Origin of the sequence: Vannielia litorea, from assembly GCF_018424695.1 — a bacterium.
Classification (GTDB): domain Bacteria; phylum Pseudomonadota; class Alphaproteobacteria; order Rhodobacterales; family Rhodobacteraceae; genus Vannielia; species Vannielia litorea_A.
In genome coordinates this window covers 57,672-108,026 of sequence record NZ_QTNQ01000006.1, presented here as the reverse complement: position 1 = coordinate 108,026, position 50,355 = coordinate 57,672, and the positions used below count along the sequence as shown (strand labels likewise).

Here is a 50,355-nt window from a genome sequence, read left to right as displayed (position 1 = left end):
GGGCGGGCGCGTGCCCCGCCCGCCTCAACCCTTCTTCAACCCCGGCGGGGAATCCTCTACCCTCCTCGCAACACACCCGAACCACCGGAGCCCCATATGACCCAGCGCCTGCACCTCGTCTTCGGCGGCGAGCTGATCGACCCCTCCAAGAGCGCCTTCAAGGATGTCGATGCCATCGACATCGTCGGCATGTTCCCCGATTACGCCTCCGCCTTCGACGCCTGGAAGGCCGCCGCCCAGCGCACCGTCGACAACGCACACATGCGCTACTACATCGCCCACATTCACAGGCTCCGCGACGAGGAGGCCGAGTCCTCGCCCACAGAGGAACTCGGCTGATCCCCTCGCAGGCCCCCGGCGCCGGATGACCCCCTTTCCGCTCTCCCGGGCCTTCGCGGGCCTCACCGGGCGCAACCGCGCCTCCGACAAGCCACAGGCGGATGCGCCCGGGGCCCGCCCGCCCGGTCCGCTGATCTGGGTGCATGTGGCGGGCGACTGCACGGCTGAAACCCTGCACCACCTCGCGCTGGACCTTTCCGGGCACCAGCCCGCCACCCTGCTCGTCACCGGGCTTGCCCCGCAGGGGCCGGTCGAGGCCGAGGACGCGGTGCTGATGTTCCTGCCCGCCCCCGAGACAAGCCGGGGCAGCCTGCGCCGCTTCCTCGCCGCCTGGCTGCCGGATGCGGCGCTCTGGCTCGGGCCGCCACAGCCGTCGGCCCTGCTCTCTGCCGCTGCCGCCGCATGCCCCACCACCCTCGTCGTCGCGCGCGAGGAGTCGCTCTCGGGGGTCGATCGCGGCACGCGGGCCGCCCTTCGCCTCGTCACCGAACTCTGGGCCTGTGACGGGGGCGCCGTCCGGGCCGCGCGCGCCGCCGGTGTCGGCACAACGCGCATTCGCCACAGCGCCCGCCTCGCCGCACCGCCCGCGCCACCGCCCTGCATCGAAAGCGACCGCGAAGACCTGGCCGAGCGCCTCGCCGCCCGGCCGGTCTGGCTCGCCGCGCGGCCCCTGCCCGCCGAGCTGGCCGATGTGCTCGCCGCCCACCGCGCCGCGCTCTCCATCGCCCACCGCGCCGTGCTTCTGCTGCTGCCCGGCCCGGGCTGCCCGCCAGACGATGCACTGGCCCGCGACCTCGCGGCAGCGGGCTTTTCCACCGCCAGCCGCGCGGCGGGGAAGGAGCCCTCCGACAACACCGAGATCTACATCGCAGACAGGGACGCCCCGGAAGAAGACGGGCTGTGGTTCCGCCTCGCCCCGCTCTGCTTCCTGGGCGGCACGCTTCTGCCCGGCGGCCCGGTGCAGCCCGCCGCGCCCGCCGCCGCGCTTGGCTCGGCCATCTGCTTCGGTCCGCATGGTGGCACGGAAGACGCGGCCATGGCGCGCCTCGCCGCCGTCGGCGCCGCGCGGGCGCTTGCCGGGGGCGCCGGGCTGCCCGCGGCGGTGTCAGAGCTTCTGGCCCCCGACCGCGCCGCAGAGCTTGCCGCCGCCGCATGGACGGAAATGTCCGAGGGCGCCGAAGCCATTGCCCGCCTCGCCACCCATCTCGCCACCCAGCTCGAAACGCGCGGGGCGATCTGATGCGCCCGCCGCTGTTCTGGTACACCCCGCCGGAGGCCCCGGCCTGGCGCGCCCGCGCCCTGGCGCCCCTCGGCGCGCTCTATGCCGCCGCCACCGCCCGCCGCGTGGCGCGGCCCGGCATCCGTGCCTCGGTGCCGGTGATCTGCGTCGGCAACATCAACGCGGGCGGCACGGGCAAGACGCCCACCACCATCGCCCTCGCCCAGCGCATAGAGGGAGTGCACGTCGTTTCGCGCGGCCACGGCGGGGCGCTCACCGGCCCGATCCGGGTGGAAGAGCGCCGCCACACCGCCGCCGACGTGGGCGACGAGCCGCTGCTCACCGCCGCCTTCGCCCCCACCTGGGTCGCGAAGGACCGCGCCGAAGGCGTGCGCGCCGCCGAGGCTGCCGGGGCCCGCGCCATCCTGCTGGACGATGGCTTCCAAAACCCGTCCGTGGCCAAGGATCTCTCACTGGTGGTGGTCGATGCCCATCGCGGCTTCGGCAATGGCCGATGCCTGCCCGCAGGCCCCCTGCGCGAGCCCGTGGCCGACGGGCTGGCCCGCGCCGATTTCCTGCTGTCCATCGGGCCGGAGGCAGCGCAGGCCCGCTTCGCCGCCGACTGGGGGCACGCCATCGCCGTGCCCCACCTCACCGGCCATCTTGCCCCGCTGCAAACCGGCATGGAGTGGGAGGGGCTGCCCACCCTCGCCTTCGCCGGAATCGGCCACCCCGAAAAGTTCTTCGCCACCCTGCGCGGCCTCGGGGCCGAGCTGATCCGAGCCGAAGCGCTGGACGATCACCAGCCGCTGACGCCCGCGCTCATGGCCCGGCTGGAGCTGGAGGCAAAGACCCTCGGCGCCCAGCTGGTGACCACCGAGAAAGACGCCACCCGCCTGCCACCCGAGTTTCGCCCCAAGGTGCTCACCCTGCCCGTCCGGCTGGAGCTGGCAGACTGGTCCCCCCTCGATGCCGCCCTGGCCCGGCTATTGGGTGGGCAATCTGCCCACCACCACCGCACGCCGCATTGATTAATGCGCCAGACCGGCATTCGCCTATGCATAGGATGTGCATGGGATGTGCATCACTTGTGCCCCCCTGCTCATCGCAGTTAATCCCTATGGGTTAACACAAGGCCCGCTCCGCGCAGCCGCCGTAGGGTGGGCAATCTGCCCACCATCCCGCCAGCAAAAAAAGGGGCCCCGTTGCCACTGGGGCAAACGGGGCCAGAGGTCGTGCCATGTGTCAGGCCACAGGCACCGGCGGTAACTGTTGAATCTCTTTGCTAGTCGCGCATCTCCGCGCGGATCTGCTGGCGCAGCACATCAATGCTCACCGGCTTTCCATCTTTCTTGAAGTGCCAGTAGGTCCAGCCGTTGCAGCTTGGTGCGCCTTCCAGATGCGCGCCGACCTTGTGGATCGAGCCCTTCACGTCATTGGCCACCAGCGTGCCATCGGCCCGCACCTTGGCCACGTTCCGGCCATTGCCGCTCACCAGCATCTCGCCCGGCCGCAGCATCCCGCGCTCCACCAGCTGGCCGAAAGGCACCCGCGGCTCGGCGCGTTTACTCGTGCTCACCTGCATCGCGTCGCTGTCGATTTTGCGCACGTTATCAATTCGTTTCTGGGCTACCTCGCGATACTCGGCCTCACGCTCGATGCCGATAAAGTCACGCCCCAGCATCTTGGCCACCGCGCCCGTGGTGCCGGTCCCGAAGAACGGGTCCAGCACCACGTCGCCCGGGTTGGTCGTGGCGAGCAGCACACGATGGAGCAGCGCCTCCGGCTTTTGCGTCGGATGCGCCTTCTCTCCCCTGGAATTCTTAAGCCGCTCATGGCCATTGCAGATCGGCAGCACCCAGTCCGACCGCATCTGCACGTCGTCGTTGAGCGCTTTCATGGCTTCATAGTTGAAGGTGTATTTGCCACCCTCGGATTTGCTGGCCCAGATCATGGTTTCATGGGCGTTTGTCAGTCGCATACCACGGAAGTTGGGCATCGGGTTGGACTTGCGCCAGACCACATCATTCAGGATCCAGTAACCCGCATCCTGTAGCTTGGTGCCCACGCGAAAGATGTTGTGATAGCTGCCGATCACCCAGATCGCACCATCTGGTTTCAGAATGCGGCGCGCGGCGGCCAGCCAGGCCTCGGTGAAGGCATCATAGGCCTTGAAGCTGTCAAACTGGTCCCAATGGTCGTCAACGGCATCGACCTGGGAGTTGTCGGGGCGGTGGAGGTTGCCCTTGAGTTGCAGGTTGTAGGGCGGGTCCGCGAAGATCAGGTCGACGGAGGCCTCGGGGAGCTTGTTCATCTCCTCGATGCAGTCGCCGGCAAGTATCCGGTTCAGTGGCAGCTCTTGCTGCCCTCTGCGGGTCGTCGTCTTCGTCATCTGTCTGCCTCTGTCCCCGCGCTCTTTAGGCGCTCGGTGTTGTTGGCCTGAGCATGAGTCAGAGGCGATTCGCGGTCAATTTCTTTTTTGAATCAGGGGTTTGGCGATTTTTGTTGCAACAAGATATTGCGTATGGGGGCAAAGGAACGCCGATGATGTTGTGTGACGCCCAATTGATGGAGTGCCCTCAAGTGCACACTCGTTCCGTAGCCCGCGTTGCTCTCCCAGCCGTAGCCGGGGTGCTGTTGCGCCAAATCCACCATGAGCGCGTCGCGGGCCACCTTGGCCACGATCGAGGCCGCCGCGATGGAAAGTGATTTGCCGTCCCCCTTCACCACCGCCTCCGCCGATCCGCAGCCCTCCGGCAGCCGGTTGCCGTCGATCAGAAGGTGATCGGGCGGCGTGGCAAGCCCGGCCACCGCGCGGCTCATCGCGGTGAGCGCGGCCTGAAGGATGTTGATACGGTCGATCTCCTCCACATCGACGTGGACGATGCTCACCTGCGCCGTCGCATGGATCGCCTCGGCCAGCGCCAGCCGTCGCTTCTCGGTCAGCTTCTTGCTGTCGTTCAGCCCCGGCGGGATGTTCGCAGGGTCCAGCACCACCGCCGCCGCCGTCACCGGCCCTGCCAGCGGCCCGCGCCCCACCTCGTCCACGCCCGCCACACGGGCAAGGCCCCGGGCGATCGCGGCCTCTTCCAGTGTAAAATCAGGAAAGCTCTTCATGCCCCCAACTCGCCTTTGCGCCGGGCCAGCGCAACAAAAAAGGGGCGGAAAGCCTCACCTCCCGCCCCCAGTTCAGACGTGGCCCCATGGGGATGACAGCCACGTCCTGCTCGCAGGTGCGCCCCAGGAGACCGGGACGCACCTTGCCTGAACCGTTCCGTCAGGTGCGGAAACCGTTGCGCCGCAGGCAGCGCTTCTCGTAGGCCTGCACCTCGCGGCGGCCCACATCGAGCGTGTAGGAGCACTCGCGCGGCAGACGGGCGGTGAAGCCGCTGCGCTTGAGGCAGGGTTTGCCATAGAAGATGCGGGTGCCGCGGCGGGTCGGAACCGCGGTTTCGCAGCGCTCCGGCAGCCGGGCATGACGGCCACGATCCTTGTAGCGCCCGTTCCCGTAGTTCGGAGTCACGGTGACAGTCCGGTTGTCGTAGCGGTCGGCCCGGTCGCCCCGGCGATCCTTGTTGCGCTCGTTGGCAGCGATGAGTGCGCCCACGGCACCAAGGCCCAGAAGCAGGCGCAGGGTCTCGCCCCGGTCCATCTCGGCCTGTGCCGGGGCGCTGAAAGAAGTGAGTGCCACGGCGGCAGCGGCGGCGGTAGCGGTAAGGGTCTTGAACATGGCGTCGTCCTTTTTGTGCGTCATCGGATGCCCGTTCTGGGCGTCTGTCCGTGACGCGCCGGGGCGGTGATGAGGCAAGGATGGGCGGTGCCGGGCCGGACAAACAATAACGCCGCGCGGCTATCGGCTATCGGCCCTCCGGCGGTGCTTTGTTATTGAATAGCCGCGCGCGTAACCGCATGACTGCACGTATGAAAACCCTCATCTCCCTCCCTGCCGCCGCGCTGGCTCTGGCGCTGGCGGCTGCCCCTGCGGGGGCCGCCTGCTACGCCGAATACAAGGCCAAGCAGGACAATCCGCTCAAGCTCCATTACGGCGTGATGGAGCTCGGCAACTCCTGCCCACCCGGCGGCAAGGCCCGGGCCGAGGTCGCCGCACGTTTGCAGCGCGGCGGTTGGGTGCTACTCAATGTCATCTCGCTCTTCGAGGGCACCCCCAGCAAGGCGCAGCAGCAGAATGCCGGATCAAACTACCTTCGCTACTGACCTGCGCAGCACGGGCAACCGCGTGGTGACATTCGGCATCGCCGGGATCGTCGCGATCCTGGCAATCGCGGCGGTGTTTCTGTTCCTCACCCTCCCTGACGGCAACGCCTTCAACGAGCGGGTCGAGCAGATCTTCACCGAGAATGACGCGCTGGTGACCTCCGAGGCCGTGAAGCTGCTGGAGGTGCTGGCCCAGTCCGGCACCGCCTTCGGCGACGTGCTGGTGAGCTACCGCATCGTCATCTTCGTGCTGCTGATCTTCTCCACCGCCCTGCTCATCGCCGCGCTGGTCTTTCTCGTCACCATCATCGCCCTGAACAAGCGGATGGGCGAGATCGAGCGCAGCGGCATTCAGGTATCGTCGCTGGTTATTTCTCGGGAAGAGCGGGTGGTTCTGCTCAACAACATGGAATTCAAGCTCACCGAGGCAGCGATAGAAACGCTGGCGGTGCTGGCCGAGGCGCGGATGGATGAAGACGTGCTCACCGGCGCGGCCATCGAGGGCGTGATCCAGGGCAAGCCCGAGGCCGACTGCGACGAGGCCGCCGGGGCAACCCGGATCAAGCGCCTGCGCGATTCGCTGGGCAACCAGATGGTTTCGGAACTTCTGGTGAAGAACATCGCAAGGCGCGGCTACATGCTCGCCATCGACAAGGATGTGATCCGGATGGTGTGAAGCGCACCGTCATCCTCGGGCCTGACCCGAGGATCTCCCGCCAACCAGATCCTCGGGTCAGGCCCGAGGATGACATCCCTACCCCGGCAAAGGCAGCTCGCCACGCTTGTAGGGCTCCCAATCGGTGATCTCCGGGTAATACATCGCCCGCCACTTGCGGACGCGCGGGTTCATCCGCCGCCGCCACAGCGGGGGCACGGCGGCAAGGAAGCCCATCGCCGGATAGCCGTAGGGCAACTGCGGCGCCTCGCATGCGTCGTAGGTTTGCAGCAGCGGAAACCGGCGGGACGGCTTGTAATGGTGGTCCGAGTGGCGTTGCAGGTTGATAAGCAGCCAGTTCGTCGCTTTGTGCGATGCGTTCCACGAGTGATGCGGCCGGACAGGCTCGTAACGCCCGTTGCCCATGTGCTTCCGTGTCAGCCCGTAATGCTCGATGTAATTGGTCAGCTCCAGCAGCCAGACAGCCACAAGCGCTTGGTAGAGAAACAGGAAGAACCCGGCCCAGCCGCCCAGAACCCAGGCCGCCACGATGAAGGCCAGTTGCAGCCCCCAGTAGCGCCAATGCGGATTGCTCCGGTGCCACCACGGCAGGCCCTTGCGCGCCAGCATGGCCTTCTCTGCCCAAAACGCGCTCACCGGCTCCTCCCGCATAACGCGCCAGAGAAACGCCCAATAGCCCTCGTTATACCGCGCCGTCACCGCATCGCGCCGGGTGCCGACATGGGTGTGATGCACCAGCAGATGCTCCGAGCGAAAATGCGAGTAGAGCACCGAGGCCAGCAGCAAGTCGCCCAGCCACCGCTCCAGCCTGTTGCGCTGGTGGACAAGCTCATGGGCATAGACGATGCCGATGGCCCCGTTCACCACCCCCAGCCCGAAGAAGATCACGATCTTCTCCACCACGTTCAGATGCGCCGCGCCCGGCACCCAGGCCAGCATCACCAACAGCAGCAGCACCTGAACCGGACACCAGATGAGCGTGACGAGCCGATACCAGAACAGCTGCGCCTCATCCGTCTCCGTGTCCGGGTTATCGAGGTTCAGCCCCAACGCCCCATCCGCGAGGGTGAACCCGACGAACGTAAAGAGCGGCACGGCCAGCACCCAAAGCCCGCCCCAGGCGGCCGAGGCGATCACCAGCGGCACGGTGAGGAGCGAGACCCAGAAGGGCGCCGCCGCGCGGAAGCTCGATATGAATGCAGAGGCCATTGGCCCTCTCCCGATGGTCATGCGCGCCCCGGCCAGATCATACGGAGGAGGCGGGCCGTTTCAATCGCCTGCAACATTCAGCGCGGGCGACGTAGCGGCAAGGTCATAGGCCTTGCGCATGACAGTGGGCAGCGCGGCAGGGGAGAGCCTCTGCCAGTCCAGCCCCTCGGGCGCCTCCGCCCCGGCCTGCCCGGCGTGGACGCGCAGGATCAGGTGAAAATGGGTGAAGGTGTGTCGCACTTCGCCGATCTCCTCCAGCGCGGCGGGCAGCGGCGGCTCGCGGGCGGGGGCCTCCTCGGCCCACACCGAGCCCGGCCAGCCCAGCATCCCGCCCAGAAGCCCCTTCTCCGGTCGTCGCTCCAGGAGAAAGGCCCCATCCGCCCGGCGGATCACATAGGCGTGGCCCAGCCGCACCGGCTTGGGCTTCTTCGGTGTCTTCTTTGGCAGCCCGGCGGCGATGCCCTCAGCGCGCGCCTTGCAAGGCTCCCGCCACGGGCAAATTCCGCAGGCCGGACTCTTGGGCGTGCAAATCGTCGCGCCAAGGTCCATCACTGCCTGCGCATAATCGCCGGGGCGGGCCTTGGGCGTCAACGCGGCCGCATGGGCGGTGAGCAGCGGTTTCGAGCCGGGCAAAGGCTCTTCCACCGCATGAAGCCGCGCCATCACCCGTTCCACATTGCCATCCACCACGGTCTCGGGCCGGTCGAAGGCAATCGCCGCCACTGCCGCCGCCGTGTAGGGCCCGATGCCGGGCAGTTCCCGCAGGCCCTCGGCGGTGTCGGGAAAGCCGCCGCGTTCGGCCACCACGCGGGCGCATTTCAGCAGGTTGCGGGCGCGGGCGTAGTAGCCAAGCCCGGCCCAGCGGCCCATCACGTCCTCATCCTTCGCCGCCGCCAGCGCCTCGACCGTGGGCCAGAGCCGGGTGAAGCTGTGAAAGTAATCCTTCACCGCCGCCACCGTCGTCTGTTGCAGCATCACCTCCGAAAGCCACACACGATAAGGATCGGCCCGCTCACCGCTCCCCGGCGGCACGCGCCACGGCAGCACCCGGGCGTGGGCGTCATACCACGCCAGCAACGCCGCGCTCATCTTCCCGTCACGCAATCTTTATGGCTCCCCTGCCCGCATTTGGCTGGCCCCGCCGGGCTCGCGGGCGATAAGATAGGGGCCAAACCGGCGAAATGCGAGGCCATGTCCAAGGCACCTGAAAAATCCCCCAAGCGCCACATGCGCGGCTTTGCCCAGACGGCAAGGTTCGTCTCTGCGGATATCCGCAAGGCGAGCGAAAAGCGGGGCTTTGCCGAGATGCGCGTGCTGACCCATTGGGCCGAGATCGTCGGCGCTGAAACCGCCGCCGTGACCCGCCCGCTCGAAGTGAAGTTCGGACGAGGGGCCTTCGGGGCCACGCTGCGGGTGCTGACGACCGGGGCCAACGCCCCGATGCTCGAAATGCAGAAAGAGCAGATCCGCGAGCGGATCAACGCCGTCTATGGCTACGCGGCCATCTCGCGCATCCAGTTCACCCAGACGGCGCCGACCGGCTTTGCCGAGGGGCAGGCCGATTTCAACCACGCCCCCAAACGCCGGGCCCAGCCCGCCCCAGCCCAGCGCGAGGCGGCCGAGGCGCTGGCGCAAGGCGTCACCGATCCCGCGCTGAAAGCCGCCTTGAGCCGGCTCGGCGCACATGTCATCCACAAGTCCGAACGCGGCTGAACCGAGCCCGCCCGAGCAGACCGAAAGGCCACCGATGAACACCAAAGTCCTCTATTCCGCAATTTTCGTCGCCGCACTGGCGGCAGGCAGCTACTTTGCCATCAATCGCGGCAACGCGCCCGGCGGCACCGGCTTCGACCTCGCCGCGCAAGCCCAGACGACGGAAGACGTCGACACCTCCGGCATCGTTGAAATGACCCTCGGCGAAGAGAGTGCGCCGGTTGAGGTGATCGAATATGCCTCCTTCACCTGCCCGCATTGCGCCAGTTTTCATCAGAACGTCTTCAAGAAGCTGAAGGCGGACTATATCGACACCGGCAAGGTGCACTTCATCTATCGCGAGATCTACTTCGACAAGCCCGGCCTCTGGGCCGGTATGGTGGCCCGCTGCGCCGGTCCGATGCGCTATTTCGGGATCGCCGATGCGCTTTACACCGAGCAAGCCGAATGGCTGGCCACCCGTGACCTTGCCGGCATCCACGGCGACCTGCGCAAACTGGCGCTGAAGTCCGGCCTCGACGGGGAGCAGGTGGATGCCTGCCTTGGCGACGCCGAGAAGGCCCAGGCGATGTATGCGCTGTTTCTCAAAAACGCCGAGGCCGACGGAATCGAATCGACCCCGTCCTTCATCATCGACGGCGAGAAGTACACCAACATGAGCTACGAAGACTTTTCCGCGATCCTCGACGAGAAACTGGGCGAGTAGGTTGCGGTCGCCGAAATTAACCGAACGCTAGCAGTTTGGCGGTAGCACTCTGAACAGCGCGGGCAGACTTGGCCGCGCTGTTTGACTGAGGAGCCGCTGGATGGACGAGATCGACGAAAAGCGTGATGAACTTCGGCCCAAAAGCGGCGAAGCGCCGTTTGACCTGGGCGAGGTCTTCTATTCCCGCACCGATGATCGGGGCGTGATCCAGAGCGGCAACTACGTGTTCCAGCGCGTCGCCCATTACGAATGGGACGAACTGCTTGGTGCCCCGCACAAAACAGTGCGCCACCCGGAGATGCCCAAGGCAGTGTTCCGCGTGTTCTGGGACGAGCTGAAGGCCGGCAAGGTGACGGCCGCCTATGTCAACAACTGCGCCAAGGACGGTCTTAACTATTGGGTGTTCGCAATCGTCGCGCCCTGCAAGGGCGGCTACCTCTCGGCCCGGATCAAGCCCAGCAGCAAGCTGTTCGAGCCGGTCAGGCAGCTTTACGAGCAGCTTTTTGACGCCGAGAAGAACGGCGCATCGGTGGATGACACGGCGCAAGCCTTGCTCGATGCGCTCAAGGGCATGGGCTACGATAACTACGATGCCTTTGTGGTGGATGCGGTGGGCGAGGAACTGCTGAGCGAGTGTGCGCACCTCGGCCTTGAACCGATTGCCAGCGTCAGCGGGGCCCGCGAACTCGTCAGCCTGGCGGATTCCATCATCGCTGCCACCCGCGAGCTGTCCACCGAGTTCACCTATCTCGGCGGCATTCCCCGCAACCTTCAGATCAAGGCGGCCCGGGTCGAGCGGACCGATGGGCCACTCAGCGTGCTGGCCCGCAACTACGAAGGTATGTCGGTCGACATGTCAGAGTGGTTCGAGGCCCATGTTGTCGGCGAGAACACCAGCTTCTCGTCGATTCGCCGCACCATCGAGCGTGCCATGCTCGTTGGCTCCGTCGCCACGATCCTCGCCCGCTGTGACCGTCAGTTGCTGTCAGAACGCCGAACGCTCGGCACCGTCGAGATCGAGCCCGAGCGCTCGATGCTCGGGGAGCTGCAAGCAGATTACAAAACCCGATCGCGCGAGGCCTATGCGCTGGTCGCGACCGAGGCAGGCAAGATCGTCAACTCCTGCCGTGACATGAAGCGCATGCTGCTCGGCCTCGACACCCTGCGCGTCGCCTTCAAGATCGAAGACAGCCGTTCGGGCGAGGCCAATGCCGGGATCGGGGATATCATCGCACAGCTTGGAGCCGCGCAGGAGCGGGCGAACACGCAGCGCAACACCATTCTGGAGGACAGCCAGCGCATGGCCGAACTCGCCTCGGAAATGCAGGAGCCTGAACGCGCCCACCTTCCGGATCTGCTGCTCTATGGCCCCCGGATGATGCCTGCGGTCGCCAAGACGCCCTCTCTCAAGAAGTCTGCCGCCTGAGCCAAGGTTAGGGCCCCGGGAGAATCGCCGCCACGCTCGCCGTGGCACAATCGGCTGAAGAGCCACGTCGCGAGCACTCCAGGCGCCTGCCAAGCTGCGCCCACCTGGCCGGCGGTCGCACTAGCAATCCTCTTGCCTCCCGTGAGAAGGCAAGGCCCAATCCGTCCCGCCCAACGCCCGGTTGACAATCAGGGCGCGGTCCGAGAGGGTCGCGCCATCAACCGGGGGTGCTCCGAGCGGGGCTGAGATGCGCAGATCTGCGTGAACCCTTCACAGCTGATCTGGGTAATGCCAGCGGAGCGAGGATATCATGTTCATTGGCGCGCAAGTGTCGCTATACCCGATGACGTCCGATTTCGTGGATGTCATCATGACCGGGCTCAAGGCCCTCACCCCTTACAAACAAGACCTGCGGATCGAGACCGACGACATGTCGACGCTGATGGTCGGCGCGCCGGAGCCCTTGCTCGACGCCATCCGCGACCTGTTTTCCGAGGCCGCCCGGCGGCCCGAGCATGTGACCATGCATGTCACCCTGTCGCGCGGCTGCCCGGGCGAGCCGGATGATCCTACCTGCCACTGCGAGGCGCTGGCGACGGCGCAGTCGCTGGGGCTGGAAGAGCGCAAGGCCCTCGCGCTGGACGCGGTGCAGGCCGCACCCGAAAAGGGCGTCAGCATCGACGTGCAGTTCTCGCTCTACGTGCTGGGGCAGGACGGGCACATGGACGAGATCTACGGCTGCATTGATTTCCTCAAGCAGTCGGGCACCTTCCTGAGGGCCAAGAACTTCTGCACCCGGCTGCGGGGCGATGCGGGCGCGGTCTTCGAGACCCTGCGGCAGGCCTTCCTCCGTTTCGGCCCGGCCGAGGGGCACGTGACCATCGACCTGACGGCTTCGGCCAACAGCCCCAGTCTGCGCTGAGCAGCTGCCGCCTTCTGGCGGCCCGCCGATCATGTCGATACCGCCGATCTCTCGTGCCCTGCCCAGCCTGTGCCTTGCCGCCGCCTTCCTCGCGGCGTGGCAGGGCTATTGCACATGGGCCCATGTCTCGCCTCTCATCCTGCCCGCCCCGTCCGACGTGGCCCTCGGCCTGTGGATCAACCGCGCTGTACTAGGCAGCCATGCCGCGGCAACACTCAGCGTGGCGGCAATCGGCTTCACCCTCTCGGTCTGCTTCGCCTTCACCACATCGGTGATGCTGCACTTTGTCCCGTGGCTGCGGCGCGGCCTCTTTCCGCTTCTTGTCGCCAGCCAGACGGTGCCCATCGTCGCGCTGGCCCCGCTGATGGTGCTCTGGTTCGGCTTCGGCCTGCTGCCCAAGGTGCTGCTTGTCATCCTCGTCACCTTCTTCCCGGTGCTCGTCAGCCTGCTCGCGGGCTACGCACGGGTGCCGCAGGCCTACCTTGACCAGCTCGCCTCGATGGGCGCGGGGCGCGGGCAGCTATTTCGCCGGGCGGCCCTGCCCATCGCGCGCCCGCACTTTTTCAGCGGCCTTCGCATCTCGGCGACCTATGCCATCGTTGCCACGATCTTCGCCGAATACGCGGGCGCGCGGCAGGGGCTGGGGATCTACATCCTCACCGCCAAGAACAACTTCCGCGCCGACCTCGTGCTCGCCGCCGTGGTGCTTTCGGCCACCTTGACCCTGCTGCTGCTGGGCCTGCTGCACATGATCGACCATGCAACAGGGCGGCGCTACCGGAGGGCTGTCGATGTTGCGGATTGAGTACCTCTCCATACGCGCAGGAACACACACCCTCATTGAACCGGTGAGCCTCGACCTCGCAGACAACGAGATCACCTGCCTGATCGGCCCCTCCGGCTGTGGCAAAAGCTCGATCATCAAGTGGCTTGCCGGGGTTTTGCCGCCCGAGCTTTCGGCCACCGGCACCGCACGCCTTGATGCAGCGCCTCTCGCCGCGCCCAACCCGGCCCTCGCCTATCAGGCTCAACAAGACACGCTCTTTCCTTGGCTCACCATCGCCGAAAACGCGGCGCTCGGGCTCGAAATCGCAGGCCACTCTCGCCGTGCCGCCCGCGCGCGTGTTTTGCCGCTCTTCGCTCCCTTCGGTCTGTCCGGCCATGAGGCCAGCTTCCCAGATCAGCTTTCCGGGGGCATGCGCCAGCGCGCGACATTCCTGCGAACAATGGTGCAACAGAGCCGCTTTCTGCTGCTCGACGAGCCGTTCTCCGCGTTGGATGCGGTGACCCGCCTGCGGATGCAGGACTGGCTCTGCACCCGCCTCGCCGAGCACCCGCGCGGTGTGTTGATGGTCACGCATGATCTCTACGAGGCCACCCAGATGGCCGACCGCCTGCTCGTCATGTCCGCCCGTCCGGGCCGGATGCTGGATGACATCCCTCTCACCACCGCCCGCAGCGCCCGGACAGAGGCGAGCCTCGCCGAAACCCGCGCGCTGCTCAAATCCCTGCTTCTGGAGGACACAACATGAAGCTGCTTTCCATCCTCGCCACCTGCCTCGCGCTGCCCGCCGGTGCGCAGGCGCAAGAGAGCGTCACAATCGCGCTCGACTGGACGCTGAACACCAACCACATCGGGCTCGTCGTTGCCCAGGAGAAGGGCTTTTATGAAGACGCAGGGCTGGAGGTGGAACTGCTGCCCTATTCCGACAGCGCGTCAACCGCCGTGCTCGCCTCCGGGGCTGCCGACTTCGCCTATATGACCTCGCTGGGCTTCATGAGCGCGAAAGCCGCCGGGGCCGATATTGTTGCGCTCTGGGCCACCATGCAGCGCGAGAACGGGCGGCTGGTGTTCAACGCCAGCAACACCGCCATCACCCGCCCCGCCGACCTTGAGGGCAAGACCTATGCCGGTTTCGGCTCGGCCTGGGAGGATGCGCTGATCACCACAATGATCGAGGCCGATGGCGGCACGGCGGCGTATGACACGGTGACCATGGGCACCGGCGCCTATGAGGCGCTGGCCAGTGGCGCGGTGGACTTCACGTTGGAAGTGGCGACATGGGAAGGGGTCAACGGCGAGCTCCTGGGCCGTGACCAGAAACACTTCACCTATGCCGACTACGGCGTGCCCGACCAGCAGAACGGCTACATCGGCACCACATCCGAGAGCTTGGCGCAGAACCGCGAGAAGGTCATCGCCTTCATGGCCGCCACGCAACAGGGCTACGCCTGGGCGGCCGACCACCCTGCAGAGGCCGCTGACCTTCTCATCGGGTCGGGCGACTTTCAGAACCCCGAACTGGTGCGGGGCTCCATGGATGCGTTGGCCAAGGGCGCCTACATAAAAGCCGGCGATACCCCGGTTGGAAAGATCGACCCCGAGCGCTTTGCCACTATGGCGCGCTTCCTCTTTGAAAGCGGCGTCCTGAAAGGCGCAGGCTGCACCACGCTTGAATGGCCCGGCGATGTGACGAACTGGTTCGACCAGAGCTGGATGTCCGAGTGATTCCGCGCATGCCCCTTCGCCGGGGCGTGCGCTTGTGAGTCGGACCGCGGGGCGCAAGGGAGCAATCGGCGCCGGATCGCGAAGGCAACTGGCGATCCCGGCAGGATTCGAACCTGCAACCTGCCCCTTAGGAGGGGGCTGCTCTATCCAGTTGAGCCACGGGACCGCGCGCGCAGGGTTTAGCCCGCGCGCGCAACGCGATCAATCCTGAAGCCAAGCTAAAGGGAGCGCTCGTGCTCTGCCCTTTTCATTTCGGCCCCGACGGGCGAAAAGCTGGGCCGAGGAGGAAGGTCCATGGTCACACTATCGCAACGCACCGGGCGGCTCGGCACAGAGAGCGCCTTCGAGGTTCTGGCCCGCGCCGGCAAGCTCGCAGCGCAGGGGCGCAGCATCATCAATCTCGGCATCGGCCAGCCCGATTTCCAGACGCCCGCGCATATCGTCGAAGCCGGGATCAAGGCGCTGCGCGACGGCCACCACGGCTATACCCCGGCCAACGGGCTTCCTGCACTGCGCGAGGCCGTGGCGGTCGACCTGCACCGCCGTCATGGCGCTGAAGTGAACCCCGACAACGTGGTGGTGCAGCCCGGCGGCAAGCCCACCATGTTCTTCGCCTGCATGTTGCTGGGCGAGGCGGGCGCAGAGATCATGTATCCCAACCCGGGCTTTCCGATCTACGAGAGCGTGATCAAGTATTCCGGCGCCACCCCCGTGCCCATTGCGCTGCGCGAAGATAAGGGCTTTGCCTTCTCCGCCGAAGAGGTGCTGGGCCAGATTACCCCGCGCACCCGGCTCATCATCATCAACTCCCCCGCCAACCCCACCGGCGGCGTGACCCCCAAGGAAGAGATCGACAAGCTCGTTGCCGGGCTGGCGGATCACCCCGACGTGGTGCTGATGTCGGATGAGATCTACTCCTGCATGCTCTACGGCGGGCGCAGCCACGTGAGCCTGCTCAACTACTCCGAAATCCGCGACCGGCTGATCCTGCTCGACGGCTGGTCCAAGACCTACGCGATGACCGGCTGGCGCCTCGGCTATGCCGTCTGGCCCGATGCGCTGGTCGAGCACGCCACCCGGCTCTGCATCAACGACCATTCCTGCGTCAACGCCCCCACCCAGTTCGCCGGGATCGCCGCGCTGGAGGGGCCGCAGGACGAGGTGGTGAAGATGGTCGAAGCCTTCGACCGGAGGCGCCAGGTCATCGTCGACGGGCTCAACGCCCTCCCCGGCGTGCGCTGCGCCGATGCGGCAGGGGCCTTCTATGCCTTCCCCAACATCGAGGGCACCGGGTTGTCGGCCCGCGAGGCGCAGGACCGCTTCCTCGAAGACTGTGGCGTGGCCACCGTCGCGGGCACCAGCTTCGGCGCGCATGGAGAGGGCTTCTTGCGCTTTTCCTACGCCAACAGCGAAGAGAACATCCGCGAGGCCCTCTCGCGCATTGGCAAGATTCTGGAGGGCTGAATGGCGCATGAAAAGGCTCTAACCCAGCTCGAAACGCTCTTGGGCGACCGCCTCAAGCGCTCCGACGCCGAGCGCGCGGCCCACGGCCAGAACGAGGCCCATTTCGCCGAAGCCCTGCCCGATGCCGTGGCCTACCCAAAGACCACCGAAGAGGTGTCGGAGATCATGAAAGTGGCGCATGACGAGAGCATGCCCGTCACCGCCTATGGCACCGGCACCTCGCTGGAGGGGCACCACCTGCCGGTGCAGGGCGGCCTCACGCTCGACATGTCGCTGATGAACCGCATCCTCGCTGTGCATGATGCCGACATGGACGTCACCGTGCAGCCCGGCGTCACCCGCACTCAGCTCAATGACGAGCTGCGCGCCACCGGCCTCTATTTCCCGATCGACCCGGGCGCCGATGCCTCGCTCGGCGGCATGGCGGCCACACGGGCCAGCGGCACCATGGCCGTCCGCTACGGAACCATGCGCGAGAATATCCTGGCGCTCGAGGCCGTGCTGGCCGACGGCCGGGTGATCCGCACCGGCAGCCGCGCCCGCAAATCCTCGTCGGGGTATGATCTAACCCACCTGCTCATCGGCTCCGAGGGCACGCTGGGGATCATCACCGAACTCACCCTCAAGCTGCATGGCCAGCCAGAGGCCATCGTCGCCGCCACTTGCCGCTTCCCGAGCGTGGAGGATGCTGTGAACTGCGTGATCACAACGATCCAGACCGGCATCCCCATGGCCCGGATCGAGCTGGTGAACGACACAATGGTGCGGGGCTTCAACCTTGGCAGCAACGCAGGCCTACCCGAACAACCGCATCTCTTCCTCGAGTTTTCCGGATCGGAAACCGCCGTGGCCGAGCAATCCGAGCTCTTCGGTGAGATCGCATCCGAGTTCGGCGCCGAAGCGTTCGAGCGCGCCACCCGGGCAGAAGAACGCAACGCGCTCTGGGCGATGCGCCACAATGCGCACCATGCCTCAAAAGCGCTCTACCCCGGCAAGCGGATGCTGGCAACGGATGTCTGCGTGCCGATCTCCAAGCTGGCCGAGGCCGTCACCGACACCGAGGAAAAGGCCCGCGAGTTGGGGCTGGAGCCCTGTATCGTCGGCCACGTGGGTGACGGCAACTTTCACACCGGTATCGGCTTTGACAGCGCTGATGCGGAGGAAATGGCAAGAATAGAGACGTTTTCGGCCCATCTCGCCAAGCTCGCCCTCCGCCTTGGGGGCACCGTCTCGGGTGAGCACGGCATCGGGCTGGGCAAGCGCAAGTACATGGACGCCGAGCATGGCCCCGCCCTTGAGCCGATGCGCGCCATCAAGGCCGCGATGGACCCGAAGGGCATTTTGAACCCTGGCAAGATGCTTCCGTAGGGCAGGACGTGTTCCGCCGCTTGGCGCACGCTCAGGTGGCAATCAGCCCTTTGAGCATGGCAACCTCAGCGGACAGCCGCCGGGTTTGCGTGGCGGCCAGGCGGGCAAACCGCTCTGGCGCATGGCTCTCACCTGCCGCAGCGGCGATCTTTGCCCACAGCGCCAGCGCCATGGTGCAGCCCGACAGGCGGCAGAAATCATGTGCCAGCGGTGCGGCGTCGTCCGTGGCGGCCACCGCCGCCCGTGCCTCGGCCCATTGCGCCGCCGCTCGCAAAACATCGTCAGAGCCGGTTTCGGCAGAAACAGTCTCTAACCAAGCCTCAAACGCATCGGCGCTCTCGGCATGTTTCCCGCGCACGAACCGCTCAGCCAGCGTGCGCGCATGGATGCCGTTGGCCCCCTCGTAAATCGCTGCGATCCGCACGTCGCGGTAGCTCTGTTCCAACCGGTATTCCTGCAGGTAGCCGTAGCCGCCCAGCACCTGGATGCCGGTCTCCGTCGCCCGCATCCCGGCCTCGGTGCACCACACCTTTGCCAGAGGAGTGAGAAATTCCACCAGAGCCGGGTTTTCACCGGACTCGAGAAGCACCAGCGCCACATGGGCCATTGCCCGCGCGCTAACGGCATGGGCGTCGATCTCATCCAGCATCCGCCGCACATCTGCATGGGCATCCAGCGTCACCTCGCCCTGCGGCCCGCGCCCCTGCACCCGTTCGGCGGAGTAGCTGCTGGCCACGTCCCAGGCACGGGCGGCGTGGGCGGCGCCTTGCAGCGCCACATCGAGCCGGGCGTGGTTCATCATGGTGAACATCGCCTTCAGCCCCTCGCCTTCCTTCCCGATCAACTCCGCTTCGGCTCCGTCAAAGGCCAGCTGGCAGGTCGGCTGAGCGTGAATCCCCATCTTCTCCTCGATCCGCGTCACGCTCACCGCGTTCAGCGCACCGTCACCCTTCACCGAGGGGCAGAGATAGAGACTTAAGCCGCGCAGGCCGTCGTCCGAGCTGCGGGCGAGCACCAGATGCAGGATCATGTCGGTCGCATCGTGATCGCCGCCGGAAATGAAGATCTTCTCGCCCGTGATCGCCCAAACCTCCCCCGCCTTCTCCGCCCGGCAGCGAATGCGGCTCAGGTCCGATCCGGCCCCCGGCTCGGTCAGCGCCATGGTCGAAAGCCATTCACCGGCGGCCAGCGGCGGGAGGCAGCGCTCTATCTGGCCCTCCGTCCCGAAGTGCAGGATCGTTTCCATCGCCCCATGGGCAAGGCTGGTAAGCATCTGAAGCGCGTGGTTGGCCCCGGTGAAGATCTCGGAGGTCACGGCAAACACCGGCCGCCCCATCTCCTGCCCGCCATAAGCCTCGGGCGCCATCAGCCCCTGCCAGCCCTGCTCGGCAAGGCTCTTGTAGGCCGCCACGAATCCCTCGGGCAAGCGGACACGGCCATTCTCCAGCCGCGCGCCCTGCCTGTCGCCCTGCTCGTCGAGCGGCGCCAGTTCACCCTCGGCGAAGGCGGCAAAATGCGCGCCGATCTCGCGCGTCAGATCCGAGTCATAGCCGGGCAGGGCCTTGGCACCGGCCACGGCTTCAAGGCTGAAGAGAATGTCTTCGAGCGGGGCGGCAAATGGCTTCATATCGAGACTATTCCAGCCCCAAAAGGCGCGCGGCGTTGCCCTTGATGATGTCTTCGCGCAGCTCGTCCTTGATCGCGATCTTCTCGAAGTCCGCCAACCAGCGCTCGGGCGTGATCATCGGCCAATCGCTCCCGAAAAGCACCTTCTTCTTCAGGATCGAGTTGCAGTAGCGCACGAGGATCTCGGGGAAGTACTTGGGCGACCAGCCGGAAAGGTCGATGTAGACGTTGGGCTTGTGCTGGGCCACCGCCAGCGCTTCCTCCTGCCAGGGGAAGGAGGGGTGCGCGAGGATGATCTTCATGTCGGGGAAGTCCACCGCCACATCATCCATGTACATCGGGTTCGAATACTTCAGCCGCATCCCGTTGCCGCCCGGCATGCCGCTGCCAACGCCCGTCTGGCCGGTGTGGAAAAGCGCGATGCAACCTTCTTCCTGGATCACCTCGTAAAGCGGGTAGGCCATGCGATCATTGGCAAAAAAGCCCTGCATGGTTGGGTGAAACTTGAAGCCTTTCACCTTGTATTGCTGGATCAGCCGGCGCGCCTCGCGGGCGGCCATCTTGCCCTTCCACGGGTCGATCGAGGCAAACTGGATCAGCACATCGCTGTTCTCGGCCACATGCTCGGCCACCTCGTCGTTCGAGTAACGCCGATAGCCCGTCTCGCGCTCGGCATCGACCGGGAAGATCACCGCCGCGATGTTCTGTTCGCGGAAATGCGCGGCGGTTTCAGGAATGGTCGGCGGATGCTCCCAGGGCGCCCGGAAATACTTCGCCATCGTGCTCTGGAGCTCGTCGTAGCCATCGTCCGAGTGGCAGCCGCAGGGCTCTTCAGCGTGGGTGTGAATGTCGATCGCGCGGACCTTGGAAATATCGACCATGTCAGCTGTCCTTCAATGTGATCACAGCCGGATCGGCATCGTCATAGAGCCGTTCCAGCAAACCGGCACGGCGCGTCAGCACCTTGCGGAAGTTGAGATTGCCCTTCGCCGTCATCTCGCCATCGCCCATCGAGGGCGGCTCTGCGAGAACGAGGGCGCGGGTGATGCGGGAGGCGGAGCCCGAGGTCTGGCCTGCACGCTCGGCAAGACGGTGGCGGATTTCTCGCTTCAAGTGGTCGCCCACCAGCGCACCATTGTCGTCTTCCGTCTCATATCCGGCTTTTTTCAGCGCGGTTGTGTTTGGGAAGATCAGCAGGCCGATCTCCTTGCGGTCGGCCCCTGTGATCACAAGATCGCCAGCGATCCCGTCCATCAGCTTGAGCGCCTCCATCCGAAGGCCCGCCGCCCGCACCCAAGTGCCGGTTTGCAGCTTGAAGTCTTCCGAGATCCGCCCGTCGAACTTCATCCCCTTGCTGATGTCGTCCGGGTCGACAAACACCATCGCATCGCCGGTGATGAAGAAACCCTCATCGTCAAAGGCCTCCTTGGTCTTCTCCGCGTCCTCGAAGTAGCCCGGCATGATGTTGGGCCCCTTCACCCGCACCTCGCAGCGCATGTCGGCGTCGGGAATGAGCTTGGCGGTCACGCCCGTCAGCGGCACGCCGACGATGCCGGAGCGGTCCGTCGGCTCGTGCTGGAGCAGCGTCGCCGGGGCGGTTTCGGTCAGGCCCCAGGAGGAGGTCATCAGCGGGAGCGATCCGCGCACTTCCATCGCCATCTCTTCCATCGCCGACCAGATATCCTGTGGCAGGGAGGCGCCGGCATAGAAGATCATGTCGAGCTCGGAGAAGACCGAGCGGCGCAGGGCTTCGTCGCTCTTCATCGCATCCACAACCATGCCGAAGCCCACCGGCACGTTGAACCAGATCGTCCCGGCTTTCATCGAAAGGTTTTCCAGCGTTCGGTCAATCAGCGCAGGCGTCGGCTTGCCGTCGTCAATGTAGATCGAACCGCCATTGGCCAACATCATGTTGAAGTTATGCGACCCGCCAAAAACGTGGTTCCACGGGAGCCAATCCACGATCCGCGGCGGCTTGGTGCCGAGGAAGGGAAGCGCATCGAGCAATTGGGCCTGATTTGCGCACATCATCCCGTGGGTGGTGATCACGGCCTTCGGGTTGGAGGTGGAGCCACTGGTCAGCAGGTATTTCGCCACCGAGTCGGGGCCGACTTCCGCATGAACAGTGTCGATCTCTACGCCGGCGTCGCCCTTCAGCAGGTCTTCGAAGGGCAACATTCCCGGTCCTGCATGGGCCGACACGAGCCGGTCCAGCGCAGCGATCTCGGGCAGGGCCAGCGCCTCGGCAAAGCGGTTCGCGTCGTCGGCGTAGATCATCCGCGGTTTCACCAGCTCTACCGCGTGCTTCAGCCGTCCGTGGGCGCCGTGGATAAGGGCGTACTGCTCGGCCACCGGCACCAGCGGGATACCCACGTATTGCGCAGCCAGCGCCAGCAGCCCGTGGTCCACCCCGTTGCCCGACATCACCAGAATCGGCGTATCCGGCCCCATGCCGCGCCCGATCAGCGCAGCACCGATGGCGCGCACCTGTTGCAGCACCTCCGCATAGGCCAGCTCGCGCCAGCCCGCGCCAGAACGCTCGGCGATGAACACGCGGTCGGGCGCCTCCTCGGCCCAGCGGTGGAGCCAATCGCCCGTGACCCGGGCGGCAGGGCTCATCTCGTAGCCGGAGCGCAGCAGAATGGTGCCATCGTCCCGATCTTCACGCGCGACATCATGCGCGCGGTAGCGGCTGTCTGAGGTCATGTCGGGCTCCTCCCCTCCTTGCCATTGCGTTCGATGCGCCGCAGCGCGCCGATCAGCTGGGCCAGCTCGGCGTCGCTCAGCCCTGCGGTCATTCGGGCATCATGGTCGTTCACCGCGATCCGGGCCTCCTCGCCCAGTGCCATGCCCTTGGCGGTGACATGCAGCGCATAGGCCCGTCGGTCGTCGGGCGCGCGGTCACGGGTGAGCAAGCCCGTCTGTTCCAACTCGTCGAGGATCACAACGAGGTTGGGGCGTTCGATGGCCAGCAGTTCGGCCAGTTGCGATTGGCGCAGGCCCGGGTTCTCGATCACCACCACCAGTGCCGAGAACGTCACCATCCGCAGGCCGAAGGGCGCAAGCGTGGCGTTCACATCCATCTGGATCATGTGAAACGCCCGCTTCATGTTGTAGCCGACGTGGCCGCGCAGCCCATCGTCATTGGGCTCTGGCTGCACCAGCCGGGGGCGCGGCGCGGCCATCAGCTGAACTTCGGTGCGCGCTTTTCGAGGAAGGCGGCAAGCCCCTCCAGCGCGTCGGGTGAAGTTTGTGTCAGGGCGGCACAGAGACTTTCTGTAAAGAGGCCGTCGGCCTTGGCCATGTCTTCGATCCGGGCGATCGCCTGCACCATGATGTAGTTGGAGAGCGGCGCGTTGGAGGCGATCTTTGCCGCCAGTTCCATCGCAAGATCCAGCGCCTCGCCCTCGCCCACCGCATAATGCGCGAGGCCCAGCGCCTTGCCCTCCTCATGGCCATACTTTCGGCCCGTAAGCATCATCTCGATCATCCGGTCGGCGCCCAGAATTCGGCCCACCCGCACCGTCGCGCCACCGCCCACGAAAATCCCGCGCCGCCCCTCGGGCAACTGGAAAATCGTCGAGGGCTCGGCGATGCGCACGTGGGTCGAGCTTGCCAGCTCCAGCCCGCCGCCGATCACTGCGCCGAACATGGCCGAGATCACCGGAACGCCGCCAAACTGGATGCGGTCCATCACCGCGTGCCAGCCGCGCGAGTGGCGCATGGTGCCCTCTGCATCCCGCGCCTTGTGCTCGCTCAGGTCGAGGCCCGAGCAATAGTGCCCCTCCACGCCCGTCAGCACCACCACGCGCACGCCCTCCGGAACGGCCCGGAAGAAGCCGTCGATGGCCTCCAGCAGCTCGTCGCACATCGCGTTTCGTTTGCCGGGGCGGTTCATGGTGAGCACGGCGATGCCATCATCCCGCAGCTCGATATTCAGCATGTCACTCATGGCGTTTCCTTAGCGCGGCGGCAGGCGGGTGGCGCCATCCAACCGGATGACCTCGCCGTTCAGGTAGGGGTTTTCCACCATGTGCTGCACCAGCAGCGCATATTCCCTCGGGTGCCCGAGGCGGTGGGGGTAGGGCACATTGGCGACGATGGCCGCCGTTGTCTCTTCCGGCAGGCTTTCCATCATCGGGGTGTTGAAGAGGCCCGGCGCGATGGCGTTGACCCGGATGCCGGTTTTCGCGAACTCGCGCGCCGCAGGCAGGCACATCGAGGCCACGCCGCCCTTGGAGGCCGCATAGGCTGCCTGGCCCAACTGGCCGTCCTGGTAGGCGGCGCTGGCGGTGTTCACGATCACGCCGCGTTCGCCGTCCTCGTTCACTGCGGGGAGCTCCTGCATCAGCCGGGCGGCGTGAGACATCACGTAGTAGGTGCCAAAGAGGTTCACATTCAGCACCTTCTCGAAAAGATCGGTCGAAAGCTTGCCTTCACGGCCCACGATCCGCGCCGCAAGGCCGAGGCCCGCGCAGTTGACCGCGATACGCGGCGCCTCGCCGAGGTCTGCCGCAGCCTTCTCCACCGCTGCCTTCACCGCCGCCTCGTCGCTCACATCCGCCGGGCAGGCCGCGCCGCCCACATCCGCTGCCACGGCCTCCGCCGCCTCGGCGTTGTAATCGAGCACCGCAACCTTCGCGCCGAGGCCCGCGAGATGCCGCACCGTGGCCTCGCCCAACCCGCTTCCGCCCCCCGTGACGAGGGCGACCGTTCCGCTGATATCCATGAGTCCTCCCAGACGTTCTCAAAACAGTTATAGCTCATAACTAAATTCGCGCAACCATGGCGTGCCCCCGATCAGGCCTGCTCAGACCGGAATGAGGCAGAGGGTGATGATCGGGAAGGCCACGAGGATCGCCACGCGCAGGATGTCGGAGGTTACAAACCACATGACAGCCTTGTAGGTCTCCACCATCGGTGTCGTCCGGTCCATCGCGTTGATGATGAACAGGTTCATCCCCACCGGCGGCGTGATAAGGCCCACCTCCACCACGATCAGTACGAGGATGCCAAACCAGATCGCCACGTGTTCGAGACTGACGCGCGCGAGATTCGCTTCATTCGCGCCGCGCAGGCCGAGGTCGCGCAGGGTATCGGCATCAAGCGAGCCACCCGCCTCCAGCGTCGCGCGGGCGGCCTGCACCACCTCGGGTGTGGTCTCACCGAAGATCGCCGCAATCTGTGCCGGGGCGAGGTTTGCCGCGTCGGCCACGGAGCCGAGGCCCAGTACGGCCATTTGCTCGTTTGCACCCGCCAGCGCCCGGTCAAACCGGCTCTCGCGCATCCCCTCTATCGCGCCCGCCTGTAGCCCCTCAAACCACATCTGCGCCTCGGCGAACCAGGCCTCGAACCGGGCCTCCTGCAAGGCGTGCAGCGAGATCAGGCCGAAGTCGAGCTCGGAGATGATCGGGAAGAAGATCGGGATCGTCAGCAGGATCATGCTGAGGCTGTCCATCAGGCAGCCGAAGACGAGGTAGAAGGCGAGGATGATGATGAGCACCATCCACGGGCTCCAGCCGAGGCCGACGATGGTGTTCGAAAGCTCCTGTGGCACCTGGGAAAGCGCGAGGAAGGCGTTGTAGAAGCCCGCGCCCAGCACGATGAAGAAGATCATCGCGGTGGCCTGTGCGGTGGCAATGATGCTCTCCTTGAAGCGCGCCCAGTCGAGCTGGCCGCTGACCAACGCGATGATCCCGGTGCCCGCCGCGCCAACGGCAGCGCCCTCGGTGGGGGTGAACCAGCCAAGATAGATGCCGCCCACCACGAGGCCGAAGACCAGCAGCACCGGCCACACGTCAAGCAGCGCGCGGATGCGCTCGCCGTAGGGCACCGGCTCACGGGTGCCCGCCGCGTCGGGGTACATCCGCACGTAGATGCTGATGGTGATCATGTAGCCGATGGCCGCGAGGATGCCGGGGATGAAGGCCGCGAGGAACAGCTTGGCGATGTTCTGCTCGGTCAGGATCGCGTAGATCACCAGGATCACCGAGGGCGGAATGAGAATGCCCAAAGTGCCGCCCGCTGCCAGCGTCGCGGTGCTGAACCCGCCGGAGTAGCCATAAGCGCGCAGCTCGGGCAGGGCGACCCGGCTCATCGTGGCCGCTGTCGCGAGCGACGAGCCGCAGATCGATCCGAAGCCCGCGCAGGCCCCCACCGAGGCCATGGCCACGCCGCCCTTGCGGTGGCCCAGCCAGCTTTCGGCGGCCTTGAACAGCGCGGTCGACATGCCCGAGAGCGTGGCGAACTGACCCATGAGCAGAAACATCGGAATGATCGACAGCGAGTAGCTGGAGAAGGTGGTGTAGACCTCGCTCTTCAGCTTGGCGAGAAAGACGGTGGTGCCACCGGTGGCGTAGTAGAGCCCGCCAAGGCCGACCACGAGCATGGCAAGGCCAATCGGCGCCCGCAGAAAGATCATGACAAGGAGGATGGGGAACGAGAGGTATCCCAGCTCAAGCACGGTCAATGTGCCGCTCCTTCTGCTTTGGGCAGCCAGTGTTGGTCGGTGCTCAGTTCCATCACCCGGCCAACGGCGCAGTAAACCGCCACCAGCGAGGCCACGAGCGCGGCGATGAAGCTGGCGAGATAGGCCCACCAGATCGGGAATTGCAGCAACAGCGAGGTCTCGCCATTGCCGATCTTGTCTTCGAGGCCAAAGTAGAGCCGCCATGTGATGAGCAGCACGATCAGCGTGAAGACGATTTCCCAGAAGGTGATGATCAGGGCGTTGGTCCGCTTCGACAGGAAGGAGGTGAACACATCCACCGTCGCATGGGCCGAGAAGAGCTGGCAGATCGGCAGGAAAGCGAAGATCGCAAAGGCGATGCCCGCCTCCACGATCTCGAAATCGCCGTTCACGGGGCCGATGCCCAAACGGTTCACGAGGTTGAGCAGGCCCTCGGTACGCCGCGTCAGAAAGTCGGCATGGGCGAGGCCGTTGAGCTCGCGGCCAATGACGCTGACGCAGGTCAGGATGATGAGGGCGACAAGCACCACCCCACCGGCCATCGCCATGCCTCTTGCAAGAGCTGTCATGAATCTAAGCACTGCGCTCCCCCTCCCCAAGGGTCTGCCCGGCCTTGTTTCCCTCCGGCACGCGGCGCACTCGGGTTAATCGGCCTTGGCTTGCAAATCCAGCATGACTTTCACTTTTTGAATTGCCCCAAAGGCAAACTTCATGCCGCGCCGGAATCGCTCCTCCATATCGTTATGAAACATAACTATATCACCAACGGCCCTGTAAAGCCCGTTTCGATGGGGTGCGACTATTCTGCGTCCGGCTGGCGGCTTGGGTGTGCCTCGGCAAAGGCTGGCAGCGCATCACAGGCCTCGGCGATTCGCCGAATGTTGGGCATGGCGTCCGTGTCCACGCTGAAGCGCGCAGCCGAAAAGACCTGCGGCACAAGGTAGATGTCGGCCATGCCCGGCGCGTCGCCAAAACAGAACCTCTGCGCCGGACGTTTCGCCAACAGCGCCTCGCAGGCCGCCAGCCCCTCGCCGATCCAGCGCTGGCACCAGGCCTCCACCCCCTCCTGATCCTGCCCATACTCGCGGCGCAGGTATTGCAACACCCGCAGGTTTTGCAGCGGATGGATCTCGCAGGCGATCACAGCGCAAAAGGCCCGCACATGGGCGCGCTCGATCGGATCATCCGGCAGCAGCTTCGGCTCGGGGTAGCTTTCGTCCAGCCATTCCAGGATGGCCGGGCTCTGGGTCAGCACTTCGCCGCCCTCCAGCTCGAAGGCCGGCACCAGCCCCTGGGGGTTCAGCGCCTTGTAGGCCGTTCCTTTCTGCTGCCCGCCGTCCTTTGTGAGGTGAACCGACACGAAGTCGTACTCCACCCCTTTCAGGTTGCAGGCGATTCGGCAGCGGTAGCTGCTGGACGAGCGGAAATAGCCATGAAATTTCATTCCGCCGGCCCGATGTTCAGCGCAATTGGCGCCAGCCCGTCGATCCCGCCGGTGATCTTGTCACCCGCCACCACGGGGCCAACGCCCTCGGGCGTTCCGGTCAGGATGATGTCGCCCGGGCGCAGGTGGTAGAATCCGGAGAGATGGGCGATGATCTCGGGCACCTTGTGAATCAGCAGGTCGAGGGTCGAATCCTGCTTCTGCTCCCCATTCACCTCCAGGTGAATCCGCTGCTCACCCACAGCAAACTCGCTCGCGTTCGTCATCGGCGACAGCACGCAGGAGCCTTCCACATCCTTGCCCAGCATCCACGGCCGCTTCTTGTTGCGCGATGCGATCTGAAGGTCGCGTCTGGTCATATCCAGCCCGCAGCCATAAGCATACACCGCCGCCGCGCCCTGCTCGGGCGTGCCCTTGAACACCTCAGCCCCCAGCGCCACGACAAGCTCCATCTCGTAGTGAAAGTCCCCCGTCCCCGGCGGGTAGGGCAGGGTGCCGCCCGTCGCCAGCACCGAGTGGAGCTGCTTGGAAAAGTAGAAGGGCGCCTCTCGGTCCACCTCGAAGCCCATCTCCTCGGCATGGGCGGCATAGTTGCGGCCCACGCAGAAGATCCGGTGAATCGGGTATTCCGCAGTCTCGCCCTTCACGGGGAGGCTCTGCACCTCGGGGGCGTCAAACAGGTAGTCGGTCATCGGGCGCGCTCCTCGTAGTAGTCCAGCTTCTCCTGAAGCGGGCGGTCATGGATGCGGACGAGAAAGCTCTCCTCCTCCGCATGATGGGTGATCTCGGCAAAGACCGGGGCGGTAAAGGTATCTTTCGCGGCCCAGTCGATCCGCTGGCCGTTCACCACCGAATACCCCTTGCCTTCGATCACGTGGAAGGCGCTGGAGCAGCTGCGCAGCGGCGGGTTCTCCTCGCCGCCCGCCTCGATCATCATGGCGGTAAAGCCCATCGTCGGCAAAACGTCGGCCCCGGTCTCGGGGTTGATGTAATCCAGCTCCACAATAGGGCCGCCGTCGTATTTCATCGTCTCCACCAGCGCCTCGCGGGTCCGCACCCAGGGGTAGCGCGCCATCGGATAGCGCTTCTTCTGCGCCCCCGCCTTCCGCGCTGGGGCGAGGCCTGCGGCGCGATAGTCGATCTGGCTGGCGTCGGGCCGGTTGCGCTGGTTCTGCAACGGGCCTTCCTCGGCATAGGAGCCTTCGAGGTAGACGAAGAGCGGCATGTCCAGCGCATCCAGCCACACCACCGGCTCCTTGCCCTCATGCCCGTGATCATGCCACTCGCCACCCGGCGTCAGCACAAGGTCGCCCTCCCGCATCGGCAGCTTCTCCCCGTCGACAACCGTGTAACCGCCTTCGCCCTCCACGATGATCCGCACCGCGCTTGGCGTGTGGACATGGGCAGGCGCGGTCTCGCCCGGCAACAGGAATTGCAGGCCGAGGTAGATCGCAGGCGTGGCGCACATCGCCCCCGTCCCGCGCCCCGGATCGCTCAGCACCAGCACCCGCCGCTCGGCCTTTTCCACCGGCGTCAGCTCGCCGGCGCGGTGCAGCAAGGGGCGAATCGCCTCGTAGCGCCAGTGCCCCGGCTTCGTCACCGGCTTGGGCGCGCCATGCGGCAGCACGTTACGCATCATCGGCCAGAGCGGGGCCACACCCGCCTTCGCCATATCTTCCCGGTAGTCCTCCGGCAGCTCTTCGAGCGTTCCAAGTTGCGCCATGGTCTCCTCCCTGTCGCGTCAATCGTTAGCTTGCTAACCATACGCATACTTGTCAACTGCCTCCGCGCCGCCTAGCCTGCCCTCCGCACAGCATGGAGGCCCCCTTGGCCGAGATTCAGCACATCCCCGGCCACCTCATCCGGCGGCTCAACCAGATTGCCGTGGCCGTCTTCACCGACCATGTGGCCGAGGCCGGGCTGGAGCTGACGCCGGTGCAATTCGCCGTGCTCTCCACCCTGTCGGAAACCCAAGGCTTAGGCCAGGCTGCGCTGGCCGGGGCAGTGGCCCATGACAAGGTCACCATCGGCGGCGTGCTCGACAGGATGGAGCAAAAGGGGCTCGTCTCCCGCCGCATTTCGCCCCGCGACCGGCGCGCGCGCGAAATTTCCCTCACCCCCGAGGGTGCCGCGCTTCTGGCGCGCGCCAAGCCGGTGATCCACGCGCTACAGGAGGATATCCTCGCAGGGCTCGATCCGGCTGAAAGAGAGACGTTTCTGGCGCTCCTGCAAAAGGCCACCGAGGCCGGAAACGCCCTCAGCCGCGCGCCGCTAAAGCTCTGATCCTGCCTGCCAGACGCGTTGCAAGTTCAGGCCGTCGTCCAGCGCGATGAAATCCGCAGGGGCACCCTCGCCAAGCCACCCCGCCTTTGCCCCCGCGACGCTCGCCGGAATCGCGGTGGCCATGGCAATCGCCTCTTCCGCCGAAAGCCCCATCAGCGCCACCGCGTTGCGCACCGCCTGCGCCATCACCAGATCGGCTCCCGCCAGCGTGCCATCGGCCAGCGTCAGCCGCCCGTCGCGGCGCAGGATCTCGCGGCCATCGAGGGTGAAAGCGTCTCTGTCGCTGCCCGCAACCGCCATCGCGTCACTCACTAGAAACAGCCGCCCCGGCCCCACCTTCGCCGCCTTGGCGCGCCGCAAAGTCTCGGGGTGCACGTGGATGCCGTCGCAGATGATCCCGGCATTCAGCCGCCAATTCGCCAGCGCCGCGCCCACGAGCCCCGGCTCCCGGCTGCCCAACTGGCTCATCGCGTTGAACAGATGCGTCACGCAGCGCGCGCCCGCCCCGGCATAGGCCACCGCCACGTCAAAGCTGCAATCGCTATGTCCAAGCGAAACCAGCACCCCCGCCGGCGCCAGCCGCTCCACCTGGGCGCGGCTCACCGAGGCCGGCGCGAGTGTCACTTTCAGGCAGGATAGAGCCTTTCCGGCCGCCTCCAGTGCTTCCAGGTCAGCCTCTTCCATCGCCCGGATCAGCGCCGGGCTGTGTGCCCCGGCCCGCGCCGGGTCGAGATGCGGGCCTTCCAGATGCAACCCGAGAACGCCGGGAATGGCGGTTTCCACCGCCGCGATTGCCGCCGTCACCGCCTCGGGCGCGGCGGTGATGAGCGTCGGCAGGATCGAGGTGGTGCCGCAGGCGGCATGGGCGCGGGCGATGGCTGCAACCCGCTCCGGCGTCGGCCCGTCGTTCAGCATCACCCCGCCACCGCCATTCACCTGCAAATCCACGTAGCCCGGCGCCAGCATCGCCGCGCCTGTCTCCACCAGCTCGCAGCCTTCCGGCAACTGCCCCGGCCCGGCCACGTCCACCACGCGCCCTTCCGAAACCAGCAAGGCCACCCCGCGCTGCACCATCGAGCCGTTGTGCACGGCCCCCGCGATATAGGCTTTCACGCTCATCCCTGCTCCAACGCCAGCGCCAAGGCCCCATCCAGCGCCGAGCCCCGGGCCTCCACCAGCGCCGCCTGCATCTCTGGCGGCAAAAGCCCCGCGTAGCGCGGCCCCACGCCCCCGATCAGGCAGATCGCATCGCCTGCCTGCCAGCCCAGCGCGCGCAAACCGCGGGCGATGTACTCCGCGCCCCGCGCCGCAATATTCCGCGCGACCGAATCCGCTTCCGCCTCGAACACGCGCGGGGCCAGCGCCGCAAAGGCTCCCGGCCCGGCCTGCGCAGCAAAGCCCACGATCCCCGCCGTGCCGCCCATCTCTGCAGAGATCTCGCGGGTCAGCGGTGTGGGCGGTTCCAGCCCGTCTTCCACTGCCAGCACTGCCCGCAACAGCGCCCGCCCGGCCCAGGCGCCCGAGGCCTCGTCGCCCAGCACCAGCCCGTGGCCGCCGATTGTAGAAAAGCCCTCCGGCCCCTGCCGCGCGAGGTAGGATCCAGTGCCGATCCCGGCCACGTAGCCAAGGCCGGTGCCCAGCGCCCCTCGGGTTGCGGCGCGGCGGTCTTCCTCCACAACACCGGCCACGGGCAGCGCCGCCGCGACCCGGCCTGCAATTGTTCCATCCACCGCGCCCGCCAGAGCAAAATGCGCGGGCAGCCCGCCAAGCGCGGTCAGCGTCACACCCGCCGCCTCTGTGGCGCGATGCAGCAGGCCCGCAACCTCCGCAACGGCCCCGTCATAATCGCTTGTCACATTGGCCGGGCCGCCCGTCACCTCATGGCGCCGACCCTCCCAGAGCAGCGCCAGCCGCGAGCCGCTTCCGCCGCCGTCACACCCTATTGCGCTTCGCCCTGTCATCGGCCCGTTATCGCATGCCTCGCGCGGCAGAAAAGCCCTTTCCCGCCCCCCGGGATTGCGCCGCAAGGCCGCGCTGGCTAGCCTCAGCCTGGGGAGACTGGGATGCACTTGGGGGACAACGATGCAAGACCAATCCGTGCAAAGCGTTGCCGAGCAGATTCTTTCGCTCCGCGACATTGAAGTAGCTGATTTCATTCGAAGTGAAGTGTCGCACAAACGGCTGAGCGCCAAGCTCCACCTGCTCAATGACGGCGCGCGGCAGGGCTCCGACGATTCGCGTCGCCTGGCCCGTGAGGCCATCGAGCGTCTCGGGTTTCTCTGACCCGCCAGCGCTGGCGGGCCAACGCCGGCTCAGTTCGAAAGCTGGTTGCTGACGCCGACGGCACTGCCGACCAGGGCAAAGATCGTGCGCGCACTGGTCACCGGGCTCTCTGTCACCAGCACCGTATCTTCCGGGTGAATGGCAAACTTCTCCGCCGAGAACAGGCCATCCGCGCTGGTCAGATCGATGGTGAACACCGTGCGCTCATTTTCCGGCCCGCTGATCCCATCGGCCCGCACCGCGCGTGAGGAATACTGCCGCAGGATCAGCACGCCCTTCGGATTGGCCCGGCTGTCCTCCAGCCCGCCGATGAGAGACATCGCGTCCAGCGCCGAGATCTGTTCTTTCTCGAAGTAGATCAGCTGTTCCTTGCCGCTCGCGCCCAGCGCACGGAAGTAGCGCTCGTCGGTCACCAGCATCACCTTGTCCCCACCCACCAGCGTGGTGTCGAGGCGCGGGTCGTCATAGAGCCGCTGAAGCGCCGTTGCATAGGTGTGCCCGCCCCGCACGAGGCGCACCCGCGGATTGCGCAGCCCGGCCTGCGGGCCGCCGCCCTGGGCAATAAGGCCCAGTACGGTAAAGCCGCCATCGGGCAGCGGCACCGTCCCCGGCGCGTTCACCCCGCCGACCAGCGACACCGCGCTTGCCGTCCCGGGCACGACCGAAAGCTGCACCTGCGCCGAGGGCACGATATCGATCATCTGGGTTTCGAGCTGGCGGCGCGCGGCATCCGCCGTCTTGTCGGCAATCCGCTGGCGCCCGAGATAGGGCACGAAGATGTGGCCGCTTTCGCTGACGCGAAGGTTCTTCAGCTCCACCAGCTTTGCGCCCTCCGGCGTGATGAGAGAGTTGTCCTCCGAGTCCCAGATAACCAGGTCCACCCGGTCGAAGGGGCGGATCAGCGGCTCACCGGTGCGCCCGGAGCCGCGCAGCCAGCCATCCGAGCGAAGTCTCTTGCCGGTGTAGGGCCATGACGCAAAACGCGGCAGCAGCGCCCGGGTAACAGGATACACGGCAATTTGCGGGTTCTCCGAATTCTGCGCCCGCAGCACCTCGTTCGAGATCGCGGCACCCCGCGGCAGCGAACAGGCAGCGAGCAGCAGCAGAACCACCACAGGTCGAATAACTTTGAACACGGTCGCCCCCCGGCTTTGCTCTCGCGGTGTGCGAGCCGCAGCTTGAGGGCAAACTATGTCGCCTGCGCGGGGAGGGTCAACACGGAACCAGGGGGGCTTTCGTGGCAGCGGCCCTCTGTCAGGCCATGGGCCACGGCCACATGTGATCGCGCATCTTTTGATAGGTGTTTTAGCCACCTTCTAGGCAATAAGCCGCGGTCTGCCACAATCCCTCCCGGCTCCTGCCCGCCGCCGTCTCCATTACCACCCCCATCACCGCCGAGCGTGTGAATGGCTGAACGGGTGGAACCATGGCTGACTTCGAACTTACCGGCATTCTGGCAGGCGGCAGCCCCGAGTATCCGACACTGCTCGGCACGATCGCCAACACACAAGGCGGCGTCACCCTCATCGACCACGGCAACAACGTCGTGCGCACATATGACGCCACCGGAAGCGGCCTGGCAAGCACCGGCGGCGGCGGTTCGCTCGGCGGGCGCATCAGCTTCTCGCTGTTCGGGCAATCCGTCAGCCTCGCAGGCACCGTGATCGACGCCGCGCTCGCCGAGGCAGCGGCGGGCGATGCAGGCTCCGAGCGCGCCTATCTCTCAACCACCGAGAACCAGGCCAATGCCGCGACCGTTCTCGCGCAGGGCGTGAGCGGCACCGATTATCTCTTCGTCGCGCCGCAGAACGGCAGCGGCATCGCAGTCTACGCCGTCACCAACAACGGCAACACGCTCACCTTCCGTGCCAGCATCGGCGACACCGAGGGCAGCTATGCCGCCAACATCTCGTCCATGTCTGTGGTCGAGGTCGGCGGCACCACCTATCTGCTTGCCGGGTCCGCCAGCGAGCATGGCGTCACCTGCTATGCCGTCGCGCCGAATGGCGCGCTCACCGAGGCCGACAGCTTCGGCCGGGACGAGAGCATGCCGGTGCAAACCGTCACTGCGATGGACAGCGTGGTGATCGACGGCACCACCTATGTTGTCGTGGCGGCCTCGGGCTCCAGTTCGCTGACGGTGCTGGCCGTCGGGGCAGATGGCGTGCTGTCCCCCGCCGAACACGTGGTCGACAGCCTCGAAACCCGGATGGCGGGCGTCACCGCGCTCGATGTGGTCGATCTCGGCGGCGGGCGGGTGCTGGTGATCGCGGGCGGCAATGATGGCGGCCTCACCGTCTACAGCCTGCTGCCGGACGGGCACCTTGTGCCGATGCAGGTGATCGAGGGCAGCACCGAAGCCGGGCTGGACAGGATCTCCGCCATCGGCACCAACCTCACCGGCACTCAGCTCGACCTTTTCGTTGCCACCGAAGGCGCCCCCGGCGTGGCCCAGTTCACCCTGGATGTGTCCGACATGGGCGATCTCGCCTTCACGGTCGGCACCATCAATACAGGCACAGACGCGGGCGACCTGATCGTGGCCGGGCTCGATCCGGTCCACATCTTTGGCGGCGCGGGGGATGATATCATCGTCGACGGCATGGGCCGTGACAGGCTCTATGGCGAGGCAGGCGCCGATACCTTCGTGCTGGTCAGCGGAGATGGCGAGCGCGACAGGATCCACGATTATGAGTTCGGGATCGACACCATCGATCTCTCGGCCTGGGAAATGTGCTACGGCACCGCCTGGCTTACCGTGCAGGCGATCCCCACCGGCGCGCTGCGGATCACCTATGGCGACAACAGTGTCGATATCCACGCCGCCAGCGGGCTGCCGCTGACCGAGGCCGATTTTGCCAACATCACCTTCACCTTTTCCAGCAGCTACGAGGTGAGCCGCGCCCCCCTGCAGGAGCCCGACCCGAACACCGGCGCGGAGTTCTTCGGCACCACCGAGGCCGACATGATGCAGGGCACCGCGGGCAATGATCAGATGCACGGCGGTGGCGGGGATGATGTCATGGTGTCTGGCGGCGGGGCCGACAGCTTCTGGGGCGGCTCCGGCTTCGATGCCGTCAGCTATGCCGGTGCCACCGGCGTGCGCGCCGACCTGGCCGACTCCAGCCTCAACGAGGGCGACGCGGCGGGCGACATCTACCATGACATCGAGGCGCTCTTCGGCTGCGGCGCGGCCGATTATCTCAGCGGCAATGAGTTTTCCAACACCCTCATCGGCCAAACCGGCAATGACTGGCTCGATGGGCGCGGCGGCGATGATGTGCTCATCGGCGGCCCGGGCGACGATCAGATCCTCGGGCGCGCGGGCGATGACTACATGGATGGCGGTGACGGTAACGACAACATGCCCGGTGACATCGGCAATGACGAGATCCACGGCGGCGCAGGCGACGACGAGATCGGCGGCGGAGATGGCGATGATCTGCTCTACGGCGACGACGGCAACGACTGGATCGGTGGCGGCCCTGGCCATGACGTGATTTACGGCGGCGCCGGGCATGATATGATCTCGGCGACCTACGGCGATGACAGCCTCTACGGCAACGGCGGGCGCGATGAGATCGCCGCCGGTCCGGGCGCGGATTACGTCGATGGCGGCGATGACGACGACAACATCGGTGGCGGCGCGGGCGCCGACAAAATCCACTGCGGCGCGGGCAATGACACGGTCGGCGCCGGCGACGGTGATGACTGGCTCTGGGGTGAAGCCGGAAGTGACGTTCTGAACGGCGGCAATGGCGATGACAGGATCTTCGGCGGAAGCGGCGCCGACAGGATCAACGGCGGGGCTGGCGACGACGTGCTCTATGGCCAGACCGGCGCGGATACCTTCGTGTTCGCCACCCATGGAGCGGGCGAGTATGACGTGATCGCCGATTTCGAAGCCAACGGAATCGATCTGATCCAGATCGCCGGAGTGGCCGGTGGCTCCAACGCCGCGCGGTTCGAAGCGCTGAACGCCACCCAGCAAGGCGATGACGTGGTGTTCACCCACGGCAGCCACACCATCGTGCTGGAAGATGTCTGGCTTGGCGACCTGAGCGCCGCCGACTTTATCTTTGTCTGAAGGACGGTAGCGCCGGCGCGCGGGCGACACCCTTGGGTGGAACCTTCATCAGCCGCTGGTGGTGCAGGATCGCCGCGTCCACATCTGTGTAGTAATGCAGCCGCCCGTTCTCCAGCACAGCCGCCTGCGAGCATAGCCGCTTCACCTGCCCCAGCGCATGGCTGACAAAAATGGCGCCCGCACCGTCGAGCCGCGCCCGGATCATCGCCTCCGACTTCGCCTTGAAGGCCGCGTCCCCCACGGCGGTGATCTCGTCGATCAGGTAGGTGTCGAAGTGGATGCCCATCGAAGCCCCGAAGGCCAGGCGCGAGCGCATCCCGCTGGAATAGGTCCGCACCGGCATCCTGAAATGCCCGCCCAGCTCGGCGAAATCCTCCACGAAATCCGCCAGCTCGTCTGTGTCCACGCCATAGACGCGCCCGATGAAACGCACGTTCTGAAGCCCGGTGAGCTCCGGGTGGAACGAGCCCGCAAAGCCCACCGGCCAGGACACGGTGCCTCGTATCTTCACCTCGCCCCAGTCGGGCTCCATCGCGCCCGAAATCATCTTGAGCAGGCTCGACTTTCCCGCTCCGTTCCGGCCCAGAATGGCAACGGCGGTCCCGGCCGGGAAGGTCACGTTGAGATTGTCGGCCACCACCTTGCGCTCACCGTTCACATGGTAGGCCTTGGACAGATCGCGCAGTTCGATCATACTCGTTCGCCGTCAGCGCCGGTCGCGCAACGAGTAGTAGATCATCGTCAGCACGGTCCAGGAGGTGGCAAGCGCCCCGAAGAGCGTCAGCAGGATGATCCAGCGCCGCGGGAAAAGCGGCGTTTCCGCCATGCTCGGCTCGATATAGGTGGCGAGATAGCGCGATTGACGCTGCGCATCGGCCAGCGCCACGTCATAGGCGGCAAGGCTGGCCACATAGGCCTCCTCGGCAAATTTCTGGTCCACCGCCAGCGCCTCATACTGCCCGATGAGCTGCGAATAGGCCTCGCGCTCCTCGTTGGCATCACTGTCTTCCGAGAACCGCGCGCGCTCCTCTCTGATCCGCTGGCGTATCACATCGACCCTGCGCTCTGCCTGCACGATCCGCGGATCGTCATCGCGGCTATTCTGGCGCAGCAGGTCCAGCTCGATCAGCGCATTCGCCAGCTCGCCCTGAAGGGTGTTGAGCAGCCCCATGCGGCCCTGGATATCGGCCTCCGGATCAACGATCTGGTTGCGGGTCCGAAACTCGGTCAGCGCGGCCCGCGCCTGTTTGAGCCGCTCGAGCGCCCGGTCAAGCTCTTCCCGGGCGTAGCGGGTGGCATCATCGCGCGCCACGGCAGAAAGCGCATTGATGGTGCGGTCGCTCTCCTTGCGGATGGCATTTGCGATCGCATAGGCCTCTTCCGGGGTGAAGGCCTTCACCCGGATCTCGATCAGGTGGCTCGAGCGGTCGAAATACACCTGCACCATCCGCGCCCAGTAGTCCGACAGGGCCTCGATGCGGGTGTCGTCGCCAAGCGAGAAAACGGGGTCGCCCGGGCGGGAATAGGCCGCCACCAGATCGACCTCCTTCATCACGGCCCGCACCATGTTGGGGCTCTGGATGTACTCGAACAGGATATCGGTGTCGTTGGTTGCGCCACCCCCCGTCAGGTCGGTGATGCCGCCGAGGATTTCCACCGCACTGCCGGTGTCTTCCTTGCGCACCGAGAAGCCGAGGTTGCTGGCGTATTGATCCTCGGCCACGGTGAAGAGGTAGAATGCGGAAACCGCCACCGGGATAACCACGACAACAATCAGCGAAAACAGCAACGACCAGTGACGGCGGCGCGTCCTGGCCCGGCGGGCCGGTGGCCGATTGGCCTGGCCCACAAGTCCCGGCTCCGACGCAGTCGCCGGCCCCTTTGGCCCATGGCCCTGCACGGCCGCGGCGGGCCCGGGTGAGCCCTGCCTCGCCGCCTGATCTGGTCCGGTCTTACTGGCACCGGCGCCGCCCTGGGGGCCCGGCGCTTTGCTCGGGGGCGTGTCACTCAATCTGTTGCCCTTCATCCTGCGGCTGTGCGATCAAGTGGTAGCAAACAGCGAAAGGTTGCGCCAGTTGTGACAACACGCCCGACCGACACCGAGGCCGCGACACTTCCACCGCCCTTGCCCCGGTCGCGGCCCGCGCGCGTGCGGACCCTGCGCACCATCGGCGCGCTTTTCATCCGCGAGATGTCCACCACCCACGGGCGCAATGCCTTCGGCTACGCCTGGGCGGTGTTGGAGCCGGTCGCCGGCATCGCGCTGCTCTCGCTGGTGTTCTCCCTGGCCTTCCGGTCGCCGTCGCTGGGCACCAACTTTCCGTTGTTCTATGCCTCCGGCCTGCTGCCGTTCATGGCCTACATGGACGTGAGCCAGAAAGTCGCCCAGTCCATCCGGTTCTCGCGCCAGCTGATATTCTATCCCGGCGTCACCTTCGTCGATGCCCTCGCGGCCCGGTTCCTGCTCAATGCGATCACCCAGTTGCTGGTGTTCATGATCCTGCTGACGCTGATCATAGTGCTGTTCGATCTGCGGGTGATCCTCGACATACCGAAACTCGCCCTTGGGCTTGGCCTGGCGCTGTGGCTGGCGCTGGGGGTGGGCACGCTCAACGCCTATCTTCTGTCGACCTTTCCGCCCTGGGAGCGGGCCTGGGCCATTCTCAACCGGCCCCTCTTCATCGTGTCCTGCGTGTTCTTCATCTTCGACCAGATCCCTCAGCCCTATCAGGGGTGGCTGTGGTACAATCCGTTGGTGCACTGCATCGGGCTGGTGCGCTCGGGCGTCTACGCCACCTATGACGCCAGCTATGCTTCCGTCGGCTACGTCATCGCCTTCGGAGCAGTGCCCTTCGCGATGGGCCTGCTGTTCCTGCGGCGACACCACAGGACGATCATCGAAAACGGATAACGGCAGGCAGCGGATGACCGCCGCCCGCCACCCTCATGTCGCGCCTCAGACGAAGTTGAAGTCGTCCACCGTAAGGTCGGTCGCCGTGAAATCGGCCAGAACCACCGTCGTGCCGTTCCAGCTAATCTCCGTGTCCAGCCCATCCTGCGTGATGCCGAGGTTGCCAAAGCGCTCGACGTCGCTGGCACCCGCCACACCACCAAGGGTCAGCGTGTCACCTTCAAGAGCGTAGAAATCCGTCACGATATCGACCTCACCGGCCACCTGACCCACGAAGACAAACTCATCGGCCCCGCTGCCACCAGTCAGGATGTCATTGCTACGGCCGCCGTCCAAAACGTCTATGCCAGCTCCACCGTCGAGAATGTCCTGTCCGTTCTGGCCAAAGAGCGTGTCATTGTCATCTTGCCCAAGAAGCTGATCGTTTCCGATGCCGCCGACGAGGCGGTCATTTCCGGTTCCGCCAGTCAGAATATCGTTGCCGACGCCGCCGACGATATTGTCATCGCCACCCTGTCCGCGCAGAAAATCGAAACCGGGGCCACCAATGATGGTGTCTGCACCGTCGCCACCGAAGACTTGGTCAGAGCCGTTCTGCCCGTAGATTTCATCGGCCTCGTTACCGCCGATGATCGTGTCGATGTTGTTACCGCCGTAAAGGGTGTTTTCTCCCGCCCCTCCCACGACACGATCCTCTCCATCTCCTCCGTCGATGGTGTCATCGCCATCTCCACCGAAGAGCTGATCGTTGCCGGTACCGCCATAGATGGTGTCGTTGCCTTGCTGGCCGTAGATCTCATCGTTGTCGGCCTGCCCGTCGAGGGAATCGTGTCCGTCTCCTCCTTGAATGCGGTCGTCGCCATCACCGCCGGAAATTGCATCGTTGCCGGTGAACCCGAGAAGGACATCATCGCCCCCCTCTCCACGAATGACATCGAAGCCAGGACCGCCGTTGATGGTATCGATACCGCTGCCCCCCCAAATCTGGTCGCTCCCGTTTTGGCCATAGATTGTGTCATCGTTGTCACCGCCAAGGATCCGGTCATTGCCATCGCCACCGAAGATGAGGTCATTCCCGGCGAGACCACGAAGCACGTCAGAGCCCCCGAGGCCCTGAATCTCGTCATCACCCGCCGTCCCGTCCAACGTATTCGGGCCGTCATTACCCACAATCGGCCCGCCCGCGAGGTCGAGCATTTCCGAGTAGGTCAGTGTGTCGTCGGTGAATTGGTAGAATTCAACGCTGGTATAGGTGTCGGTGCCGAGGCTGGACGTCACCTCGATCGCGCCACCGCCCATGTCGGTCACGGTGATACCGCCGGTGTCGATCCCGAAAATGACGCGATCCGTGCCGCCTCCACCGTTGAAGGTGTCGTTCCCGAGGCCCTCGTAGTACCAGTCGCTGCCGCCGCCGCCCTGAATGTTGTTATTGGCGTCGTTGCCCCAAATGTCGTCATTCCCCGACCCGCCGATCACGTTCTCGATCACCGTGCCCTGCGCGATGACAAAGCTGTTGCGCGCCGAGCTGCTGCCATGGGCGCCGATCACGCTGATCTGTCCCTCACGCAGATCGATGGTCTGCGCGACGGTAACGGTCGACAGGTCGATGGTGTCGATCCCGCCGGTGTCGAGCACCGTCAGGGCCACGTCATCCCCCGTGAAGACGCTGCTGGAGATCGCCGCATTGTCCCAATGGGCGGCCATGATATCGCCAGTCAGCCCGCCGAGGGTGTTGTTGGCAAACCATGTGGTGTCTCCGCCATAAACCGAGACGGGCTCGCCATAAAGGCCCCAGACCGCAGCGATATCGGCGATCATCGGGGTGATGATGTTGGCATAGGGCGCAAACCCGGTCTCCTCCATGTCGAAGTAGGACATGATGGTGAAGATCGTGGAGTCGTTGTTGAAGTGGTTGTTCACGCCCCAATTGGCAAAGCCGTCGTAGTTGCCGGAGTGCACGAGGCCCAGCGCATGGCCGATCTCGTGCAGGTAGGTGAGGAACGAATAGCTGTCGGTCGTGGTGCCATAGCTGCTGAGCCAGCCAGTGCCCACGTTCACATCCGAGAAACTGATCACCCCGGTCGTGGCGCTGAAACTGGACGGACCGGCAAAAGCGCCGCTCTGGCTGTCATCAAAGCGGATGTCCGCATCGGTGATGTTGCCGGTCACGCTGAAGGTGATCCCGGTCACGACCGACCATTGCTCAAGCGCCTGAAGCGCAAGCTGCTGGCCCGCCGCGGTGAGGTTGGCGATGTAGACATACATGGTATCGTCGGTGTTCTCGTCGTGGCCGATCGCGGTCGGGATGCCCCAGCCAAACTCGGTCAACTGGCTGACGATATCCTCGATCCGGAAATCGTCGGTGGTGGTCCGCACGATGTAATCGCCGGTCTGACTCGAATCGTAGCCGCTGACCGCGATGTAATAGGTGCCCGTCGCCGGCACGGTATATTCGATCAACGAAAAGTAGTTCTGCCCGTTGAAGAAGGCATCGTCGTTGAAGTCAACCTGCTGGCCGTTGGAGTTGTAAAGCGTCAGCGTCGTGTCGCGGATCCCGGCGCTGGCCCCATTCGTGCCATAGACGTTGATCACGACAGACTCGCCCGCCGTCAGCTCGATGGCGATCCAGTCATCATCCGAGCCGCTGCTGATCTCACCTTCAAAGGTGTCGCCCAGCTCGATGGTATAGGCCGTGCCGGTGTTCGCCGCCGCGTCAGACCCCTCGAAATGGTCCGCCGCCGGGAAGTCGTTGATGAAGTGCTGCGTCAGGCTCTCACCTGAAAGAACGCCCAAAATCGGCGAGAACGAAATTTCAGGGGTCGCCTGATAGCAAAGCTGACACATTTTAAACTTTTCCCATTCATTGTGCGCCTGACATCGAAGCCGGTGGCTGCGGTGAAGCGGGCTCGAACATCTTCGAGGCCGGTGACCACTCTAGGGCGTAGACATGACCAAAACGTGCCAAGCTGATCGATCTGTCCAAACATCGAAGACCTGTCTCGATGGGGCCTCGTCCCAAAGCGGGTCCCGCCATCTGTCGGGCGGGTTGAGGAGGTCTTATAACGGTTCCCTCGAGGCGGGAACTGAAATTGAACACAGTCGGCGGGATTTCGTCACAGTTGTTATCGCCGTCTTCCGCCCTGATCCCGCGCAGCTCGAAGTGCAGGTGGCCAGCCTCGCGGCGCAAACCCTGCGGCCCTCGCTGCTGATCGCCGTCATCGCCGATCTGGCATCGGATGCCCTGATCGAGGAGGTCGCCGCGCGCCACGGGCTGCCCTGCAAGATCGTCATGCCCGATCAAGGCATGGATGCCCCCCGCGCCTTCGCCGCCGGGCTGGCCGCCGCCGTCGAACACGCGCCGCCCGAGGCGCTCATCGCCTTCTCCGATCAGGATGATCTGTGGCACCCCGAGCGGCTCGCACGCGGTGCCCACGCGCTCGAGGATCCGGGCGTCAGCATGGTCCATTCCGACGCGCGCGTCGTGGATGCGGCAGGTACCGTCATGCACCCCTCGCTCTTCGCGCTGGAGCGGCGGCAGCGCGCGCCCGGTCTGCGCGATCTGCTGCTGCGCAACACCGTCACCGGGATGACAATGCTGTTCCGCCGCGAATTGGCCGAGCTGTCCCTGCCCTTCCCCGCACAGGCGGGCGTCCACTTCTATCACGATCTCTGGCTCGCGCTGCTCGCCACAGCGCGCGGGCGGGTCGTGCTGCTGAAAGAGCCGCTCGTCGATTACCGGCAGCACGGCGGCAATGCCGTCGGCGCGGTGCAGCGCCCCCGCGCCGGGTGGCGGCCGAATCTCGGGCGCAAGGCGCTCTGGAGCTGGGGGCGGCGCAAGGCCACAAGCTATGCGCTGGCCCGCTACCTCGCGCAATCGGTGCAGGCCCGCATGTCGGAGTTCGTGCTGGCCGGGCACCTCGCGCCCGAAGCCGCCAAAACCAGCGCGCTGCGCCCATATCTGCGGCGGCGCGGGCTTGGCCTCCCCCTTGTGGCCGATGCCCTGCGCCTCGCCCTCACCGGCCGCCTCGACCTTGCGCGCATCTCGCTCTGCCATGCGGGCGTCACCTTCGGGCGGCTGGGCCTGTGCCTGCGCGAGACGCTGGGCGCCGGGCTCACCTCCACGCTGGAGCGGCTCGATACCCGGCTCTACGGGCTCTCGCCCGGCGTCGCCCCGCCCGCGCTCGACAGCAGCGGCAACGTGATCTGCAAAGGCCCACCGCTGGAACCCGCCGCCGCAGCGCCGCCCGAACCGCGCCAGAAGGTGCAATCCGCCGCCAGCTTCATCGACACCCGCAAGCTGCCCTCATGGCGGCCCCGGTTCGATGCGCCCGAGCCTGCCATTGCGCTGCTCGTGCCCACCCTCAACCCCACCGAGGCCTTCGCCGGCATCGCCACTGCGATCGATCTCGGCATCGGCCTCGCGGCACGCGGGCACCGTGTCCGGATGATCGCCACCGATCTGCCCATCGCCAATGCCGCCGCTTCCCGCGCCTTCGTCGAGGGGCGCATCGGCAATGCCGCGGCAGAGGCCGCCGGGCGCATCTCGCTGCACTGCGGCCTCACCGGCGACAGCACCGGCCCTTCCGGCCCCGAAATCTCGCAACACCGGGCCGATACATTCCTCGCCACCGCATGGTGGACGGCCCATGTCGCCCGCACGCTGATGCGCGACCACGAGATGGAACAATGGCGCTTCGTCTACCTGATCCAGGACTTCGAGCCCAACTTCTACGCCTGGGGCACCACCTTCGCAGAGGCGGCAGAGAGCTACGGGATGGATTACCTGCCGGTCTTCAACACCACCCTGCTGCGCGATCACTTCGCCCATCTCGGGCATTGCCCGCCCGATGCGCTGGCCTTCCGCCCCTCCATCGACATTTCGCGCTACTCCCGCGGCGCACGGGCACCCCGCAGCGGGCCGCGACGGCTGGCGCTCTATGGGCGGCCCGAGGTGGAGCGCAACATGTACCCCATGGCCATCGAGGCGCTGGAGCGGTTCGTGGCCGCAGAGCGGCTCGGCCCCGAGGAGATCGAGCTGGTGTCCGTCGGGCTCAAGCACGACCCGGTGGAATTTTCCACCGGAGCGCGGCTCACCAGCCTCGGCAAGCTTCCGTGGGAAGATTACCCGGGCTACCTGCTCACCGTCGATCTCGGACTGTCGCTCATGCTTTCGCCCCACCCCAGCCACCCGCCGATCGAGATGGCGGCCTCGGGCGTGCGGGTGGTGACAAACAGCTACGGCAGCAAGGATCTGTCGCGCCTGTCCCCCTCCATCCTCTCGCCCGAGGCCAGCGCAGAAGCGGTCTGCGCGGCGCTTTTGCAGGCCTGGGCCGCCGGGCCGGTGCCCGACTCCCAGCGCACCATCGACCTTTCGCCGCTCGGCCAACCCATGGACGAGATGATGGATCACCTCTCCGGCCTGCTGGCGCAGGACGGGGCCCAATCGGAGACCGCCGCATGACCCGCTCCATCCTGCTGCACATTGGAATGCACAAATGCGGCTCGACCTATCTTCAACAGGTTCTGCTGCGCAATCAGGCCGCGCTCGCCGAGGCCGGCATCGCCTACCCGCATGACGGCACCGGGCACCCCGGCAACGCCGAGAACATTCACAAGGCCGGGCCCGCGCGGCTCGACGCGCTCTTTGGCCGGCACGACAGGCTCGCGCTTTCCTTCGAGGATCTCATCAGCCTCGGAGCCAAGGCCCGGCCCTTCGCCCGCGCGGTGGAGAAGTTGGGGGCCGAGGTGCAGATCGTCGCCTTCACCCGGCCCTTCAACGAATATATCTTCGGCGACTACTCGCAGATGATGAAGCAGAACTTCCGCAGTTACATCACCAGCGCCGCGCCCTATGGCGGCAAGAGCTTCGAGCAGTTCGTCGTCTCCCGCGCCCACCAGATGAACCCTCGCGGCTGGATGAAGGCGTGGAAGCAGATGCTTCCGGAGGCCAGCTTCACGCTCGCCAGCCATCGCGCCATCCGCGCCACCGTCGAGCCCTTTCTAGATGGCGCCCTGTTGGATTGGGAGGTGCCGCGCGATCTCACCAATCCCTCGCTGCGCACCGAGGATTGCGATCGCATCGCCGGCATGATCCGCCACGGCGGGGCCCCGGGCGAGATTGTCTCGGAGGTCAAGAAGGCCCTGCACAAGCCGTCGGGCGCCGACGCCGGGCGCACGCCCGAGCGCATCGCCTGGATCGAGGCGGTGTTCCAGCGGCACAACGAGGCGCTGAGGGAGGAGTTCGGCTACGACAACAGCGCCTGGCCGAGCTGAGAAAAGGGGAAGGCTTGGCCGGCGTGAGGGCGGCGCCGGTCAGAACCGCCCGAGAATGACCGAGAGCCACATCACCGAGCTGGCAAACTGGGTCTGCCGGTGGATGCCCGCGTCGCGCAGCATCTTCATCCGCACCGGCAGGGGCTGGCGGCGGGCCGCGATGACCCGGCGCAGGATCCGGCGGTTCTCCGGCGTGAAGTATTTTGCACAGGCCTTGAGCGCGGCGATATTGGTTTCCATCCACCGCTTGTAGGTGCCATCCATCACCATTCGCAGCCGCCTGGCACGGGCGCGCATTCCGTCGTTGGCGCCGATGAGGTTGGCGCCGTGCTGACGGTAGAGCAGGCTCGGCGCCTCATCGTGCAGCACCACGCCACCCGCGCCGGTGATCAGCTGGTAAAGCCACCAGTCGTGGATCGTCACGTCTTCCACGTCATGGGCGGCTGCGTGCACGAGGCGGCTGGCCGCCGGGTTCAGCACAATGGTGTTGCCACCCGCGATGTTCTGCACCAGCGCGTTGGCAAAGCTGGGCGGTTTGGGCCGCGAAGGCGACATGCGGTGATTGTCGAGCAGCCCGTCGGTGATGAGGCTGCGGCTGTGATACATCGCAGGCTGGTTCCACGGCACATTTTCAAGCTGCTTCACGGCGCTGCCCAGCTTGTGCGGCAGCCAGACGTCATCCTGATCGGAAAACGCCCAGTAATTGCCCGGATCGACCCGGCGCATGAGGTGCAGGAAGTTCGCCGCGGCACCCTTCCCCGGGCCGGTAATCCGGGTGATGCGCGCAGCGGAAGGGTGCGTGTCGAGGATCTGTCCAGAGCCATCGTCTTCGCCGTCGATGCTGACCACGAGCGACCAGTTCTTGTGCTGCTGTTCCGTCAGGCTGTCGAGTTGGTCGGGCAAGTGGGGCGCGCCGCGATGCACGGCCATGAGCACCGTCACGGGCGGCGCCTCGCTCCACATCTCGTATCCGGTAAGTGCCTGTCGCCATTCTGGCGTCGACTGCAACATAGCCTGCCCCAACACAATCCTCGTCCCACGCTTACCCGGCTCAGGCAGGCGCCATCTCATGCTCTGGAGTGGACGAAAGCGAGTGGTCAGCCTCGTCGTCTACTCAGCATATGCAGCCTGCAAAAAGTTCCTTCCCCGAACTTTGCAGAAAGCAATGAAGAGATGTTTAACCGGATACTACGCAGGCGCACTCACGTCCAAGTAGAAACGCAGGGGATCTTTCTGCGGTCGCATCTATCGGCGTATTTTTGCGCAATTTCACGCACTTCAGCCATTACCCCAACGTCAAGACGGATCGGATCGAGGCCCATTCCGAGGAACCGATCGTTTGCAACGTGCAAATCGTTCTCCGCCGCCTCCTTCCGCGGATTCGCCAAAAAGGCGATCTCGGCGCCCATCTGCGCCTTCAGCAGTTCCGCCAGGTCGCGCACGCGGTGGGTCTCGGTCATCTGGTTGAGGATGTTCACCCGCTCGCCCGTCTGCGGCGGGTTCATCAGCGCCAGTTCGATGCAGCGGCAGGTGTCCTGAATGTGGATGAAGGCCCGCGTCTGCCCGCCGGTGCCATGCACCGTCATCGGGTAGTCGATCGCCGCCTGCATGATGAAGCGGTTCAGCACCGTGCCATAATCGCCGTCATAGTCGAACCGGTTGATCAACCGCTCATCCATCGCCGTCTCTTCGGTCTGGGTGCCCCAGACGATCCCTTGGTGCAGATCGGTGATCTTCACTCCGTCGTTCTTGTTGTAAAACGCAAAGAACAGCTGATCCTGACTCTTCGTCATGTGATAGATCGAGCCCGGGTTGGTGGGGTAGAGAATATCCTGCTCTGCCTCGCCCTCGGGCGTGGCCACCTTCACCTTCAGGTAGCCTTCGGGAATCTTCATCCCCGCCGTGCCGTAGCCATAAACGCCCATCGTGCCGAGATGAACGAGGTGGATGTCCTGCCCGCTTTCCACGATGGCCGACAGCACATCGTTGGTGGCGTTGAGGTTGTTGCTGACGGTGTAACGCTTGTGCGCGCTGGATTTCATCGAATAAGGCGCGGCCCGCTGTTCGGCAAAGTGGATCACCGCGTCGGGCTTCTCCTCCTGAAACAGCGTCAGCAGCCGGTGATAGTGCTCGCCCACCGTGAAATCATGAAAGCCGATCTCGCGGCCCGTCAGTTCCTTCCACACCCGAAGCCGCTCGCCGATGGGGCGGATAGGGGTGAGGCTCTCCACCTCCAGCTCGATGTCGATCTTTCGCCGGCTCAGGTTGTCGACGATGATCACCTCGTGGCCGCGTGCCGAGAGGTGCAAAGCATTCGGCCAGCCGCAAAAGCCGTCTCCGCCCAGTACAACGATCTTCATGCTCTGCTCCTCGGGGCCTCTGCCGGGCTATCGCGCAGTATTGCGGCGACATCACGCACCAATAAAGGAAAACCTGTGGGTCGGAGCCTAGTTGAGCAGCCCGAGCAGGTAGGCGCCATATTCGTTCTTTCTGAACAACTCCGCGCGTTCCACCAGCTCCTCGCGACTGATCCAGCCCTTGCTGAAAGCGATCTCCTCGAGTGAGCCGGTCTGCAGCCCCTGCCGCTTTTCCAGCGTCCGCACGAAGTTGCCCGCATCCAGAAGGCTGCCGTGGGTGCCGGTATCCAGCCAGGCGTAGCCGCGCCCCATCAGTTCGACGTCAAGCTGCCCGTCAGCCAGATAGCTTTCGAGCAGGCTGGTGATCTCGAGCTCACCGCGCGCCGAAGGCTTGACCTGCCGCGCCCGTTCCGGCGCCGTTCCATCGACGAAATAGAGGCCGGTGACGGCATAGTTCGAAGGCGGTTTCTGCGGCTTCTCGATGATAGAGCGCACCTTGCCGTCCGGGTCGAAATCGACCACGCCATAGCGCTCCGGGTCGGCCACCCGGTAGCCGAAGACGGTGCCGCCGTCTGCCTTGCTGTCCGCGCCGCCGAGCAGCTCGGGCAGGCCATGGCCGAAGAAGATATTGTCGCCCAGCACCAACGCCGAAGGGGCCCCGGCCAGAAACTCCTCGGTCAGGATGAAGGCCTGCGCCAGCCCGTCCGGCGAGGGCTGCGTAACGTAGGTAAACGACAGGCCCCACTGGCTGCCATCGCCCAGCAAACGCCGAAACTGCTCGGCATCTTCCGGGGTTGTGATCACGGCAATTTCGCGGATGCCCGAGAGCATCAGCACCGAGATCGGGTAGTAGATCATCGGCTTGTCGTAGATCGGCAGCAGCTGCTTCGACACACCCATGGTGATCGGATAGAGCCGCGAGCCGGTGCCCCCGGCCAGGATGATGCCCTTGCGTTCGCTCATCAAAACCTCTCCTCAAGCTTCAGCCGTGCTCAGGCCGTCGCAGTGTTGCTTTGGGTGCCCTCATCCCCGTCCACCGGCGGCATACCCGGACAATGGGTCAGAAATGTCTCGAACCTTGGGCCGTTGATCTCTTTCCGCACGTCTCCGGGGGCCAATGCCGCCGCACCCTCGCCCCGATTCAGCGAAAGGCACTCGTTCACCGCGTGCTGGGCATCGGTCTGCCGCAGAGGCCGGCGCAAGCCCGGGCCGCGCAACAAGGCGTCCTCGACACCCTCTGCCTGCCAGCCCGGGTCGGTCGGTCGCATCATCGCGCGGCCCTCACCCGGTGCCCAGACGCTGGCCCACGCCATCCCGGTCGCGCAGCGCCTGCCACCAGGGCTCGTTTGCCAGGTACCAAGCCACAGTCTTCTCCAACCCTTCGCGCAGGGTGACCGAGGGGCGCCAGCCCAGCTCGTTCGCAATGCGGGTCGGGTCGATCGCGTAGCGCATGTCATGGCCGGGCCGGTCTGCGACAAAGGCAATCAGCTCCTCGCGCGGTCGCGCTGCGGGGCGGGCTTCGTCGAGAATGGCGCAGATCATCCGCACGAGGTCGATGTTGCGGGCCTCGTTCTCGCCGCCGATGTTGTAGCTGCGGCCCAGCGCGCCGCGGGTGAGCACCGTCAACAGCGCCTCGGCGTGATCTTCCACGTAAAGCCAGTCCCGCACGTTTTCGCCGCGCCCGTACACCGGGATCGGCTTGCCCTCCAGCGCGTTCAGGATCACCACCGGCACCAGCTTCTCCGGGAAGTGGAAAGGCCCGTAATTGTTGGAACAATTCGTCATCACCACGGGGAGGCCATAGGTCTCGTGCCAGGCGCGCACCAGATGGTCGGAGCCGGCCTTGGAAGCCGAGTAGGGGCTGCGCGGATCATAGGGCGTTGTCTCGGTAAACTGGCCCTCCGCGCCGAGGCTGCCAAACACCTCATCCGTGCTGACGTGATGAAACCGAAAAGCCTCGGGCCGCCCGGCCTCCTGCCAGTAGGCGCGGGCGGCCTCCAGCAGATGGAAGGTGCCCATCACGTTGGTCTCGATGAAGGTCGCAGGCCCGTCGATGGAGCGGTCGACATGGCTTTCGGCGGCGAGATGCATGATCGCATCGGGCCTGTGCCGGGCCAGCACCGCGTCCAGCGCCGCGCGGTCGCGAATGTCGGCCTTCTCGAAGGCATAGCCCGGGTGGCTGGCCACGCTGGCCACGTTTTCGAGGCAGGCCGCATAGGTGAGCGCGTCGAGGTTCACCACCTCGTGGCCCTGCGCGATCGCACGGCGCACCACCGCCGAACCGATAAAGCCGGCGCCGCCAGTCACCAGCAGCTTCATGCGCCGCCCTCCCAGGTGAAGGGGCTGTCAAACCCCGCCAGCCGGGCGGCAGCGGCATCCTTATCCGAAAGCACAGGCTCATCGCCGCCAAGGCCCCAGTCGATTCCGATATCGGGGTCATTCCACAGCAGCGCGCCCTCGGTCTCGGGGGCGTAGGTGTCGGAGCACTTGTAGACGATCTCGGTGTCGGGCGTGCGCGTGACGAAGCCATGGGCAAACCCCGCAGGCACCAGAAGTTGCCTCCCGTTCTCCTCGGTCAGCTCGGTGCCGTACCACTGGCCATAGGTCGGGCTGCCCTTGCGGATATCCACCGCCACGTCGAAAAGCGCACCGCGCCCGCAGCGCACCAGCTTGTCCTGCGCCCTTGGCGGCGCCTGAAAGTGAAGCCCGCGCAGGGTGGGGGCCTGCCGGCTCATCGAGTGATTGTCCTGCACGAACAGCATATCGATCCCCGCCTCGGCGAGCTTGGGCTGCGAGTAGGTTTCGGCGAAATAGCCGCGATGGTCGCCAAAGCGGGGCGGGGTAATCACCAACACG

General features: G+C 65.6%; 48 protein-coding genes, 1 tRNA gene and 1 riboswitch (1 of these 50 cut by a window edge). Of the genes, 20 read left to right on the top strand and 29 right to left on the bottom strand.

The annotated features are described in order from the left end of the window. The first annotated feature begins 96 nt into the window (after window positions 1–96). From DYI42_RS04090 to lpxK, 3 genes are read left to right on the top strand one after another with little or no spacing between them, the layout of a single operon-like run. Entirely contained in the window at window positions 97–339 is a 243-nt protein-coding gene (locus DYI42_RS04090; RefSeq protein ID WP_213544645.1) for a DUF4170 domain-containing protein, read from the top strand. Between the two features lie 25 nt (window positions 340–364). Then, entirely contained in the window at window positions 365–1,579 is a 1,215-nt protein-coding gene (locus tag DYI42_RS04085; protein WP_213544644.1) for a hypothetical protein, read from the top strand. Then, window positions 1,579–2,589, top strand: a complete 1,011-nt coding sequence (gene lpxK, locus DYI42_RS04080; RefSeq protein WP_213544643.1) for a tetraacyldisaccharide 4'-kinase — start codon at window positions 1,579–1,581, stop codon at window positions 2,587–2,589. Before DYI42_RS04085 ends, lpxK begins: the two co-directional genes overlap by 1 nt. 254 nt (window positions 2,590–2,843) lie before the next feature. Here lpxK and DYI42_RS04075 read toward each other — a convergent pair whose 3' ends face one another. The 3 genes from DYI42_RS04075 to DYI42_RS04065 all read right to left on the bottom strand — a co-directional run bounded on the left by DYI42_RS04075 (window position 2,844) and on the right by DYI42_RS04065 (window position 5,288). Then, a complete protein-coding gene (locus tag DYI42_RS04075) occupies window positions 2,844–3,950 on the bottom strand; it encodes a site-specific DNA-methyltransferase (RefSeq protein WP_213544642.1) in 1,107 nt (368 codons plus the stop codon). Between the two features lie 92 nt (window positions 3,951–4,042). After that, on the bottom strand, window positions 4,043–4,675 hold the full coding sequence (locus tag DYI42_RS04070) for a ribonuclease HII (RefSeq protein ID WP_213544641.1): 633 nt from the start codon (window positions 4,673–4,675) through the stop codon (window positions 4,043–4,045). 160 nt (window positions 4,676–4,835) lie between these two features. Next, a complete protein-coding gene (locus DYI42_RS04065; protein WP_213544640.1) occupies window positions 4,836–5,288 on the bottom strand; it encodes a hypothetical protein in 453 nt (150 codons plus the stop codon). Between the two features lie 191 nt (window positions 5,289–5,479). On the opposite strand from DYI42_RS04065, the gene DYI42_RS04060 reads away from it, so the two are divergent. Together DYI42_RS04060 and DYI42_RS04055 are read left to right on the top strand one after the other, a co-directional pair. Further along, on the top strand, window positions 5,480–5,773 hold the full coding sequence (locus DYI42_RS04060; RefSeq protein ID WP_213544639.1) for a hypothetical protein: 294 nt from the start codon (window positions 5,480–5,482) through the stop codon (window positions 5,771–5,773). Then, entirely contained in the window at window positions 5,745–6,449 is a 705-nt protein-coding gene (locus tag DYI42_RS04055; RefSeq protein ID WP_213544638.1) for a winged helix-turn-helix domain-containing protein, read from the top strand. The genes DYI42_RS04060 and DYI42_RS04055 overlap by 29 nt, the downstream gene beginning before the upstream one ends. Window positions 6,450–6,527: 78 nt before the next feature. On the opposite strand, the gene DYI42_RS04050 is transcribed toward DYI42_RS04055, so the two are convergent. Beyond that, window positions 6,528–7,658, bottom strand: a complete 1,131-nt coding sequence (locus tag DYI42_RS04050) for an alkane 1-monooxygenase (protein WP_213544637.1) — start codon at window positions 7,656–7,658, stop codon at window positions 6,528–6,530. Window positions 7,659–7,718: 60 nt separating this feature from the next. Continuing rightward, window positions 7,719–8,747, bottom strand: coding sequence for an A/G-specific adenine glycosylase (locus DYI42_RS04045; protein WP_213544652.1), 1,029 nt, complete (start codon window positions 8,745–8,747; stop codon window positions 7,719–7,721). Window positions 8,748–8,849: 102 nt separating this feature from the next. Between DYI42_RS04045 and DYI42_RS04040 the strand changes: the two genes are divergently transcribed. The 7 genes from DYI42_RS04040 to DYI42_RS04010 all read left to right on the top strand — a co-directional run bounded on the left by DYI42_RS04040 (window position 8,850) and on the right by DYI42_RS04010 (window position 14,934). Further along, on the top strand, window positions 8,850–9,371 hold the full coding sequence (locus DYI42_RS04040; protein WP_213544636.1) for a DUF721 domain-containing protein: 522 nt from the start codon (window positions 8,850–8,852) through the stop codon (window positions 9,369–9,371). A gap of 34 nt (window positions 9,372–9,405) precedes the next feature. After that, window positions 9,406–10,077, top strand: coding sequence for a DsbA family protein (locus DYI42_RS04035; protein ID WP_213544635.1), 672 nt, complete (start codon window positions 9,406–9,408; stop codon window positions 10,075–10,077). A 100-nt stretch (window positions 10,078–10,177) separates the two neighbouring features. Beyond that, window positions 10,178–11,503: a PAS domain-containing protein gene (locus DYI42_RS04030; RefSeq protein WP_213544634.1), complete on the top strand. Its 1,326-nt coding sequence runs from the start codon at window positions 10,178–10,180 to the stop codon at window positions 11,501–11,503. Window positions 11,504–11,716: 213 nt separating this feature from the next. Continuing rightward, window positions 11,717–11,823: riboswitch (TPP riboswitch) on the top strand. Beyond that, window positions 11,814–12,425 carry a YkoF family thiamine/hydroxymethylpyrimidine-binding protein gene (locus DYI42_RS04025; protein WP_213544633.1) on the top strand — a complete coding sequence of 204 codons (612 nt, stop codon included), beginning with the start codon at window positions 11,814–11,816 and terminating at the stop codon, window positions 12,423–12,425. (Overlaps the previous riboswitch by 10 nt.) 31 nt (window positions 12,426–12,456) lie before the next feature. Further along, window positions 12,457–13,230 (top strand): ABC transporter permease, encoded by a 774-nt coding sequence (locus DYI42_RS04020; protein ID WP_213544632.1) that lies wholly within the window; start codon window positions 12,457–12,459, stop codon window positions 13,228–13,230. Between the two features lie 43 nt (window positions 13,231–13,273). Then, window positions 13,274–13,957 carry an ABC transporter ATP-binding protein gene (locus DYI42_RS04015; protein ID WP_342344605.1) on the top strand — a complete coding sequence of 228 codons (684 nt, stop codon included), beginning with the start codon at window positions 13,274–13,276 and terminating at the stop codon, window positions 13,955–13,957. After that, window positions 13,954–14,934, top strand: a complete 981-nt coding sequence (locus tag DYI42_RS04010; protein WP_213544630.1) for an ABC transporter substrate-binding protein — start codon at window positions 13,954–13,956, stop codon at window positions 14,932–14,934. Before DYI42_RS04015 ends, DYI42_RS04010 begins: the two co-directional genes overlap by 4 nt. An 89-nt stretch (window positions 14,935–15,023) precedes the next feature. Here DYI42_RS04010 and DYI42_RS04005 read toward each other — a convergent pair. Continuing rightward, window positions 15,024–15,100: transfer RNA gene (locus DYI42_RS04005), tRNA-Arg, on the bottom strand. Window positions 15,101–15,228: 128 nt separating this feature from the next. On the opposite strand from DYI42_RS04005, the gene DYI42_RS04000 reads away from it, so the two are divergent. Both DYI42_RS04000 and DYI42_RS03995 read left to right on the top strand, forming a co-directional pair. Continuing rightward, the gene (locus tag DYI42_RS04000; RefSeq protein WP_213544629.1) at window positions 15,229–16,398 is read left to right on the top strand and encodes a pyridoxal phosphate-dependent aminotransferase; all 1,170 of its coding nucleotides are present in this window, start codon (window positions 15,229–15,231) and stop codon (window positions 16,396–16,398) included. Next, on the top strand, window positions 16,399–17,766 hold the full coding sequence (locus DYI42_RS03995; protein ID WP_213544628.1) for an FAD-binding oxidoreductase: 1,368 nt from the start codon (window positions 16,399–16,401) through the stop codon (window positions 17,764–17,766). It begins immediately after the preceding gene. 31 nt (window positions 17,767–17,797) lie between these two features. On the opposite strand, the gene DYI42_RS03990 is transcribed toward DYI42_RS03995, so the two are convergent. The 11 genes from DYI42_RS03990 to DYI42_RS03940 all read right to left on the bottom strand — a co-directional run bounded on the left by DYI42_RS03990 (window position 17,798) and on the right by DYI42_RS03940 (window position 29,028). Further along, window positions 17,798–19,393 (bottom strand): acyl-CoA dehydrogenase family protein, encoded by a 1,596-nt coding sequence (locus DYI42_RS03990; RefSeq protein WP_213544627.1) that lies wholly within the window; start codon window positions 19,391–19,393, stop codon window positions 17,798–17,800. A 7-nt stretch (window positions 19,394–19,400) separates the two neighbouring features. Next, complete coding sequence (locus DYI42_RS03985) at window positions 19,401–20,273, bottom strand: amidohydrolase family protein (protein ID WP_213544626.1); 873 nt, start codon at window positions 20,271–20,273, stop codon at window positions 19,401–19,403. Between the two features lies 1 nt (window position 20,274). Continuing rightward, window positions 20,275–22,098 (bottom strand): feruloyl-CoA synthase, encoded by a 1,824-nt coding sequence (locus tag DYI42_RS03980; protein WP_213544625.1) that lies wholly within the window; start codon window positions 22,096–22,098, stop codon window positions 20,275–20,277. Continuing rightward, window positions 22,095–22,577, bottom strand: a complete 483-nt coding sequence (locus DYI42_RS03975) for a MarR family winged helix-turn-helix transcriptional regulator (protein ID WP_213544624.1) — start codon at window positions 22,575–22,577, stop codon at window positions 22,095–22,097. The genes DYI42_RS03980 and DYI42_RS03975 overlap by 4 nt, the downstream gene beginning before the upstream one ends. Continuing rightward, on the bottom strand, window positions 22,577–23,344 hold the full coding sequence (locus tag DYI42_RS03970) for a crotonase/enoyl-CoA hydratase family protein (protein ID WP_213544623.1): 768 nt from the start codon (window positions 23,342–23,344) through the stop codon (window positions 22,577–22,579). Before DYI42_RS03970 ends, DYI42_RS03975 begins: the two co-directional genes overlap by 1 nt. A gap of 9 nt (window positions 23,345–23,353) precedes the next feature. Further along, window positions 23,354–24,121, bottom strand: a complete 768-nt coding sequence (locus tag DYI42_RS03965; RefSeq protein WP_213544622.1) for an SDR family NAD(P)-dependent oxidoreductase — start codon at window positions 24,119–24,121, stop codon at window positions 23,354–23,356. A gap of 81 nt (window positions 24,122–24,202) precedes the next feature. Next, window positions 24,203–25,861, bottom strand: a complete 1,659-nt coding sequence (locus tag DYI42_RS03960) for a TRAP transporter large permease (protein WP_213544621.1) — start codon at window positions 25,859–25,861, stop codon at window positions 24,203–24,205. Beyond that, window positions 25,858–26,430 (bottom strand): TRAP transporter small permease, encoded by a 573-nt coding sequence (locus DYI42_RS03955; RefSeq protein WP_213544620.1) that lies wholly within the window; start codon window positions 26,428–26,430, stop codon window positions 25,858–25,860. The genes DYI42_RS03960 and DYI42_RS03955 overlap by 4 nt, the downstream gene beginning before the upstream one ends. Before the next feature lie 230 nt (window positions 26,431–26,660). Continuing rightward, window positions 26,661–27,305 carry a maleylacetoacetate isomerase gene (gene maiA / locus DYI42_RS03950; protein ID WP_213544619.1) on the bottom strand — a complete coding sequence of 215 codons (645 nt, stop codon included), beginning with the start codon at window positions 27,303–27,305 and terminating at the stop codon, window positions 26,661–26,663. Continuing rightward, complete coding sequence (locus tag DYI42_RS03945) at window positions 27,302–27,997, bottom strand: fumarylacetoacetate hydrolase family protein (protein ID WP_213544618.1); 696 nt, start codon at window positions 27,995–27,997, stop codon at window positions 27,302–27,304. Before DYI42_RS03945 ends, maiA begins: the two co-directional genes overlap by 4 nt. After that, window positions 27,994–29,028 (bottom strand): cupin domain-containing protein, encoded by a 1,035-nt coding sequence (locus DYI42_RS03940; RefSeq protein ID WP_213544617.1) that lies wholly within the window; start codon window positions 29,026–29,028, stop codon window positions 27,994–27,996. The genes DYI42_RS03945 and DYI42_RS03940 overlap by 4 nt, the downstream gene beginning before the upstream one ends. 92 nt (window positions 29,029–29,120) lie before the next feature. On the opposite strand from DYI42_RS03940, the gene DYI42_RS03935 reads away from it, so the two are divergent. Continuing rightward, a complete protein-coding gene (locus tag DYI42_RS03935; protein ID WP_213544616.1) occupies window positions 29,121–29,588 on the top strand; it encodes a MarR family winged helix-turn-helix transcriptional regulator in 468 nt (155 codons plus the stop codon). Here the strand turns inward: DYI42_RS03935 and nagA are convergent. Beyond that, window positions 29,577–30,707 carry an N-acetylglucosamine-6-phosphate deacetylase gene (gene nagA, locus DYI42_RS03930; RefSeq protein WP_213544615.1) on the bottom strand — a complete coding sequence of 377 codons (1,131 nt, stop codon included), beginning with the start codon at window positions 30,705–30,707 and terminating at the stop codon, window positions 29,577–29,579. The two genes, DYI42_RS03935 and nagA, sit on opposite strands and share 12 nt — an antisense overlap. Next, window positions 30,704–31,549: an ATPase gene (locus DYI42_RS24430; protein WP_213544614.1), complete on the bottom strand. Its 846-nt coding sequence runs from the start codon at window positions 31,547–31,549 to the stop codon at window positions 30,704–30,706. The genes nagA and DYI42_RS24430 overlap by 4 nt, the downstream gene beginning before the upstream one ends. Before the next feature lie 121 nt (window positions 31,550–31,670). Between DYI42_RS24430 and DYI42_RS03920 the strand changes: the two genes are divergently transcribed. Then, a complete protein-coding gene (locus DYI42_RS03920; protein ID WP_213544613.1) occupies window positions 31,671–31,871 on the top strand; it encodes a hypothetical protein in 201 nt (66 codons plus the stop codon). A gap of 29 nt (window positions 31,872–31,900) precedes the next feature. On the opposite strand, the gene DYI42_RS03915 is transcribed toward DYI42_RS03920, so the two are convergent. Beyond that, window positions 31,901–33,007, bottom strand: coding sequence for a polysaccharide biosynthesis/export family protein (locus DYI42_RS03915; RefSeq protein ID WP_342344604.1), 1,107 nt, complete (start codon window positions 33,005–33,007; stop codon window positions 31,901–31,903). Between the two features lie 290 nt (window positions 33,008–33,297). Here DYI42_RS03915 and DYI42_RS03910 point away from each other — a divergent pair, with 290 nt between their 5' ends. Further along, window positions 33,298–35,958: a calcium-binding protein gene (locus DYI42_RS03910; protein ID WP_213544612.1), complete on the top strand. Its 2,661-nt coding sequence runs from the start codon at window positions 33,298–33,300 to the stop codon at window positions 35,956–35,958. Here DYI42_RS03910 and DYI42_RS03905 read toward each other — a convergent pair. Beyond that, entirely contained in the window at window positions 35,945–36,652 is a 708-nt protein-coding gene (locus tag DYI42_RS03905) for an ABC transporter ATP-binding protein (RefSeq protein WP_213544611.1), read from the bottom strand. The two genes, DYI42_RS03910 and DYI42_RS03905, sit on opposite strands and share 14 nt — an antisense overlap. Before the next feature lie 12 nt (window positions 36,653–36,664). Then, a complete protein-coding gene (locus DYI42_RS03900) occupies window positions 36,665–37,711 on the bottom strand; it encodes a sugar transporter (protein WP_342344603.1) in 1,047 nt (348 codons plus the stop codon). A gap of 396 nt (window positions 37,712–38,107) precedes the next feature. On the opposite strand from DYI42_RS03900, the gene DYI42_RS03895 reads away from it, so the two are divergent. Then, the gene (locus DYI42_RS03895; protein ID WP_342344602.1) at window positions 38,108–38,869 is read left to right on the top strand and encodes an ABC transporter permease; all 762 of its coding nucleotides are present in this window, start codon (window positions 38,108–38,110) and stop codon (window positions 38,867–38,869) included. Window positions 38,870–38,914: 45 nt separating this feature from the next. Here DYI42_RS03895 and DYI42_RS03890 read toward each other — a convergent pair whose 3' ends face one another. Then, window positions 38,915–41,662, bottom strand: a complete 2,748-nt coding sequence (locus tag DYI42_RS03890; RefSeq protein ID WP_213544609.1) for a M10 family metallopeptidase C-terminal domain-containing protein — start codon at window positions 41,660–41,662, stop codon at window positions 38,915–38,917. 295 nt (window positions 41,663–41,957) lie between these two features. Between DYI42_RS03890 and DYI42_RS03885 the strand changes: the two genes are divergently transcribed. Together DYI42_RS03885 and DYI42_RS03880 are read left to right on the top strand one after the other, a co-directional pair. Continuing rightward, window positions 41,958–44,330 (top strand): rhamnosyltransferase WsaF family glycosyltransferase, encoded by a 2,373-nt coding sequence (locus DYI42_RS03885; protein WP_342344606.1) that lies wholly within the window; start codon window positions 41,958–41,960, stop codon window positions 44,328–44,330. Further along, window positions 44,327–45,142: a hypothetical protein gene (locus DYI42_RS03880; RefSeq protein ID WP_213544607.1), complete on the top strand. Its 816-nt coding sequence runs from the start codon at window positions 44,327–44,329 to the stop codon at window positions 45,140–45,142. The genes DYI42_RS03885 and DYI42_RS03880 overlap by 4 nt, the downstream gene beginning before the upstream one ends. 39 nt (window positions 45,143–45,181) lie before the next feature. On the opposite strand, the gene DYI42_RS03875 is transcribed toward DYI42_RS03880, so the two are convergent. The 6 genes from DYI42_RS03875 to rfbC form a co-directional block, all read right to left on the bottom strand. Then, window positions 45,182–46,153, bottom strand: coding sequence for a glycosyltransferase (locus DYI42_RS03875; protein ID WP_244867512.1), 972 nt, complete (start codon window positions 46,151–46,153; stop codon window positions 45,182–45,184). 191 nt (window positions 46,154–46,344) lie between these two features. After that, window positions 46,345–47,502: an NAD-dependent epimerase/dehydratase family protein gene (locus DYI42_RS03870; protein ID WP_213544606.1), complete on the bottom strand. Its 1,158-nt coding sequence runs from the start codon at window positions 47,500–47,502 to the stop codon at window positions 46,345–46,347. 87 nt (window positions 47,503–47,589) lie between these two features. Beyond that, window positions 47,590–48,462, bottom strand: a complete 873-nt coding sequence (gene rfbA / locus DYI42_RS03865) for a glucose-1-phosphate thymidylyltransferase RfbA (protein ID WP_213544605.1) — start codon at window positions 48,460–48,462, stop codon at window positions 47,590–47,592. Between the two features lie 29 nt (window positions 48,463–48,491). Continuing rightward, window positions 48,492–48,770, bottom strand: coding sequence for a hypothetical protein (locus tag DYI42_RS03860; protein WP_213544604.1), 279 nt, complete (start codon window positions 48,768–48,770; stop codon window positions 48,492–48,494). Between the two features lie 10 nt (window positions 48,771–48,780). Further along, window positions 48,781–49,818, bottom strand: coding sequence for a dTDP-glucose 4,6-dehydratase (gene rfbB / locus DYI42_RS03855; RefSeq protein ID WP_213544603.1), 1,038 nt, complete (start codon window positions 49,816–49,818; stop codon window positions 48,781–48,783). Continuing rightward, window positions 49,815–50,355, bottom strand: the 3' portion of a protein-coding gene (gene rfbC, locus DYI42_RS03850) for a dTDP-4-dehydrorhamnose 3,5-epimerase (RefSeq protein ID WP_213544602.1). Its footprint extends 29 nt past the window's final position; 541 of the gene's 570 nt are visible here — the last part of the coding sequence; its start codon lies off the right edge, out of view; its stop codon occupies window positions 49,815–49,817. Before rfbC ends, rfbB begins: the two co-directional genes overlap by 4 nt.

Bases quoted from the DNA above. Each gene is read 5' to 3' on its own strand.
- DYI42_RS04090 (WP_213544645.1), top strand. From the start codon at position 97: ATGACCCAGCGCCTGCACCTCGTCTTCGGCGGCGAGCTGATCGACCCC.
- DYI42_RS04085 (WP_213544644.1), top strand. From the start codon at position 365: ATGACCCCCTTTCCGCTCTCCCGGGCCTTCGCGGGCCTCACCGGGCGC.
- lpxK (WP_213544643.1), top strand. From the start codon at position 1,579: ATGCGCCCGCCGCTGTTCTGGTACACCCCGCCGGAGGCCCCGGCCTGG.
- DYI42_RS04075 (WP_213544642.1), bottom strand. From the start codon at position 3,950: ATGACGAAGACGACGACCCGCAGAGGGCAGCAAGAGCTGCCACTGAAC.
- DYI42_RS04070 (WP_213544641.1), bottom strand. From the start codon at position 4,675: ATGAAGAGCTTTCCTGATTTTACACTGGAAGAGGCCGCGATCGCCCGG.
- DYI42_RS04065 (WP_213544640.1), bottom strand. From the start codon at position 5,288: ATGTTCAAGACCCTTACCGCTACCGCCGCCGCTGCCGCCGTGGCACTC.
- DYI42_RS04060 (WP_213544639.1), top strand. From the start codon at position 5,480: ATGAAAACCCTCATCTCCCTCCCTGCCGCCGCGCTGGCTCTGGCGCTG.
- DYI42_RS04055 (WP_213544638.1), top strand. From the start codon at position 5,745: ATGCCGGATCAAACTACCTTCGCTACTGACCTGCGCAGCACGGGCAAC.
- DYI42_RS04050 (WP_213544637.1), bottom strand. From the start codon at position 7,658: ATGGCCTCTGCATTCATATCGAGCTTCCGCGCGGCGGCGCCCTTCTGG.
- DYI42_RS04045 (WP_213544652.1), bottom strand. From the start codon at position 8,747: ATGAGCGCGGCGTTGCTGGCGTGGTATGACGCCCACGCCCGGGTGCTG.
- DYI42_RS04040 (WP_213544636.1), top strand. From the start codon at position 8,850: ATGTCCAAGGCACCTGAAAAATCCCCCAAGCGCCACATGCGCGGCTTT.
- DYI42_RS04035 (WP_213544635.1), top strand. From the start codon at position 9,406: ATGAACACCAAAGTCCTCTATTCCGCAATTTTCGTCGCCGCACTGGCG.
- DYI42_RS04030 (WP_213544634.1), top strand. From the start codon at position 10,178: ATGGACGAGATCGACGAAAAGCGTGATGAACTTCGGCCCAAAAGCGGC.
- DYI42_RS04025 (WP_213544633.1), top strand. From the start codon at position 11,814: ATGTTCATTGGCGCGCAAGTGTCGCTATACCCGATGACGTCCGATTTC.
- DYI42_RS04020 (WP_213544632.1), top strand. From the start codon at position 12,457: ATGTCGATACCGCCGATCTCTCGTGCCCTGCCCAGCCTGTGCCTTGCC.
- DYI42_RS04010 (WP_213544630.1), top strand. From the start codon at position 13,954: ATGAAGCTGCTTTCCATCCTCGCCACCTGCCTCGCGCTGCCCGCCGGT.
- DYI42_RS04000 (WP_213544629.1), top strand. From the start codon at position 15,229: ATGGTCACACTATCGCAACGCACCGGGCGGCTCGGCACAGAGAGCGCC.
- DYI42_RS03995 (WP_213544628.1), top strand. From the start codon at position 16,399: ATGGCGCATGAAAAGGCTCTAACCCAGCTCGAAACGCTCTTGGGCGAC.
- DYI42_RS03990 (WP_213544627.1), bottom strand. From the start codon at position 19,393: ATGAAGCCATTTGCCGCCCCGCTCGAAGACATTCTCTTCAGCCTTGAA.
- DYI42_RS03985 (WP_213544626.1), bottom strand. From the start codon at position 20,273: ATGGTCGATATTTCCAAGGTCCGCGCGATCGACATTCACACCCACGCT.
- DYI42_RS03980 (WP_213544625.1), bottom strand. From the start codon at position 22,098: ATGACCTCAGACAGCCGCTACCGCGCGCATGATGTCGCGCGTGAAGAT.
- DYI42_RS03975 (WP_213544624.1), bottom strand. From the start codon at position 22,577: ATGGCCGCGCCGCGCCCCCGGCTGGTGCAGCCAGAGCCCAATGACGAT.
- DYI42_RS03970 (WP_213544623.1), bottom strand. From the start codon at position 23,344: ATGAGTGACATGCTGAATATCGAGCTGCGGGATGATGGCATCGCCGTG.
- DYI42_RS03965 (WP_213544622.1), bottom strand. From the start codon at position 24,121: ATGGATATCAGCGGAACGGTCGCCCTCGTCACGGGGGGCGGAAGCGGG.
- DYI42_RS03955 (WP_213544620.1), bottom strand. From the start codon at position 26,430: ATGACAGCTCTTGCAAGAGGCATGGCGATGGCCGGTGGGGTGGTGCTT.
- maiA (WP_213544619.1), bottom strand. From the start codon at position 27,305: ATGAAATTTCATGGCTATTTCCGCTCGTCCAGCAGCTACCGCTGCCGA.
- DYI42_RS03945 (WP_213544618.1), bottom strand. From the start codon at position 27,997: ATGACCGACTACCTGTTTGACGCCCCCGAGGTGCAGAGCCTCCCCGTG.
- DYI42_RS03940 (WP_213544617.1), bottom strand. From the start codon at position 29,028: ATGGCGCAACTTGGAACGCTCGAAGAGCTGCCGGAGGACTACCGGGAA.
- DYI42_RS03935 (WP_213544616.1), top strand. From the start codon at position 29,121: ATGGAGGCCCCCTTGGCCGAGATTCAGCACATCCCCGGCCACCTCATC.
- nagA (WP_213544615.1), bottom strand. From the start codon at position 30,707: ATGAGCGTGAAAGCCTATATCGCGGGGGCCGTGCACAACGGCTCGATG.
- DYI42_RS24430 (WP_213544614.1), bottom strand. From the start codon at position 31,549: ATGACAGGGCGAAGCGCAATAGGGTGTGACGGCGGCGGAAGCGGCTCG.
- DYI42_RS03920 (WP_213544613.1), top strand. From the start codon at position 31,671: ATGCAAGACCAATCCGTGCAAAGCGTTGCCGAGCAGATTCTTTCGCTC.
- DYI42_RS03910 (WP_213544612.1), top strand. From the start codon at position 33,298: ATGGCTGACTTCGAACTTACCGGCATTCTGGCAGGCGGCAGCCCCGAG.
- DYI42_RS03905 (WP_213544611.1), bottom strand. From the start codon at position 36,652: ATGATCGAACTGCGCGATCTGTCCAAGGCCTACCATGTGAACGGTGAG.
- DYI42_RS03880 (WP_213544607.1), top strand. From the start codon at position 44,327: ATGACCCGCTCCATCCTGCTGCACATTGGAATGCACAAATGCGGCTCG.
- DYI42_RS03875 (WP_244867512.1), bottom strand. From the start codon at position 46,153: ATGTTGCAGTCGACGCCAGAATGGCGACAGGCACTTACCGGATACGAG.
- DYI42_RS03870 (WP_213544606.1), bottom strand. From the start codon at position 47,502: ATGAAGATCGTTGTACTGGGCGGAGACGGCTTTTGCGGCTGGCCGAAT.
- rfbA (WP_213544605.1), bottom strand. From the start codon at position 48,462: ATGAGCGAACGCAAGGGCATCATCCTGGCCGGGGGCACCGGCTCGCGG.
- DYI42_RS03860 (WP_213544604.1), bottom strand. From the start codon at position 48,770: ATGATGCGACCGACCGACCCGGGCTGGCAGGCAGAGGGTGTCGAGGAC.
- rfbB (WP_213544603.1), bottom strand. From the start codon at position 49,818: ATGAAGCTGCTGGTGACTGGCGGCGCCGGCTTTATCGGTTCGGCGGTG.